Origin of the sequence: Bradyrhizobium sp. WU425, from assembly GCF_021052305.1 — a bacterium.
Classification (GTDB): Bacteria; Pseudomonadota; Alphaproteobacteria; order Rhizobiales; family Xanthobacteraceae; genus Bradyrhizobium; species Bradyrhizobium canariense_D.
Genome location: NZ_CP088089.1, coordinates 4,147,293 through 4,202,517, shown reverse-complemented (window position 1 = coordinate 4,202,517; position 55,225 = coordinate 4,147,293). Strand labels below are relative to the sequence as shown.

Genomic DNA, 55,225 nt, shown 5'->3' with positions numbered 1-55,225 from the left:
CGATATGACGACACGTTGAAGGAGGTCTACACCAGCGGTGTCGCGGAGAGCCTGTTGAGTGATCCCAGCATCATGCGCGTGCTGTTCGGGTCCGGCCTGTTCGGCAACACGCGGCTGCGCGAGCTCGTCGCCCGCTATGTCGGCCCCGAAATCATGGCGCAAGTCGCTCGTGAAAACGCCAAGGGCCGAAGGCTGCTGGTGGTGACGACCGATCTCGACACCCAGCGCACCGCGATCTGGGACATGGGCAAGATCGCCGAGGTCGGCACGTCCGAGGCGCTCAAGCTGTTTCGCGACGTGATGGCGGCCTCCGCCAGCATCCCGCTGGTGTTTCCGCCGATCATGATCGACGCCGAAGGCGAGGGCCGCAGATTTCAGGAGATGCATGTCGACGGCGGCGTGACGGCCCCGGTGCTGACGCTGCCGGAAGCCTTGCTTTTCCAGGGCAGTCGCCTTCCCGGCCCTGCGAAGCTGGACATCTACATCCTCGTCAACAAGAAGATCGAACGCAATTTCGAGCTCGTTTCCAACAGCACCATCGACGTTGCCTCCCGCAGCCTGTCGTCGATCACCCAGTCGCAGACCCGCTCGATCATCTTCTCGACTTATGATTTTGCGAGGCGCAACCGCCTGGGCTTCCATCTCTCCTATATCGCGCGCGATTATCCGGCCGCCCCCTCGGAAGGGTTCGACACCGCTTATATGCGAGCGCTGTATCAGTACGGATACGAGAAGGCGGCTTCGGGCGAGGCCTGGACTTCGACGCCTCCGTGAGCGCTCGGTGAGGAACGGGGCCGTGCCGAGACGGTTGACGATGCGGTCATTCGGCCAGATTAGCCATGACGCACTCGTTGCCGCGCGTTATAGAGCAATGACTGATGTCACGACCGCGCAGGAATCATTGGGCATGGGATTGACTGCGACCAGGACAAGACCGGCGGCGCCGCGGCGCGAGGTGCCGAAATCGCGCGGCGGCCGGCCGACGAAAAGCGCCGCGATCGAGCGCGATCAGCGGCTGATCGAGGTCGCCACCCGCCTATTCCTGGATCGCGGCTTTGACGCGACCTCGCTCGATGCGGTCGCGGAAGCCGCGCGAGTGAGCAAGCCCACCGTCTATGCCCGTTACGGCGACAAGCGCGGCCTGTTTGCAGCCGTGCTGAGACGCGAGATCGCGCGATGGCTGGCACCGCTGTCCGCGGCAGCCGAGACGCAGCTCGGCAGCGCCTCGGATATCTCGGTCGAGCAACGGCTGGTCGAGATCGGGCGCGAGATGCTGACATTCACCTGCGGACCCGATGCCGTCGCCTTCAGCCGCATGATGACGTCGCAGGCCATCAACTTTCCCGACATCGCCAAGCTCGGCAAGGAGGAAGGCTGGCTCAAGGCCGTCGCCACCACGGCACGCTTCTTCGACCATCTGGTGGCGCAAGGCGCGCTCGACGTCGACGACACCACCATCGCGGCGGAAGTGTTTCTCGACGTCGTCGTCGGTCATAACCATCGTCTGGCGACGTTTGGAACGCCGCCGGAGATGAAGGCCGCGGAAAAGCGCATGCGCGCTGCGATCAAGCTGTTCCTGGCAGGCGCGCTGGGATCAGCGGACGGCAGCCAGAGTGCCGCCAAGGGCACGCAGCGGCGGCGCCCATCGCGCTGACAATTCCGTGAGCTTACGATCTTTCCAGGAGATCTCGTGGCCGCGCCGTTGACCGAAACAAAACGATACGGTATTGTTTAATTATAGGGCGATGCGGATCGCTTTTTCACCAGCCCCAAGAGGTCCGCACCGCTTCGATCGTCGCGGCGGTACAGCCCGTCGCGACGCTCAGCGGCCGACCGATGCCCAAGGTCGGCCGCAAATTCTTGACGATCATCCGGCATACTCGCTGGCCGAGGGTTCGAGCATGACGACGGCCAAACGACGGATCTCGGGACTGCTCGCGATCGCCCTGTCCGCACTCCTCCTCGCAGCGCCGGCGCGGGCGATCGTGAGCACGGGCACGCCGACCACCCTTCACAGCGACACAGATGGTGACGCCGAGGTCGACCGCCAAGCGGTCAGCCGCGAGATCGAGCGCTTCCGCAGCTCGTCGATCTCGATCAACCAGGCCATGGCGATTGCGGAAGCCCGCCACGTCGGTGCCACCACGGCGGATGTGAGTTTCGACGGAGCCTCAGGCGTGCCGGTCTACCGGGTGAAGACCCTGCACAACGACCGGATCTGGCGCCACACCATCAATGCCGCGACCGGCGAGCTCGTCGGCGGGGAAGCCGCCCTCCCTCTCGCCGAGCTCGACCTCGACGATCGCAGCAATCTCGCAGCGCTCGGTGCCATCAAGCACCGACTTGCGGATGCCGTCCACGTCGCCGAGCGCGCGGCCTCCGGCAAAGCCATCAGCGGCGGACTGGTGCGCGAACGCGGCCGGCTGAATTTCGCGATCGTCGTCATCAGTGGCGACAACCTCAAGGAGGTCATCCTCGAACCGCCGGGCGCCCGGACCAAATAGCGGCAGCCCCAATCCCGCCGAAAAGCCATTGACGGGGGCAGGACTCTCCCGCATAAGCTCCCGCCATGTTCGCGACCACCAAACGCACGACTAAAACCACCACGGCCTTCGGGGCCCGGGGAGGCGTGCGCGTGTAGTCGTCGACTAGAACGCAATCCACTCTACCGAAGCCCCGCCCATGATGGTCCGGGGCTTTTTTGTTGTTTAGATCGCAATTCAATGGAGGACAAAGTGAGTAACGATCCCGTCGTCGCGATTGTCGGCGTCACCGGTGCGGTGGGCGCCGAATTCATCGCCACCATGGACAAGCGCGGCTTTCGCGTCGGCAAGCTCAAGGCGCTGGCGAGCGCCCGCTCGGCCGGCAAGACGGTGTCGTTCCATGGGCAAGACGTCATCATCGAGGAGCTGACCGAACGCGCCTTCGAGGGCGTTGACATCGCCCTGTTCTCCGCTGGCGGCAGCATCTCCAAGAAGTTCGCGCCGATCGCGGTCAAGGCCGGCGCCGTCGTCGTCGACAACTCCTCCGCCTTCCGCATGGACCCGAACGTGCCGCTGGTGATCCCCGAGATCAACGCGAACCGCATCCGCGACCACAAGGGCATCATCGCCAACCCGAACTGCGCCGCCATCACGGCGCTGGTGCCGCTGTGGCCGATCCACCAGAGCAACCGCATCAAGCGGGTGATCATCTCGACCTACCAGGCGGCCTCCGGCGCCGGCGCTGCCGCGATGGAGGAGCTGGTCGAGTCCACCCGCGCCAACCTCAACGGGCAGGTTTATACGCCGAAGGTGATGCCGCATCCCTACGCGTTCAACCTCTTCAACCACAACACGGCGATCGACCCTGACACCGGCTACAACGACGAAGAGACCAAGGTCATCAACGAAACCCGCAAGATCTTTGAGGACGACAAGATCGCGATCGGCGTCACCTGCGTGCGTGTGCCGGTGCTGCGGGCTCATTGCGAGGCCATCACCTTCGAATGCGAGAAGCCGATCAGCGAGGACCAGGTCCGCGCCATCATGGCACGAGCGCGCGGCGTCAAGGTCGTCGACGACCGTGCCAGGAACTACTTCCCGATGCCGATCGACGCCTCGGGCCAGGACGACGTCCTGGTCGGCCGCATCCGCAAGGACTTCAGCGACCCCTCCGGGCATTCGATCTCGATGTTCGTGGCGGCGGACCAGCTGCTCAAGGGCGCTGCGCTCAACGCGGTGCAGATCGCGGAGCTCCTGCCACAGCGGGTGATGGCGTAACGGAAGATGCGTAAGGTGGGCAAAGGCGCGCAAGCGCCGTGCCCACCACTTCGCATCAAGAAAGTTGGTCGGCACGCTTCGCTTTGCCCACCCTACAATGGCAAACAGCGCGGTCAGGTCAACGCGGGGAGAATGTCTGTCTTAGCAAAGTCGGCTCCCTTGAAGAGCAGCGGTTGCGAACGCGCTTTCGCCAAAGCGTAGACCGCACAATCGACGATGTTGAGCTGCGCCGGATGTCCCCCGCCCGTGCCGAAGCGTTGAAATGCCTCGAACGCGCCTTTCGCCATGTCTGCGTCGAACGGCACTACGACAATCCCGGCAGTCTCCAGCAATTCGTCGAAGAACTTCACGGCCGATGCTCCGAAGCGAGCAGAGAGAACGATCTTGGTTTCCAGGATTGCTACTGCTGACATCGACAGGCTGGCAGCATCCAGCATGGCTTTCCGATAGCGCTGCCCATCTGGCTCGTTGGTGACGGTCGCGACGATCGCAGACGTATCCAGCACCATCAGGACGGCAGCCCGAAACGGTCATAGCCGAGGATTTCGTCTGCAGGCCGAGAATCGAGAACGGGCAAGCCAGCGGTTCGCTCGAAGAACGACGTCAGGGCGGCCCTCCTATCGACCGCCGGCGATGCCACGCGAGACAAGCGCTCCTCGATGGCGCGTTCGAGCGCCGTCTCGATATCTTCCCCCGTCAGGCGGGCGAGGCGCTGGGCAAGCTCATCGACTTTCGCGGAACGGATGTTCATCGGCCACTCGATCCATGCAAAACGTATGAGCAGTATAGCACGAGAACGCCGCCGGCGTCACTCCCGCGCCGGAAACAGCAAACAGGCATCCCCGTACGAATAGAACCGATAGCCGGTTGCGATCGCGTGTGCATAGGCTTGCTGCATCGCCTCCAGCCCGGAGAACGCCGACACCAGCATGAACAGTGTCGACTTCGGCAAATGGAAATTGGTCAGCAGAATATCAACGGCGCGGAAGCGATAGCCGGGGGTGATGAAGATCGACGTCTCGGCGGCGAACGGCTCAATGGTGCCGTCCTCGCTGGCTGCGCTTTCGATCAGGCGCAACGACGTGGTGCCAACCGCGATGATACGGCCGCCGTTCTTGCGCGCCGTGTTGAGCCGCTCCGCCGTCTCGGACGACAGCGTACCCCACTCGGCATGCATCTTGTGGCCTTCGGTGTCGTCCACCTTCACCGGCAGGAAGGTCCCTGCCCCGACATGCAGCGTGACGCGATTGATGCCGACGCCGCGCGCGTGCATCGCCTGCTCCAGCGCCGGGGTGAAATGCAGGCCTGCTGTCGGCGCGGCAACGGCGCCTTCGTTCACAGCGAACATGGTCTGGTAGTCGGCGAGATCCTGATCATCAGGCGTGCGTTTCGAGGCGATGTAGGGCGGCAGCGGCGGGCTGCCGAGATCGGCGATGGCTTGATCCAGCGTCGGGCCGTGAAACGAAAATGACAGCGTCACCTCGCCTTCCCCGCCCTTCGCCTCGACCTCGGCGTCGAGATGGCCGAGCAGGCAGACCTTGCCCTCATTGCCGAAGCGGATGCGGTCGCCGGCGATGAGTTTCTTGGCAGGCTTCACCAACGCCTGCCAGCGCGAGCCGTCGAGGCGCTTGATCAGCGTTGCCTCGATCTTCGGCTCGGTCTCGCGGCCGATGCGACGGCCTTTTAATTGCGCCGCGATCACCTTGGTGTCGTTGACGACGAGCTGGTCGCCCGGCTTCAGCCATTGCGGCAGGTCGGTGATGATTTGGTCGCGCAGCGTGCCGCGATCGACGACCAGCATCTTCGCGGAGTCGCGCGGGCTCGCCGGGCGCAATGCGATGCGCTCGGCGGGCAGGTCGAAATCGAAGAAGTCGGTGCGCATCTCGGACTCAGGGCCGTACAGTCACTCCTCATCCTGAGGGGTGCGGAACGCGCGTCTCGACGGATGAAGGCCCCGCTGCTGCAGCTCGGCCTTCATGGTTCGAGACGGCGCCACGCGCCTCCTCACCATGAGGGTTGAACGCCTACGCCGCGTCAGCCGCCATCCGCGCCTTGACGATCTTGTCGGGGTTCTGCACGGGCTCGCCACGCTTGATCTTGTCGACGTTCTCCATGCCCTCGGTGACCTTGCCCCACACCGTGTACTGGTTGTCGAGGAAGCGGGCATCGTCGAAGCAGATGAAGAACTGGCTATCGCCGGAATCCGGGCTGGCGGCGCGCGCCATCGAGGTGGTGCCGCGCACATGCGGCTCCTTGTTGAACTCGGCCTTCAGCTTCTGGCCGGAGCCGCCGGTGCCGGTGCCCTGGGGGCAGCCGGTCTGCGCCATGAAGCCGTCGATCACGCGATGGAACACGATGCCGTCGTAGAAGCCTTCGCGCACGAGTTCCTTGATGCGTGCGACGTGGCCGGGCGCCAGATCAGGCCGCATCTCGATGGTGACGGGGCCCTGCGTGGTCTCGAGGATCAGTGTGTTTTCGGTGGCGCTCATGCTCGTCTCTCTTGGGTTGGGGGTGAAGTCCTGTCAGGTGAAGACTTGCGGTTGCGAAACTGGATCGCGAACGGACGCCCCGCAGCGGCGCCGGCCATCGCATCGGTAAATGGCATCGGCGTGCAGCGTTGCAATGCCTCCATCACCGCGACCCGGTATTGCAGCCGGTCATTGTCGGAAGCCTCCGCGGATTCATAGGTAATCCTCGGATGGCCCAGAATGTTTCCAGCCCGGTTGAAGCTCACCACGACGGTGATGTCGATCGGGCGGGCCCTGGCGGCGGGCGGCGGCTTCCAGCAGGTGCGCAAATGCCGGAAGATGTCCTGGATGGTGTTGACCTGTGCGTCCTCGGCGACCGCGCCCGGGACGCCGAGCAGCAGCACCGCGGCAACCAGCAGGAGCTTGCCACCGCAGCGCGCCATCGCCGCTCCTACTTGATGTCGGAAGCGACCTGCACCTTCACCATCTTGTCGGGGTCGGTGACGGTGCCGCCGCTCGATCCGGGAGGCGCCTTCTTCAGCTTGTCGACGACGTCCATGCCCTGCACGACCTCGCCGATCACGGTGTACTGGTTGTCGAGGCTGCCGCCGTCGGCAAACATGATGAAGAACTGCGAATTTGCGGAGTCGACGCTGTCGCCGCGCCGGGCCATGCCGACGATGCCGCGCGCAAAATGCACCTTCGAGAATTCCTGCTTCAGGTTCGGATATTTCGAGCCGCCGGTGCCATTGAAGTTCTGACCGTCGCCGGTCTGCGCCATGAAGCCATCCATGACGCGGTGGAACGGCACGTTGTTGTAAAAACCCTCGCGCGCGAGCTGCTTGATGCGCTCGGCGTGCTGGGGCGCAAGGTCCGGCCGGAGCTTGATGACGATGCGGCCCTTGGTGGAGTCGATGACGATGGCGTTGGCCTTGTCGAGGCCGGCCGGCAAGGCTTGCGCGAAGGCCGGCACCGCGAACAGAACCGCGGCAAGAACTGCGAGAATTCGGATCATGACAACTCCGGATCAGAGATGAGAAAGGAAACCCGCCGTTATCAGGCGAATTTTGCCTTGAGCTGGGCCGCAACCAGCGGCGGAACGAAGGCCGAGACATCCCCGCCCATGGCAGCGATCTGGCGCACCAAAGTGGCGGTGATCGGGCGGACCATGGGAGAGGCCGGCAGGAAGATCGTATGCACCTCGGGCGCCATGGCCTCGTTCATGCCGGCGAGCTGCATCTCGAAGTCGAGGTCGGTGCCGTCGCGCAGGCCCCGAATCATGATCGTGGCACCGTGCTTGCGCGCCGAGGTCACCGACAGATCGTCAAACGTCACGGCCTCGAGCAAGCAGCCGGCCTGGGCGGCCACCGGCCCGCAGACGTCATGGAGCATCTTCAGCCGCTCCTCGGTCGAGAACAGAGGCTTCTTGCCGGGGTGCACCCCGATCGCGACAACAAGCCTGTCGCACAGCGACACGCTGTGCCGGACCACGTCCAGATGGCCGTTGGTGATGGGGTCGAAGGAACCTGGATAGAAGGCAATGCGCGGCATGGCCACGTCCTACCGCGCCCTGCCCGGCCCGGCAAGCCGGTCAAGTTCCCTGGCGGTTTTTCCGCAGAAGCGTGTCGGAATGCGCCGAATTGTTTCGTCCTAAGGGCGGCCACGACACAAAACGGAGCGCGAACGAAACCATTTCCCGCGTTCGCGAAGACGTCCGGAAACTGGCCATGGTTACTAATCCAGCCAACGAACGACGGGCCGCACACTGGGCGTAGCGGCCGCATCACAGGGGACTGTCATGATCAAGGCTCTTTCGGCGATCGCCATTTCTGCGTGTGTTGCTGCCACCCTCACGCTCCTGCCCGGCTTCGCCCCCACCGTCGAGGCGAGCGTGCCGCAGCCGCTTGCCAAGAGCGACCGGCTCGATATCCGCACCGTCGGCAAGGACTGCTCGCAGCAGGCCTGGCCGAATTTCGAAGCGTCCTGCCTCCGCCAGGCCGGCACCAAAGCCAACATCCGCGAGGCTCGCCTTGTGACTGCCAACCGTACTCCGTAGTGGGGGTCTGTCAGTTTCGCGTCAGCTAACTCTCAAGATAAACCCCAAAGATATACCCCATGGATATTTGCGACGTCCCGTCGCACACTGCCTGATGCTCGCGCCCGTCGGAATGACCCGTCGGGCGCGATCCCATCGGGGGGTCGCCATTGTCCAGTACGCCTGCAGTCGCCTCCGGCCATCAACCTGATCCACTGCCGATTGCCATGACCATGGGCGCCCTCGGGGTGGTCTATGGCGATATCGGCACCAGCCCCCTCTACGCCCTGAAGGAAGCCGCCAAGGCCGCCGCCCATGGCGGCACTTTGACGAACGATGCCGTTCTGGGCGTCGCCTCGCTGATCCTCTGGGCGCTGTTGCTGATCATCTCACTGAAATATGCGCTGTTGATTCTGCGTGCGGATAACCGCGGCGAAGGCGGCATCGTCGCGCTGCTGGCCTTGCTGCATGCCCGCAACGCTCAACCCGGTACCTGGCGCGCGCATTTGCTGGTCGTCGGCCTCGTCGGCGCCGCGCTACTGTACGGGGACGGCGCGATCACGCCGGCCATCTCCGTGCTCTCAGCCATCGAAGGTCTGAAGGTCGACGCACCCTCGCTCGCGCCGGCGGTTGTGCCCGTGACCGTCGTCATCCTGATCGGACTGTTCATGATGCAGAAGCAGGGCACCGGCTTCATCGGCCGCATCTTCGGACCGGTGATGCTGGCCTGGTTCTTCGTGCTGGCAGCGCTCGGCATCCACGGCATCGTCAAGGCGCCGGCGGTGCTGGCGGCGCTCAGCCCGCTCTATGCGTTCGACTTCCTGATCCATCAGGATTTTCATGTCTCCTTCGCGATCCTGGGGGCCGCCTTCCTCGCGGTGACCGGCGGCGAAGCCATGTACGCCGACATGGGGCATTTCGGCCGCCTGCCGATCCGGCTGGCCTGGTTCGCGATCTGCCTGCCTGCGCTCGTGCTGAACTATTTCGGCCAGGCCGCGCTGCTGATCACCGATCCCACCATGATCGAAAATCCGTTCTTCCAGCTCTGCCCTGACGCCCTGCATTATCCGCTGGTCGCGTTCTCGGCGGTCGCGACCGTGATCGCCTCGCAAGCCATCATCTCCGGCGTGTTCTCGTTGACGCAGCAGTCGATCCAGCTCGGCTTCCTGCCGCGCATGCAGATCCGTCACACCACGAGCGACGCGATCGGTCAGATCTACGTGCCGTTGGTGAACTGGCTGCTCGCCGCCGCAACGCTCGGCGCCGTGCTGAGTTTCGGCAGCTCGGAGGCGCTGGCCGGCGCCTACGGCATCGCGGTGTCGCTATTGATGGCGATCACCACGCTGCTCGCCGCCCTGGTCGCGATCCAGTGGGGCTATTCACCGTGGCTCGTGGTTGCCGTGAACGGCTTCTTCTTCGTGATCGATTTGATCTTCTTCTCGGCCAATTCGATCAAGCTGTTCGAGGGCGGCTGGTTTCCGCTGATGCTGGCGGGCTTCGTCGCCTTCCTGATGCTGACCTGGCGCAGCGGCGTGAAGCTCGTCGAAGCCGCACGCGCGAAGCTGCGCCAGCCCGAGGAGGATCTGATCGAGACCGCGGTCAACCAGTGCAGCGCCAGACTCCCCGGCACCGCCGTGTTCCTGGCCTCGGCGCCGCGCGGCGTGCCGCTGGCACTGACCCAGTTCGTCAAGCACAACCACGTGCTGCACGAGCGCATCGTCCTGGTCACCGTGCTGATCGAGGAGCTTCCTCACATCGCCGACGAAGACCGCATCGAGGTGATCGAGATCATTCCCGGCATTACCCGCGTCGTTCTGCATTACGGCTTCATGCAGAACCCGACGATTTACGAAGGGCTGACCTTCGCCTGCCGCCACGGCAAGCTGCCCGGCATCGATCTCTCCGACATCACCTATTACGTCGGCCGCGAGACCATCATCCCGCGCGAGGACGTGCCGGGCATGTGGGTCTGGCGCGAAACCGTGTTCGCCTTCCTGCAACGCAACGCCGAACGCTCCGCCGCGTTCTTCGGCGTACCGACCAAGCAGGTGGTGGAATTCGGCACGGAGCTGGAGATTTAGCTGGTCAGTGAAGTATCCGGATCGAGCACAACTCAATCCGGGACAGCCGTCCGAATGAAGAACCCGGATTTCGCTTGCGCTCCATCCGGGCTAGGGGGCGACGCATCACTCCCCGTTCGACTCCCCATTCGCCCCGTTTCCGCTCTCGGCCTCTTCCGTGATGTGCTCGACCGAGACGACGTGTTCGTCCTCCGCGGTGTCGAACACGATCACGCCCTGGGTCGAGCGGCCGGCGACGCGGATGCCTTCGACCGGGCAGCGGATCAGCTGGCCCTTGTCGGTAACCAGCATGATTTGATCAGCATCCTCCACGGGGAACGACGCTACGAGGTTGCCGTTGCGGTTGTTGACGCTCATGGCGACGATGCCTTTGCCGCCGCGGCCCGTGGTGCGGTACTCGTAGGACGACGTCCGCTTGCCGTAACCGTTGACGGACACGGTCAGCACGACCTGCTCCTGCGCTGACATCTCGACGTAACGCTCCTGGGCGAGTTGGAAGCTGCCGGAGGTCTCCTCGGCCTCGGCGTCCGCCGCCGGCTCCTCGGCCGCAGCTTCGCCGGCGACCGCACGACGCATCTTCAGGTACGCCGAGCGCTCGTCGGACGTCGTCTCGACGTGGCGCAGGATCGCCAGCGAGATCACCTTGTCGCCCTCGGCAAGCGCAATGCCGCGCACGCCCATCGAGGTGCGGCCGGTGAACACGCGCACGTCGGTCACGGGGAAGCGGATGCACTGGCCGCCGGCGCCGGTCAAAAGCACGTCGTCGTGCTCGGTGCAGATCTGCACGTCGACGATCGCTTCGTTGTCGTCGAGCTTCATCGCGATGATGCCGGAGCGGCGGACATCGACGAAGTCGGACAGCTTGTTGCGCCGGACGTTGCCGCCTGTCGTGGCGAACATCACGTCGAGATTGCCCCAGGTGGACTCGTCCTCCGGCAGCGGCATGATGGTGGTGATGCGCTCGCCCTGCTCCAGCGGCAGGATGTTGATCAGCGCCTTGCCGCGCGCATTCGGCGCGGCCATCGGCAGGCGCCAGACTTTGATCTTGTAGACCTGTCCGCGCGAGGAGAAGAACAGCATCGGAGTATGCGTGGACGCCACGAACAGCCGGCTGACAAAATCCTCATCGCGGGTCTGCATGCCGGCGCGGCCCTTGCCGCCGCGGCGCTGGGCCCGGTAGGCCGACAGCGGCACGCGCTTGACGTAGCCGGCGTGCGAGACGGTGACGACCATGTCCTCGCGCTGGATCAGGTCCTCGTCCTCGACCTCACCTTCCTGCTCGATGATGACGGTGCGGCGCGGGGTTGCGAACTCGGCCTTCACTTCGGCGAGCTCGGACTTGATGATGCCCAGCACGCGGTCGCGCGAGCGCAGGATGTCGAGATAGTCGGCGATCTCGCCGGCGAGCTTGTCGAGCTCCTCGCGGATTTCGTCGCGGCCGAGTGCGGTGAGGCGTTGCAGGCGCAGATCGAGAATGGCCCTCGCCTGCTCCATCGACAGCCGGATCGTGCCGTTCTCGCTGATGCGGTGGCGCGGATCGTCGATCAGCGTCAGCATGTCCTCGACGTCCCGGGCCGGCCAGTCGCGCGACATCAGGGTGTCGCGGGCGGTGGTCGGGTCGGGCGAGGTCCGGATGACGCGGATCATCTCGTCGATATTGGCGACTGCGATGGCGAGACCGACCAAAACATGGGCGCGATCTCGGGCCTTGGCGAGCAGGAACTTGGTGCGCCGCGTGACGACCCGCTCGCGGAAGTCGACGAAGATCGCCAGCAGGTCCTTCAGGTGCATGACCCGTGGACGGCCGCTGTCGAGCGCCACCATGTTGACGCCGAAGCTCGTCTGCAGCGGCGTGAACCTGTAGAGCTGATTGAGCACCACATCCGGCACGGCGTCGCGCTTCAATTCGATGACGACGCGGTAGCCGTCGCGATCGGATTCATCGCGCAGGTCGCCGATGCCCTCGATCTTCTTTTCCTTGACCAACTCGGCGATGCGCTCGACCATCGTCGCCTTGTTCACCTGGTAGGGAATCTCGGTGATGATGATCGCCTCGCGCTCCTTGCGGATGGTCTCGATCGCGACCTTGCCGCGCATCATGACCGAGCCGCGGCCGAGGTGATAGGCGGCGCGGATGCCCTGCCGTCCGAGGATGACGCCGCCGGTCGGGAAGTCGGGTCCCGGCACGATGTTGATGAGCTCGTCGATGGTGAGCGCGGGGTTGTCGATCAGCGCGACGCAGGCGTCGATGACCTCGCCGAGATTGTGCGGCGGGATGTTGGTCGCCATGCCGACCGCGATGCCGCCGGCGCCGTTGACGAGAAGGTTCGGGAACTTGGCTGGCAAGACCGACGGTTCGGTCTCGTTGTTGTCGTAGTTCGGCTGGAAGTCGACCGTGTCCTTGTCGATGTCGGCCAGCAGAGCCAGCGCCGCCTTCGTCAATCGGGCTTCGGTATAACGATAGGCAGCCGGGGGATCGCCGTCGACCGAGCCGAAATTGCCCTGGCCGTCGATCAGCGGCACGCGCATGGAGAAGTCCTGCGCCATCCGGACCATGGCGTCGTAGATCGACTGGTCGCCATGCGGATGATATTTACCGATGACGTCACCGACCACGCGGGCGGACTTGACGTACTTCTTGTCCGGCGTGTGCCCCTGCTCGTTCATCGAGTACAGGATGCGGCGATGCACCGGCTTCAGGCCATCGCGGGCGTCAGGCAGCGCCCGCGCCACGATCACGCTCATGGCGTAGTCGAGATAGGACTTCTTCATCTCCTCGAAGATGGAGACGGGGCGAATATCCGAGGGTTGCGCCGGCTGGTCGCCGGGCTTGTCGTCGTCGTCAGCCAAGGGGAAATCCGGTGAGGTTTTATCTGGGAATCATATAGCGCATCGAGCCTCTGATAACCACCCTCGCGGCGTTCTGGGAAGCGCTTTTTCCGCCTATTTTTCCAACAACTTAAGCCCTTGCGAGCGGTGTCTCGGACAGCACTCGCATCGGCCTTGCAAAATCGCCGCTCACGCGTGGAAAGCCGCGCGGTGAGCTTGCCGCGTCGGCGCGTTTGCCAAGCCGCAATCCGAGCTCACCCCAAACATGAAGCGGGCCCGGAAATGCCGAGCCCGTCCTGTCGATTAGTGGGATGTTCTGACATGAGATGAGAAGCGCCGCCCATCCGGCCGGGCGTCCGCATCAGGCGCCGCGTTCTTGGAGCGGAATCGCTCAGAACGGGATATCGTCGTCCATGTCGCTGTTGCGGCCACCGCCGCCGGCGGCAACAGGGCGCCGCGGCGCGCTGCTGACCGGACCGGAGGAGCCGAAATCGCCGCCCGGCTCGTCGCCGAAGCTGCCGCCTCCGCCACCGCCGCTACGACCGTCCAGCATCGTCAAGGTCGAGTTGAACCCCTGCAGCACGACTTCGGTCGAGTACTTTTCGACACCGCTCTGGTCGGTCCATTTGCGGGTCTGGAGCGCACCCTCGACGTAAATCTTGGCGCCCTTCTTCAGATACTGTTCGGCGACCTTGCAGAGCCCTTCATTAAAGATCACGACGCGGTGCCACTCGGTCTTTTCCTTGCGCTCGCCAGTCGCCTTGTCGCGCCACGTCTCCGAGGTCGCGACGCTCAGATTGGCGATCGGCCGCCCGTCCTGGGTGCGGCGGATTTCAGGATCCTTGCCGAGATTTCCAACCAGAATGACCTTGTTGACGCTTCCCGCCATCTCCGCTCTCCGCTCCGAATGCCACTGAATTCAAGAAGGCCGGTCCGCTCCCGCGTTCCGCCGTGCCTGTTGAGGCGACCCTATACGCTCGCCGAACACTTGCGGACGACGATCAGGCCGTCACCCTTCCGGTTATCCCCACATATAGCATCGACCTCCGGTTCGTTCCAGATTTGTTCTTGGCGAAGACAGATCTGAAGGCGTGGGATCGATCGGCCAAATGTGTTGCGGAAAGGCACACGTCGATTGGAACCTTTGTAGGTTCCCAAAAATGGAAGAAAGAACTTAACATTCAGCAAGTTATGGGTACTCGCACTGCCCCGGTATTGTTGCATTTGGGAGACGGACTCTGCCGCTCCGTAGAGCTACGGTTGCCTCGGACTTAGTTCATATGGGCCCTCGCGCCTGATCAGCCGCTTCGGGGACATAAGAAGCGGACGAAACCTGGGGAGACTGGCAATGAATAAGCTTCTTATTTGTACAATCGGTGCAGTGGCGATGGGCTTGTCGGCTCCCGCAAGCGCGGCGGACATGGCCGCGCGTCCCTACACCAAAGCCCCGCCGCCGGCGGTTGCCGCCATCTACGACTGGAGCGGCTTCTACATCGGCATCAACGGCGGCGGTGGCTCCAGCCACAAGTGCTGGGACTTCGTCACGCCCGCGACCGGCGTTCTCGTCGGCGAAGGCTGTCACAATGCAACAGGGGGCACCGTCGGCGGCCAGATCGGCTATCGCTGGCAGTCCGCCAATTGGGTGTTCGGTCTGGAAGGCCAGGGCAACTGGGCTGATTTCCGGGGCGACAACGTGAGCACCCTCTTCCCTGGTACCGCTTTGGTGACGGGTGATCGCAACCGTTCCCGCATCGACGCTTTCGGTCTCATCACCGGTCAGGTCGGTTACGCCTGGAACAACGTGCTGCTTTACGTGAAGGGCGGCGCCGCCGTCGTCGGTGACAAGTACGACATCTACGCTGCTGCGGGTACGCCCGGCGCGGGCGCGCTGTTGGCTTCGGCCCGGGAGACTCGCTGGGGTGGCACGGTCGGGGCCGGTCTGGAATTCGGCTTCGCCCCGAACTGGTCGCTGGGCTTTGAGTACGACCACATCTTCCTTGGCGATCGCACGATCGGCTTCACAACGCCCGCGGGTGCGGTATTCGGCAGCGACCGGATTCGCCAGGACGTAGACATGGGCCTGGTGCGCTTGAACTATCGCTGGGGCGGTCCGGCCATCGCAAGGTACTGATCGCGCTGGACATATCGCACTTCGAAGGCCGGCCTTGCGCCGGCCTTTTGCTGTGCAGTCCTCCGATATTAATCGGTCAATAACCGTTCCGTTTTCCGACCGTTGTTGCTTTTGAGTGACACAACTTGCGGCTTCACTGGTGTAAGTACGGCATCAGTTGGGCAAGTGAGTCCGATGCCCTCCCTATCGTGGAAGGCACAATCAGAAACTGGGACTGGGATTAGTTGAAAATGAAAAAGGTTTTGTTGGCTTCGGCCTGTTTGTTCGCTCTCGCCGCCCCGGCTTCGGCCGCTGATCTCGCGGCGCGCCCCTACACCAAGGCCCCGGTGGCCATGGCTTCGGTCTACAACTGGACCGGCTTCTACCTCGGTATCGTCGGTGGCGGCGCTTGGGAAAATTCCTCGACCGACCCGAAGATGAAGGGCGGCTTCGTCGGCGGTACTGCCGGCTACAACTGGCAGACCGGCAATGTCGTGCTCGGCGTCGAGGCCGATGGTTCCTGGGCTGATGTCAGCGCGTCGGTCACCGGCCCCGTTGCCGTCCCCGGCTTCGGCCTCGTCAGCACCACCCTCAGCTCCAAAACCGATGCGATGGGAACCGTGCGCGGCCGCATCGGCTACGCCGTCAACAACGTCCTGTTCTACGGCACCGGTGGTTACGCCTGGATCGACAACAAGCTCAGCGTCAGCGCGCTCGGCGTGACCGTTTCCGACAGCAAGTGGCACTCCGGCTGGACCGTCGGTGCGGGCGTCGAAGCGTTCTTCGCTCCGCAGTGGTCGGTCAAGGGCGAGTACCTCTTTCGCAGCCTCGGCGGCGAGACCTACTTCTCGGGCGCCCTGCCCTCCGGCACGCTCGAGTTTCACACCGTGCAGGTCGGCGTGAACTATCACTTCGGGGGCCCGGTGGTCGCCAAGTACTGAGTTCAGTACTTAGCCCCAACGCCATCCGCGTTACGAAAGGCCGGCCTTGTGCCGGCCTTTTTGTTTTGTCGGGCACGTTGCCGCGCAGTTCCACCCTGCTCCTGCCAGATGCCGCCAGTGCGCCAACAATCCGTTGACGATTCGCAAGTCCCACTGGAAATCCGTCTCCGTTCTTCCTACGTTCGCTGACAACCCCATCGGCGCCGATCCCGGTTCCGGGCGAAGCGCGCCTTTTTCGTTGGCGCGATCGCGCGCCTTTGGGATTCCTTGAGGGCAACCCGGATGGATGAAGTGATCAAGGCGAAGCGCCAACAGCAGAACGTGGGATCAAACCTGCGCGCAATTACCATCCGTGGCGCGCGCGAGCACAATCTCAAGAACGTCGATGTCGAGATTCCCCGCGACAAGCTGGTGGTGTTCACGGGGCTGTCGGGCTCCGGCAAATCCTCGCTCGCGTTCGACACCATCTACGCCGAAGGCCAGCGCCGCTACGTCGAATCGCTGTCTGCCTACGCCCGCCAGTTCCTGGAGATGATGCAGAAGCCCGACGTCGACCAGATCGACGGCCTGTCGCCGGCGATCTCGATCGAGCAGAAGACGACGTCGAAGAACCCGCGCTCCACCGTCGGCACGGTGACCGAAATCTACGATTACATGCGCCTGCTGTGGGCGCGCGTCGGCGTGCCCTATTCGCCCGCCACCGGCCTGCCGATCGAGAGCCAGATCGTCTCGCAGATGGTCGATCGCGTGCTGGCGCTGCCCGAGGGCTCGCGCCTCTATCTGCTCGCGCCGGTCGTGCGCGGCCGCAAGGGCGAGTACCGCAAAGAGCTTGCCGAATGGCTCAAGAAGGGCTTTCAGCGCGTCAAGATCGACGGCGCCTTCCACGAGCTCGCCGAAGCCCCTGTTCTCGACAAGAAATTCCCGCACGACATCGACGTCGTCGTCGATCGCATCGTGGTGCGCCCCGACATCGGCCAGCGCCTCGCCGAAAGTTTCGAGACCGCGCTGAAACTTGCCGAGGGCCTCGCCGTCATCGAATTCGCGGATGCGCCGGCTGCGGCAGCACCCGCGGAAGAGAGGAAGAAGACCGCAAAGATCCACGACAAGAGCGGACCCGAGCGCATGCTGTTCTCGGAAAAGTTCGCCTGCCCGGTGTCCGGCTTCACCATCCCCGAGATCGAGCCCCGGCTGTTCTCGTTCAACAACCCCTATGGCGCCTGTCCTGCGTGCGGCGGCCTCGGCGTCGAGCAGCATGTCGACGAAGACCTCGTCATTCCCGACAAGGAGCTCGCCATTGGCAAGGGCGCAATCGCGCCCTGGGCCAAATCCTCGTCGCCCTATTACATTCAGACGCTGACTGCGCTCGGCAAGCACTACAAGTTCACGCTGACCACCAAATGGAAGGATCTGCCCAAGAAGACGCAGAACGCGATCCTCCATGGCTCCGGCGAGGACGAGATCAAGTTCTCCTACGAGGACGGCGTCCGCTCCTACGACACCAAGAAGCCGTTCGAGGGCGTCATCACCAACATCAACCGCCGCTATCGCGAGACCGAGAGCGAGTGGGCGCGTGAGGAGCTGGCGAAGTACTTCCACGACGTGCCCTGCGAGGCGTGCCACGGCTTTCGGCTGAAGCCCGAGGCGCTTTGCGTCAAGATCGGCGGCAAGCATATCGGCGACATCTCCGAGATGTCGGTGAAGGGCGCCGGCGCGTGGTTCGAGACCGTGCCGGAGGCGCTGAACACCCAGCAGAACGAGATCGCCGGCCGCATCCTCAAGGAGATCCGCGAGCGCCTCACCTTCCTGCTCGACGTCGGCCTCAACTACCTCACGCTCTCCCGCTCCTCCGGCACGCTCTCCGGCGGCGAAAGCCAGCGCATCCGGCTGGCTTCGCAGATCGGCTCGGGGCTAACAGGCGTGCTCTACGTGCTCGACGAGCCCTCGATCGGCTTGCACCAGCGCGACAACGCGCGCCTGCTCGACACGCTCAAGAGACTTCGTGACCTCGGCAACACCGTGATCGTGGTCGAGCACGACGAGGACGCGATCCTGCTCGCCGACCACGTGCTCGACATCGGCCCCGGCGCCGGCATGCATGGCGGCAACATCATCGCCGAAGGCACGCCCGCCGAGATCATGCGCAACCCCAACTCGCTGACGGGCAAATATCTCACCGGCGAGCTCGAGGTCGAGGTGCCCGAGCGGCGCCCGCCGAACCATCGCCGCACCATCAAGGTGGTCAACGCGCGCGGCAATAACCTCAAGAACGTTACGGCCGAAATTCCGCTCGGCCTGTTCACCTGCGTCACCGGCGTCTCCGGCGGCGGCAAATCGACGCTGCTGATCGACACGCTCTACAAGGCGATCGCCCGCAAGCTGAACAATGCCAGCGAAGGCGCCGCGCCGCACGACCGCATCGAGGGCCTCGAGCACATCGACAAGATCATCGACATCGACCAGTCGCCGATCGGTCGCACGCCGCGCTCCAACCCCGCGACCTATACCGGTGCCTTCACGCCGATCCGCGAATGGTTCGCCGGCCTGCCCGAGTCGAAAGCGCGCGGCTACGAGCCCGGCCGGTTCTCCTTCAACGTCAAGGGCGGCCGCTGCGAGGCCTGCCAGGGCGACGGCGTCATCAAGATCGAGATGCACTTCTTGCCCGACGTCTACGTCACCTGCGACGTCTGCAAGGGCAAGCGCTACAACCGCGAGACGCTGGAGGTCCTATTCAAGGGCAAGAGCATCGCCGACGTGCTCGACATGACCGTCGAGGAAGCGGCCGAGTTCTTCAAGGCGGTCCCACGTGTACGCGAGACGTTCCAGACGCTGCATCGCGTCGGCCTCGACTACATCCATGTCGGCCAGCAGGCCACGACGCTCTCGGGCGGCGAAGCCCAGCGCGTCAAGCTCGCAAAAGAGCTGTCAAAGCGCGCCACCGGCCGCACGCTCTACATCCTGGACGAGCCGACCACCGGGTTGCATTTCCACGACGTCAAGAAGCTGTTGGAGGTGCTGCACGAGCTGGTCGCGCAGGGCAACACGGTCGTCGTCATCGAGCACAATCTCGAAGTGATCAAGACCGCCGACTGGGTCATCGACCTCGGCCCCGAAGGCGGCGATGGCGGCGGCGAGATCGTCGCCTGGGGCCCGCCAGAGGACATCGCAAAAGCGCCGCGGAGCTATACGGGGAAGTTCCTGGCGCCGGTGCTGGCGAAGGCTCGGAAGCCGAAGCGGAGACGCGCGGCGAGCGAGGCGGCCGAGTAGGTTACGCCGCGGGAGCGGCCGACACATTGTCTGAGGGAGACTGAGTTTGCCTGCCGGACTTGTGCAAACCTATCGTGCGTTCGCCCACAATAATGCTTGGGCAAACCACCGGCTGCTCACCGCTTGCGCGGCGCTGTCTCAGGCCGACTTCGAAGCCGAGCGGACCGGCTTCTTTCCGAGCCTGCAACGCACGCTGAACCACATCCATGTCATCGACCTCTTCTATGTCGATGCACTGGAGGGCGGATGGTTGGGACCGGCAGCTTGGAAGAACGACGTGCCGCACCTTTCCCTTGCTGCGCTGAAGCCTGCGCAAGCCGCGATCGACAAGCGCTTGATCGCCATGTGCGATGCACTGACGCCCGAGATTCTCAACGGCATTGTGCGGATCAACCGCGACACGCGGGTCCAGGCCGAACGCCGCGACCGACTGCTCATGCATCTGTTCCAGCATCAAATTCATCACCGCGGACAAGCGCACGCCATGCTGTCCGAAACGAGCGTCGCGCCGCCTCAGCTTGACGAGTTCTTCGCCGAGGGAGAGGCGCCGCTCAGGGCCACCGAATTCGACCAACTCGGATGGACCGAGGAAACCGTGTGGAAAGCCTAGCGGTGTAGCTTCGTCTCCATGCCCTACTCCCTCGCCATCTTTGATCTCGACGGCACGCTGGCCGACAGCTTTCCGTGGTTCCTGCGCACCATCAACGACGTCGCCGATCGCTTCGGCTTCCGCCGCGTCGCGGACGAGGATATCGAGGGGCTGCGGCATGCTTCTTCGCGGGAGATTCTGAGCCGGCTCGAGGTGCCGCTGTGGAAGCTGCCGGCGATCGCGCGGCATGCGCGGCGACTGAAGGCGGAGGCTGCAGCGGAGATTTCGCTGTTTGCGGGGGTCGAGACAATGCTGCGGACGCTGGCGGAGAGTGGCGTGCAGCTCGCGATGGTGACGTCGGACAGCGAAGCCAATGCGCGCGAGAAGCTCGGCGATTGCGCGACGCTGTTCGCCCATTTCGATTGCGCGGCCTCGCTTTTCGGCAAGCCCGCGAAGTTCCGACGGGTCATCCGCCGCGCCGGCGTGGAGCCGGGCAAGGTCATCTCGATCGGCGACGAAGTGCGCGACATCGAGGCGGCGCGGACAGTGGGAATTGCCTGCGGAGCGGTGGGCTGGGGTTATGCGGCGCCGGCGGCGCTGCGGGCGATGGTGCCGGATCACATGTTTGATCAGATGGATGAGATTGTATGGACGCTGTGCCCCGGTGCCGTAGCCCGGATGAGCGAAGCGATATCCGGGAACGCCGGTGGATGAGGAGAGCCCCGTCCCGCATGTCGCTCCGCTCACGCGGGCTACACGCCCCTACTCCGTCCTGCGCAAGAATGCCCCAAACGCGCGCGGGCCGTCGCCGGTATTGACCTCGCCGATCAGCTTCAGCTCGACCGCATCGATGATATCGAGCGTGTTGCTTTCCCAGCAGGCGACGATAATGCGCTTGCCGTCGGCAGTCGCGGCAATGCCTTCGGGATAATCGCCGACATTGATGCGCTTGAGCGGCTTCAAGGTCGCCAGATCGAACACGCTGACAGTGCGCCATACTGATCGGTGACGAAGCCGCGGCCCTGCGCCAACGCCACCGCATAAGGGCGCATCCCGACCTGCACGCGGCCGGTCTCGGCCCCAGTGGCGATGTCGATCACGGAGACGTCGTTGGAGCCGACATTGGCGGTGTAGGCGCGCTTGCCCTCGGCATCGATGGTGACGCCGAACGGACGGGTGCCGACCTTGATGGTCGTCGTGCGCTGGCGCGTCGCGGTGTCGACCACCGACACACTGTCGTCGTCGCGGTCGGCCGAGAGCAGCAGCTTGCCATCCGGCGTTACCGCGAGCCCCGATGGCGAGGCGCCGACCGCAATGCTGGCCGTGACGCTGCGCGAGGCCGCGTCGATCACCCGCACCGCCGCCGCATACCAGTCCGCGACATAGACGGTGCGGCCATCCGGCGCGACGGCAATGCCGAGCGGCCCGCCGCCGACCTCGATCCGCGCCGCAACCTGCCGCGTTGCTGCGTCCACCACCGTCACGGCTTTGGCATCCGGGCTCGTGACATAGGCAAAACGTCCGTCCGCGCTGACGGCGACGCCGGCCGGCTTGCCGCCGATCGGGATGGTCGCGACGCTGCGCGCCGTGGCGAGGTCCACGACCATCAGATCGTCGCTGAGCTGGTTGGTGACGAATGCCTCTTCGGCGAACACATGCGCGATGCCGGCCAGGCAAAAGCTGGCGGCGAGCGCCGCCAGGACCAGCGCCCGCACCGTCAGCTTCCGCTCTCGATCTTCTTCTTGAGTGCCTCGAGGCCCGCCTGGTACAGCCCCTTCACCGCCTTGACCGCGGCCTCGTCACTCAGCTCCGGCGGCGGCTCGTTGTTGGGAAAGCCACGATAGAACGCGCCGGCCCATTCCAGCGTCGAGCCCTTGCCGTCAGCGCTCGGCGTCACCGTCAATGTCGAGGAATAATTGGTGACCGGCAGCACCTTCACGTCCACATTGGTGATCCGGTAGGAATAGCTCATCGCGGCGGCGTCAAACTTGTAGAGCTCCTCGTCGACGGTCGCGCCTCCCGTCAGCGTCAGCTTGCGCGTCGCGCCGATCTCGTTGCCCTTCTCGCCCTCGGTCTTGGTGACAGGTGGCAGCCAGCTCATGTCCTGGAAATTGCCCATTGCGGCCCACACCTTGGCCGGGGCGGCGTTGATCTCGATGGATTCGCGCACCTTCTGACGGGTCGGCCCGTGGGCCCAGGCCGATGTCGAAACCGGGCCAAACGCCGCCGTCAAAGCCACCGCGCCCGCGGCAATCAGCACCGCGGCCAGGACCGTGCGCCGTCCAATCGTCACCCTCATCTCGTTTCCTCATACGTGTCGGTGATCATGCGCGACTTGAAGCGCGCTGGAATCATGGTAGCGCATTTTGCGGCCGCGGGGAGACCCGTTCGTGGCCGCGTTGCGGCGGGGCTCGCGCGCCCCACAACCCCTTGCCGCCCCGGCGGGCAAAACACCAATAAGCGGGTCAATCACGGCGCTTAAAAATATTTCTCTTTATCCGCATTTCGGATTATCATATAAAGAGCCATCCCAACCCGGCCGAGGGGCGGATCGCGATCGTCACGAACGCGGGATGGGACGTGGTGGACGTGGGCCACACCGGCGCGAAGGCTTCGCAGGGCGGGCAACCGTGAGCGAAAGTGTCGCGCACACGACCGGTGCAGCCTGCGTACGGCAAAATCGTGTGGTCCTGGCGCCCGGGGTCTGTGCGCCAAGTCTTGCGGTGATGCGTGCGGGCCGACCGGGCCGCAGCGTCAGCCATCCGCAAGGCGACGGGGGCAATAGTGCATCGCTCCCCGGGGAGATCACGACATAAGCCGTAAAACCACTGCGCAGGGAAGGCCGTGTGTTGGGCTTCACCTGTATGCCGCTGTGCAGCCTCTCGTAGCGCAACCTTCGCACAGTGGACCGTGGGTGCCAGCCGGCACCCGGCCTTCCCTGCGCCCTCGGCATTTTGGGGGCAAAGAATGCCGCAAAGCTCGGGCCGCACAGGCCGCGAGAATGCGAAACCGCGCGTATCACGCGAATAGCAATGCCAGATGACTTCGGGCTCTCGTGCCCCGGACGCGGCGCAGCGCCCCTTCGGCGATGCGCCGCAGAGCCGTGACCCATCCTGCGGCAGAATGCACGGCTTCTGGATCCCGGCTCAACGCCAAACCGCCGTAAGCGCGTTTACGCGCGTCTTCGACGCGCTATGGCGCTGCGTCGCGTTCGGGACGAGAGCCATTCCGATCGATCTCTTGATCGGGACATATCCGGAACGCAACCCTCACGAAAGCTGTATCTGAGAAACATGCAGCAACAAAACCCGATATGCCTCGCGAGGGCAAACTTGAATCTGGGATCGCGGTCCGAAAATGGCCTTGGAGAACCTGGCTCTGAGACAGTTTGCCGGCATGAGGCCAGCCCCACCTCGCGACCCCGCAATGATTGACGGACGTCCGGGACCGTAGGAGTGCGCGATGGTATCAACGTATTTCAGTTACAGCTACATCACGCGCAATCTCAAGCAGTCCCTGACGCGGGTCGAACAGCAACAGGACGTAGCGCGAGAGGCCGCCTATTACAAAGCCCACATCGGCAACGTGAAGTCCGTCGACGACTTCATGAAAGACTATCGCCTTTATCATTATGCAACGAAGGCGTATGGCCTGGAAGACATGGCCTACGCCAAGGCCTTCATGAAAAAGGTGCTGGAGAGCGACCTCTCCGACGCAAACAGCTTTGTCAACAAGCTGGTCGACAAGCGTTACCGTGAGTTCGCCGCCGCGTTTTCCTTCAATGGCAGTGCCACGCCGGTGGCGCAATCGGAGAACCAGACCGACGAGATGATTGGTCTGTACACGGCGACCAGGAAAAGCCAGGTCGATGCACTTGCCGGCGATTCGAATTACTACAGCGCCGAAATCGGTAACATCAGCAGTGCAGACCAGCTCCTGAACAACGACCGTCTTCGCAACTATGTCTATTCGGCGTACGGGATCGATCAAAGCAAGTGGTCGCGTGACACCATAAGCCAGGTCTTGCGCAGCGATCCATCCGATCCCAACAGCTACGTCAACACCACTTTCGCTTCTCAGCTAAGTGGCCTCAACGCCGACCTTGCTCAGGCCCGATCGGATGTCACCGCGGCCAATTCAAGGATCGCCGACTACACCGCCCAACTATCGCAACCGGGCGCGAACGTGACCCAGTTGAACGTCCAGATTCTGGTCGAAAAGCATCATTTGGAGTCATATGCGAGCAGCATTTCCAGCCTTAGCGAGCAGATAGGGACGATTGGCGGGTTCGTCGACCTGGCCGGTGCGTTCGAGTTTTCCTCCGACGGGTCGCTTCCGTCAGGTGTGTCGGCGCAGACTGCTGCAAATGTCACGATCACGAAACAGAAGTTCGACGACAGCAAGTCCGCCGTCTATTCGGCGGCGAGCCCGTTGAACGAAGCTTTTGCAATCAGGCAATTTAGAACTGCCATCCTCAAGATCAATTCAGTCCAGGCGTTCGTATCGACACCGGGCGTGTATGAATTTGCGCTGGGAGCTGTCGGCCTCGAGCCCGCGAACGTCTCGCCGGCGACTGTCAAGGCCGTGCTCGAAAGCGACATCAACGACCCCAAAAGCTACGTCTATACCCTCAAGGACAATCGATATTTGGAGCTGGCACGCGCCTTCAACTTCGACGCAAAAGGCAATCTGACCACCCCCTTGGTGGCTCAGGACTCGGCTGAAGTCCTCCAGATCGCCAAGGACTACGTCATTGGAGCGGTGAAGAGCGCCAGCACGGCGACTCCCCAGCAGCAGGCCGCAGTTCGGGCACAGGCCACGAAGGATGCGTCGGAATATCAGCAGGCCATCGCCGGCATCGACAGTGTTTCCGATCTTCTCGCAAACAGGCCGATGGTCGATTTCATTCTCTTGGCCAAGGGTCTGGATCCCAGGAAGGTCAGCACCGAATTTCTCAAGAAGATCTTCAGCTCCGACCTGAACGATCCAAAGAGCTTCGCGAACACCGAGAGCGATCCTCGCTTTGCCGAAATCGTGGCGTCGTTCAATTTCGACAGTAAAGGCAACGTCGCGCGTCTTCCGATGATGGGTCCGCAAAAGCGGGATCAGTTTCGGGAAACACAAGCGAACTATGTCGAGCAAAGCCTGGAGCAGCAGCAGGGCGATGCCAATCCCGGCGTGCGCCTTGCGCTCTATTTCCAGCGAAAGGCGGGGGACATCACGTCCGCATACGACATCCTTGCCGACAAGGCTCTTTCGGAGGTGTTCAGGACCACTTTCGATTTGCCTGACTCGATGGCGGCGATGCCGATCGATCAGCAGGCCAAGTTCGTAGACAGATTCATGAAGATCAAGGATCTGTCCGATCCCGCGAAGGTGACAAAGCTGTTGAGCCGTTTCTCCGCCATGTATGACATCAGAAACAGCCAGAGCACCGGCCAGGGTCAATCCCCCCTGCTCAACCTGTTTCAGGGATCCAGTTCGGGGATCAGTGACTCCACATACTTGGCCATCGCCAAGCTGCGCACCCGCTGATGATCGCTCGCCGATACTAGCCCAACACCTCGAGCACCAGCTCCATGGTCATCAGCACGGGATTGTCGCCACGAATCAGACGGCCCTCCGCTATGCCGCCAGTGTAGTCGATCAGGGCGACATCGAGTGCGGCTTCGAGGGCGCCGGAGGAGCCGGCCGCAATCGCGCCGCCGGTTACCGCAAGCTCGGTCGCGAAGGGCTCAGTCACGCCGCCATGGGTGAAGCGCGCCCCAATGGTCGAGCCGACACCGCCATGGATCCTCGCGCGCGCGATGCCTTGCGCGCGGCAGAAGTCTTCGAGACAGCCCGCGAAATCCTGATTGGGGCGCAGCCGCAGCGCGAAAGCGCGGCTGGTCGTGCGTGCGCCGGTGCTCGCAGCCGCCACGGGCCCGAACAGCTTGAAATTGGTCTCGCGATCTGGCTCTGCGGCGAACATCGCACCATCGATGCCGAAGGCCTCGACCTCGAACGGCTCGGCGACATCGGTCACGTCCGGCAGCATGTGGCCACCACCGGCGCGGCCATCGGCCTCCGTCCACAGCCCATGGCAATGAAAGAACGGGGCGCCATTGCGCATGCCCAGCGTCATGCTGCCGAGCCTGGTGCGCGTCACGCCGCTTGGCCGGAATGTGTCGCTATAAAACGCGGCATTCTCGCTGGTCTTCGACAGCGCCGGCATGACATAGCCGAACGGCCCGAGCGCGCCGCGCCCGAAGCTGAGCACGCCGCCGGCGAATCCCTCCGCGGCGAAACCGCGGCGCGCCGCCTCCAGCAGCGGCAGACCTGCTTGAAGCGTGAAGGAGAAAGCGCGTCCCCTCGCCTCCGCCCATTGGATGCGCTCGGCGACCGGCGCGCCGGGCTGCTTGATGCTGCGCATGACCTTCGCTCAGCGCGCCCGTGTCTTGTCGAGATCGAGCAGCCCGCGCGCCTCGAGCTCGTCGCGAACCATCCGTTTGGGAACCTTGCCGTAGCCGGATTTCGGCAAGGCCTCCCAAAAGAAGAACCGCTTCGGCATCTTGTAGCGGGGGACCTTGGGGCCGAGGAATGCCGCCATCTCCGCTTCGCTCACCGGCTTCGCGCCTTCCCGGGCGACGCAGACGGCAACGCCGACCTCGCCCCAGGTCGCATCGGGTACGCCGAGCACCGCGACCTCGCCGACGCAAGGATGGGTCAGAATCTTCTCCTCGATTTCGCGCGGATAGATGTTGGAGCCGCCGGAGATGTACATGTCGGAGGCTCGTCCCGTGATGTAGACGAACCCCTCCTCGTCCATGTGGCCGAGATCGCCAGTGCGGAACCAGCCGTTGCGGAACGCCTTCGCATTGGCTTCGGGATTGTCATAGTAGCCGGCCAGCACCGCGGGGCCGATTACGCAGATCTCGCCGCTCTGGTTGGCGCCGAGTTCACGGCCCTCGTCGTCCTGGATCGAGACCTGCATGCCGGTACGCTCGAAGCCACAGGTGCCGATCTTCGCGTGCGGCCCGTCCTCGGGGTCATGCAGCGCTGCCGGCAGCACGGTGATGTTGCCGGTCACCTCGCCGAGGCCGAAATACTGCACGATCACCTTGCCGAGCTTCCTCAGCGCAGCCTTCTGGTCCTCGCGATACATCGGCGCACCCGCATAGATCACATGGCGCAGCGAGGAATGATCGTATTTGTCGGCGGCGGGATGCTCGACCATCATCTTCAGAATGGTCGGCACCACGAAGAGATTGCTGACGCGATGCGCCTCGATCAGGCGGAACGCCTCGTCAATGTCGAATTTCTCCGTCGGCAGCAGCACGGTGCACACGCCGCGCGCGGTCTGCACCAGCTGATGCACGCCGGCGCCATGCGACAGCGGCGCCACCACCAGCGAGGCATCTGCTTCGGTGACGCCGGGCGTAAGATCGGCGAGATGGTTGGTGACGACAAAACCCATCTGACCGTGGGTGAGCACCGCAGCCTTGGAGCGGCCGGTGGTGCCCGATGTAAAGAAGAACCAGCAGGGATCGTCGTGCTCGACTGCGACGTTCTCGACCACCGTGCCGGCGCGCGACGCGACGGCATCCGCAACCGACGTCTCGGCAAACGGCGCCCGACCGTCGATGCTCCAGGTGAATTCCAGCGCGCCACCGCTTACGGCCGCGGCGTGCTCGGGAAAATCGACATGGCACAGAAACGCCTTCGCGCCGGAGGCCTGCGCGAGATAGGCGACCTCGTCCGGCATCAGGCGGAAATTGGTGGGTACCCAGACCGCGCCAAGCCGGAACGCGGCGAACATCGAGAAGAACATCTCATCGCCGTTCTTGGAATGAACGAGGATGCGGTCGCCCTTCGCGATCCCGCGCGCCGCGAGAGCGGCTGCCAGTGCCGAGACCTGCGCATCGATCTCGCGCCAGGTCCAGGATCTGTCGCCCCAGACGAAACCGGGACGCGCCCCATGCCGCCGCGCATTCTGGGTCAGCATGTGAGCGAGATTCATGACGCGGCGGGACATGCGCAGGGGCTGCATCGGGCTTCCTCTTCGGCGGCGGACGGCACGCGAGCCGCCCGCTCATTGCAGCCCATTTATCGCCATCGCCAGGAGCCCTGCAAGGTTGCCGGGCGCAGCGCAGCCCATCCAACCGTTCAGGAAATTTTAAACATGATCGGCGCAACCTCGCTCAGTTCTCGCGTACAGAGTGCCGCATCATGGTCAAAGCGCCCGCCCTCCTCATGTTATCGCTGGCGCTTGCCGGATGTGCCGTGGGCCCACAAGCGCACCTCGCCTCCGATCCCGCCTTCAAGCCCGCGCGCTATGCCTGGGACGGCGCCGGCGAAAATCCCAATCACCCGCGCGCTGCTTCAGAACCAGCGCGCGCGGCCCGATCCGAGCGCAACAGGTCGCAAGCCGCGCTTCAGCCCTATTCAAAGGAATGGTGGCAGGCGAAGGATGGCATCGAGGAGGAACGGGACGCCAGGGTCAACCGTTCCCTCGTCATCTGCCAGGGATGCCTGCGCCCGCAGGCGCAGCCGGAGGATTCCAGGCTCGCCAAGGCGACCGATTGAAGCATCCGGGCGATCAGGCCTAGGAAGAGATCCAACGCCGGCGTTGCGAGAAGCGGCGGGGGGCTACAACGCCCCGAGCTTCCATAACGACTCCTGCGCCGTCGGCAAGCCCGGCTTCAATTCCAGGCTGAGCGGGACACGCAGTTTCCGGATATCTCCCCTGCGGCAACCACTCTTGCTCGCACCTTGGCAAGGGCCGGTTGAGGCGCCTAGATCAGAGGCAAGCAGCATGTCGGAAGGATTTTTGCATGGCGCCGTCGGTACGGGATAACAAGGACAGAAGCCGCTTCGAGCTCGATGTCGGCAGCGAAATCGCCTTCGCCAATTACCGGCTGACGCCGTCGGCGGTGATCATCACCCACACCGAGACGCCGCGCGCGCTGCGCGGCCGCGGCATCGGCTCCGAGCTGGTCAAGGGTGCGCTGGAATTGATCCGGCGCGACGGCAGGAAGGTGATTGCCGGTTGCGGTTTCGTCGTCGATTATCTCGACAGGCATCCGGAAGATGCGGATCTCGTCGCCTGAATGCAAAAGGGCCCGCGCGATCGCGGGCCCTTGGATTGCGACCGGGCGATCGGTCAGTGCTTGATCTCCGGCGGCAGCTTGCCGCCATTGGCGGCGAGCTTGGACATCACCTGCTTGTGCAGCCAGACGTTCATGGTCGCGGAATCGTTAGTGTCGCCGCTGTAGCCGAGCTCCTTGGCGAGGTCCTTGCGCGCAGCGAGGCTGGAATCGATGTCGAGCGCCTTCATCAGATCGACGATCGAGGTGCGCCATTCCAGCTTTTCGCCCTTGTGCGCAGCGGCCGCCGCGTCGACGATCGAGGCAACGTCCACCGTCGCCGCGGATCCGCTCGGCGCGGCCCCTGCGGGCGCGCTGCCCGACGGTGCGCTGCCTGCGGGCGCGGCGGAAGCTGGCTGGCTACCGAAGATCGCGCCCATAATTTTCCCGAAAATGCTCATGTCTGCTCCCCGAAAAGGACCCGCTGGAAGGGCCTTGAGTGGCACTTATAGACCAAGTTGCGTCGTTGCGCCCGCCAAAGTTCCGCGAACAAGCACGCAGCATCAGCTTATCTGCGGCGAAATAACGACCGAATGACACTGTAGAGATTGCACCGCGGCATCGAATCTCACCCAAGCGTGAGGGACAGGACTCGCAAATGGGCGTACGGTTGACGTTCAGTTCGCGATGCCATCCGGAATTCGCGTCTGGTTGGGGATCGCGAAACTCAGAATAGCGGCCGCTTGCGCCGTTGCTGGCGCCAGATGCGGCCGCATGGCAAGGGAGCTAGCGACCATGGCCACACTCTACCCGGGCAATGTCCCGTCCATGGCCCAGACCGCCGAAGCGGCTGGACCGGTGATCCGAACCATCCAACTCTCCGATCTGCAGGATGCGCTCAAGCGCGGCTGGGACGATTTCAAGGCGGTGCCGAGCCACGCCATCATCCTCTGCGTGATCTATCCTGTGCTGGGCCTCGTGCTCGCCCGCGTGGTGATGGGCTATTCAGTGTTGCCGTTGTTGTTCCCGCTGGCCGCAGGCTTCGCGCTAATCGGCCCGTTCGCCGCTCTCGGTCTCTACGAGCTCTCCAGCCGGCGCGAGCGCCATGAGGAGGCCAGCGCCTGGGACGCCATGGAGGTGCTGCGTTCGCCCTCGTTCGGCGCCATGCTCGGTCTCGGCGCGCTGCTGCTGGCCCTGTTCGTGACCTGGGTTGCGACCGCGCAGGCAATTTATGTCGCCGCTTTCGGCTATGAAGGCGCATCCGGGATCTCGGATTTTCTGACGCGCGTGCTCACGAGCCGGCAAGGCTGGTGGCTGATCGTGGTCGGCTGCGGCACCGGCTTCCTGTTCGCCCTTGCCGCGCTGTGCATCAGCGCCGTGTCGTTCCCGCTGATGCTTGACCGCCATGCCGGCGCGTTCGAGGCCATGGTGACGTCACTGCGCGTCGTCGCGAAGAACCCGGTGCCGATGGCGGCCTGGGGCCTGATCGTGGCCGTCCTGCTGGCGCTGGGCACCATTCCGGCCTTCCTCGGCCTTGCCGTGGTGGTCCCCGTGCTCGGCCATGCCACCTGGCATCTCTACCGCAAGGTGATCGCGGCCGATCCGGGCGCGCGTCCGGTGCCGCCTCCGCCGCATCGTGCACGCAAGCCGGCCGCCGACTTCCCCGCCAACCTCTTCCCCTGGCGCAATCGGACCGACGCCTGACGATATCGTGACATGCGATCCTGCCCCGGTGCGGGCAGGATCGCGCACTGTCATACGCCTTGCTTTGGCCGCGGTTTCCATCGAGATTGCGCGCGCCGTTCAGATCACTTCACGGAATTTATTTGCTCGAATGACCCCGACGATTTCTCGTCTCGCCCTCGCAGCCTTAGCCATCACCGCGTCCATCCTATCCGCTCAGCCAGCGCTCGCCGCTGTTGCCTGCGGTTCAGGCAATTTCGACGCGTGGCTTGCAGACTTCAAAACGGACGCCGCGGCCAAGGGCGTCTCGCAACAGGCCATTTCCGCCGGGCTCGCCGGTGTGACGCTCGATCAGAACGTGCTCAACCGCGACCGCTCGCAGAAGGTCTTCAGCCAGACCTTCGAGGAGTTTTCCGGCCGCATGGTGCCGCCGCGCCTGACGCGCGGCTCCAACATGATGAAGCAATACGGCTCGGTGCTGTCGCGTATCGAGCAGACCTACGGCGTGCCTGGCGAGGTGCTGGTCGCGATCTGGGGTCTCGAGACCGATTTCGGCGTCAATACCGGCAAGTTCGCGACCATCCGCTCACTGGCGACGCTGGCCTATGACTGCCGGCGCTCCGAGCAGTTTCGCGCCGAGCTGTTGGATGCGCTCCGCATTGTCCAGCGCGGCGACCTCGCACCGGCCGACATGAAGGGCGCCTGGGCCGGCGAGCTCGGACAGACCCAGTTCATGCCGTCGTCATGGATGAAATACGCCGTCGATTTCGACGGCAATGGTAAGCGCGATCTCCTGCACAACGCCCCTGACGTGCTCGCCTCCACCGCGAACTATCTTGCCGGTTATGGCTGGCAGAAGGGTAAGGATTGGCAGCCGGGCAGTCCGAATTTCGCGGTGCTGCAGCAGTGGAACAAGAGCGAGGTCTACTCGAAGACCGTCGCCTATTTCGCCACCCAGCTCGCGCGCGCCCCTTAGATGAGATGCTTGCAGGACAAAAGCGTAGGGCCGATCGCTCGGCGACCGGCCCTCTCCTAATGCGTTCCTGAAGTTCCTATTTGCCCATGGTGGCGTGCATCGCTTTGTTCAGATGCGCGCCGCACGCACCCATTTTGCCGTTGAGCAGCGAGTCCTGCGCGGCCGCGATCTCCTTCTGCGCGACGAACTTGCCGTCACCATCGGCCATGTTTTCGATCGCGGTCTCTGTCTTCTCCAGATTGGCCGAGCTGCAGCCGCCGGCGGCGTGCTTGGCGGCCTGGGCCGGCGTGACGGCGAACGCAACGGCGGCAATTGCGATAACCCCGAGTAACTTCATCATGACGTTACCTTCCTTCTCTTGTTCTTGGGCCAGAGCCAGCGACATTGCCGGAATCTGCGACATCACCTTCCTCCGGGCGCGGCAACTTGACGCAATGAATTCCCCGCGAGAATTGCGTGATGTTGCGCGGCGCGCAGAGCTGCATGCAAAATTTCTGATTTTCATTACACGCTTGTAATCAACGCCACACGTCAGCGTGTGTGCACTGCGAGCGGGGACGGTTGTGGCTAACCAAGCGGGATAGTCCTGACTCGCCGCCCTTCGTCATGTGGATCCGCTGCAACCAGGCGAATCGCTGGCGAGAGTTGGCAAAAGTGTACGCACGCGCCAAGTAATGAGTATCAATTCATTAGAATCATGCGATTCTCGCATGTGAGACTTGGTTATAGAAGCTAGTCGATCCGCTTGCGGACAAGAGCAAAGCGACTTATTTCGCTCCGAACGGAACCGACTAGCCCATAGCAAATCCGTGAATTCACGGGACTTCAGACCTGTGCTCCCTGTTCCGCCTACCCTTTGGGCGGGACTGCTTTCGGGTTAATCGTCCGTTACCAGCGCCATGCACTCAGCGCTTAGCTGCATCGCAGCATCGGAACTTTCGCACTGCACCACTCTCACCTATATTCATTTCAACGATGAGGCTCGGGCAAGAGCTGAATCGAACTACAGGAGATTACCAATGCTGCTCTCGCTCATCCGCATGATCCAAGCTTTCCGGGACTATCAGCGCAATGTTGCCGAGCTGTCCCAGCTCAGCGATCGCGAGCTTTCCGATATCGGCCTCGATCGCTCGGACATCCCGCGCGTTGCCGCCGGTCAGTATCAGGGCTGATATCGTTCAGCCCTGAACCGGACGGACCGATAGCGCCCGCCTCGTGCGGGCGTTGTCGCATCCGGAGGCAGAAAACTCGATCTCGGCGATTCCACTGATCGCCGAAAAGCGCTACCTGTCCGCCCCATGACAGGACCCCAATCAAATACCGTGCACGTGATCGGCGCAGGCCTTGCCGGCTCCGAAGCCGCCTGGCAGGTGGCCAAATCCGGCGTGCCCGTGGTGCTGCACGAGATGCGGCCGACCCGCATGACCGAGGCACACCGCACCGATGGGCTTGCCGAGCTCGTCTGCTCCAATTCGTTCCGCTCGGACGATGCCGCCAACAACGCCGTCGGCCTGCTGCATGCCGAGATGCGCCGCCTCGATTCGCTGATCATGCGCGCAGCCGACGCCAACCAGGTACCCGCCGGCGGCGCGCTGGCGGTGGACCGCGACGGCTTCTCGGCGGCCGTCACCAAGGCGCTGAACGATCATCCGCTGATCGAGATCGCCCGCGGTGAGGTCGCAGGCCTGCCGCCGGCCGAGTGGAGCAACGTCATCGTTGCGACCGGCCCCCTCACTTCGGCGCCGCTGGCCGATGCGATCCGCGAGTTGACCGACGAGAACGCCCTCGCCTTCTTCGACGCGATCGCGCCGATCGTGCACCGCGAATCCATCGACATGTCGGTGGCCTGGTTTCAGTCACGCTACGACAAGGTCGGTCCCGGCGGCACCGGCGCCGACTACATCAACTGCCCGATGACAAAGGAGCAGTATGACGGCTTCGTCGCAGCGCTGGTCGCCGGCGAGAAGACCGAGTTCAAGGAATGGGAGACCAACACGCCCTATTTCGACGGCTGTCTGCCAATCGAGGTCATGGCGGAACGCGGCCCCGAGACTCTCCGCCATGGACCGATGAAGCCGGTCGGCCTCACCAATCCGCACGATCCCACCACCAAGGCCTACGCGATCGTGCAGCTGCGCCAGGACAACAAGCTCGGCACGCTCTACAACATCGTCGGCTTCCAGACGAAACTGAAATACGGCGAGCAGCAGCGCATCTTCCGCACCATTCCGGGGCTGGAGAAGGCCGAATTTGCTCGCCTCGGCGGCCTGCATCGCAACACCTTTCTCAACTCGCCAAAGCTGCTCGACGGCCAATTGCGCCTGCGCGCGCAGCCGCGGCTGCGCTTTGCCGGCCAAATGACGGGCTGCGAGGGCTATGTGGAATCCGCCAGCGTCGGCCTGATTGCCGGTCTCTATGCGGCAGCGGAGGTGCGCGGCGAGACGCTTGCGAGTCCGCCGGTCACGACTGCGCTCGGATCCCTGCTCGGCCACATCACCGGCGGCCATATCGAGACCATCGAGCCCGGCACGCGCTCGTTCCAGCCGATGAACATCAATTTCGGCCTGTTCCCGCCGCTCGCCTGCGCACCGACGAAGAAGCCCGACGGAAGCCGGCTGCGCGGGAACGAGAAGACGGTGGCCAAAAAGCAGGCGATGAGCGCGCTGGCGCTCGCCGATCTCGATCGCTGGATCGCCGATCACCTGCGCATTGCCGCCGCGGCGTGAGTTTTCGATGAACCTTCCCAAAGACGACGCCGCAACACTCTCGGCGCGCTGGACCGAGGGCGTGCTGCTCAAGCGCGACGTGTTCTCGACCGTCGAGCGCGGCCGATTCCGCGACGATGACGGCGAGGTCGACGCGGTGCTGCGCCGCCTCGACGAGGTGCCGTGGTGGTCATTCCTTTTGGCGCGCCACCTGTTCGCCCGCGAGAAGCATGCGCTGGCACTCGCTAAGGGACTCGATGTCGGCCCGGAGCTGCTGTGGGCCGGACGCCGCGCGCTGGTGCGCAGCTTCGTCGATGGTGTCGCGCTGCATCTGGCGAAACCGCATGGCGACCTCGCCTATTTTCGCTCGGCGAAGGCCGCGCTGCGACGGCTGCGCCGCGCCGGAATCTGCCACAACGATCTTGCCAAGGAACAGAACTGGCTGGTCGGCCGCGACGGTCGCGCCTATGTGACCGACTTCCAGCTCGCCGCCTGCTTCGACCGTCGCGGCCGGCTTTACCGGATTCTGGCCTATGAAGATCTCCGGCATCTGCTCAAGCACAAGCGATCCTACGCGCCCGAGGCGCTGACGCCGCGCGAGCGCAAGATCCTGGCGAAGAAGTCGTTCGCCGCCAGCCTCTGGCTCGCCACCGGCAAGAAGGTCTATCGGGCGATCACCCGCGGCCTGTTCAACTTCACCGACCGTGAAGGCGGCGGCCGAAGGCTCGTCAACGACGCGCCGGTGCTGGCAGAATTGATCCGCAAGAACCCCGCCGTGCGCGACACCGCCATCGTCGCCTTTGCCGACCGCCGCTCCGGTGTCGGCCTCTATGCCTTCGTCGAAGCCGATCAGGCCGCGCTCGAAGGCCAATTGCGCAACGAGCTCACCGCTGCCAAGGGGCCAAAGCCGCCGGAACACATCCAGGTCGTGCACGCACTGCCACGCAATCCGGACGGCAAGCCGCGCACGGAGATCCTGCAACTGGTCGCCATGAACCAGCTCGACCTGATCGAGCCGATGATGAAGAACGACCAGGACCGTGCTTTCCTCAAGGACATCCTGGAGCAGCGCAAGAACCTGCGCGACCGCTTCAATTTCGAGGCCGACCTGCCGGCGAGCTAACGTGGATCACGCCTTGAAGCGTCCACATTGGCGATAGAGAAGCGATCCGATAATTCGAACTTGGTGGGGGGACTTGGCGGGGTCATGGGCACTCGGGGGTACATGATGCATCGTGTGGTTGGCGGCCTGATCGCTAGCCTTCTGCTGCTCGCCACCACGTCCGCAATGGCCGAGTCTCCCGCCGAGCTGATCTCGAGCTTCCGCCTCAAGCATGGTGAGGTCCGCGTCGTCCGCGATTCGACCCTCGACCGCATCGCCATGGACCAGGCGCGCGCGATGGCGACGAAGGACGACCTCAGTCACGACGCCCTCGGCCCGTTCAACCGCCGGGTCGCACCGGCCGGCGCAGGCCGCGCCGCCGAGAACATCGCCTACGGCTACGACAATTTCGAGAAGACCCTCGGACAGTGGATCGACTCGTCGGGACACCGCAAGAATCTGCTGCTGCACAACGCTTCCCGCGTCGGGATCGCGAGCGCGAAAAACGCTAGCGGCAAGCGCACCTATTGGGCAATGGTGATCGCCGGCGACTACGAGGCGAAGGGCAAAGGCAAAGGCAAGAAAGACGGGGAGCCGCTGGTTGCGGTGAAGCGCGAGGCTGCGCCCGCCAGCAAGCCAAAATCCAGCGGCTGCCACATCAAGCTGCTCGGCCTTTGCATCTGAGACCAAGCTTGGCCATCTTGTCCGCATCCCTCGACGCGTTTAATCCATGCACGAGGATCGCGAGACGCGGAGGCATGGATGATGGATATCGACCGAATTCGTCGCGACACGCCGGCTGCCTCTCGGCTCGCCTATCTCCACAACGCGGGCGCAGCGCTGATGCCGGCGCCGGTTGTTGCGGCGATGAAGGAACACATCGATCTGGAGAGCGAGATCGGAGGCTATGCCGCCGCCGACCGCGAGGCGCGCCGACTTGAATCCGTTTACGGCTCGGTCGCCCGCCTCCTGAACGCCGCGCCCGATGAGATCGCCCTCATGGAGAACGCGACGGTTGCCTGGCAGATGGCTTTCTACGCGCTTCCATTCAGCAAGGGCGACCGGATCCTGACCGCCGAGGCGGAGTACGCGGCCAACTATGTCGCCTTTCTTCAGGTCGCCAACCGAACAGGCGTCGCGATCGACGTCGTGCCGAGCGATGCCAGCGGCGAGCTCGACGTCGACGCGCTCGAACGCATGATCGATGAGCGCGTGAAGCTGATTGCGATCACCTGGGTTCCGACCAATGGCGGGCTGGTCAATCCGGCTGCAGCCGTCGGCAAGATAGCGCGGGCGCACGGCATCCCCTATCTGCTCGACGCCTGCCAGGCAGTCGGACAGATGGTGGTCGACGTCGAGGCCATCGGCTGTGACATGTTGTCGGGGACCGGGCGTAAATTCCTCCGCGGCCCGCGCGGCACCGGCTTTCTCTACGTCGGCCGAAAAATGCTGCAGCGGCTCGAACCGCCAATGATCGATCACTTCGCCGCACCCTGGGTCTCCCGGGACGCTTTTCGGCTGCGTGACGATGCGCGCCGTTTTGAGACCTGGGAGAACAACTACGCAGCCCGGCTTGGGCTCGGCGCGGCTGTCGACTATGCCCTCGATATCGGGATCGGCCCGATCGAGCGGCGTTGCCGCATGCTGGCGGACCGCCTCCGGGGCGGCCTTGCATCCATTCGCGGCATCAGAGTTCGCGACCTCGGACGCGCTCCGGGAGCCATCGTCAGCTTCACGGTGGAAGGGTACGAGGCGGAAGCGGTCGTCAGCGACGCGGCCGCAGCCGGCATCACGATCGGTGCCTCAGATCCGTCGAGCACGCGCATCGATGCCGAAATCCGCTCGCTGCCGCCGGTGGTGCGCGCCTCCCCGCACTACTACAATACGGACGCGGAGATCGATCGGCTGATCGTCCATTTGGCGGGTTTGACGCGGCGATAGCGGCGATCATGCACGCTCAGGTACAGCGCGCACTCAATCCGGATGCGCCAAGCTTCGCCATGACCTCGTCGAGATGGGCGCTGTCGCGGGTTTCAATCACCAATTGCAGCAACGTCGCCTTGGCCGGAAGATCCGAGAACGTGCGCTGGTGCGAGACCTCGATGATGTTGGCGCCGGCCTCGGCCAGCAGTGCCGCGACCGCAGCCAATTGGCCGGGCCTGTCGGGAATGTCGAGCGACAATTGGGTGAGCCGCCCCTCGCGCGCCAACTCGCGGGTCAGGACCGATGCGATCAGACGTGTGTCAATATTGCCCCCGCTCAGCACCAGCCCGACCTTCTGACCGGCGAAACGGGACGGGTCGGACATCAGCGCGGCGAGGCCAGCGGCACCGGCGCCTTCGACGACCGTCTTCTCGATCGAGATCAGGGTCGCCACCGCGCGCTCGAGCTCGGCTTCGTTGACGAGCGCAATGTCGTCGACAAGGCGGCGGACGATTTCGGTCGTGATCTTGCCGGGCGACTTCACCGCGATGCCTTCCGCGAGTGTGTCGCCACGTGCCGGCAAATTGCCGTCATGGATGGCATTGTACATCGAGGGGTAGAGCCAGGCCTCGACGCCGAGGATCCGCAGCGACGGCTTGATCGATTTCGCGGCAATGGCGATCCCGCTGATCAGGCCACCGCCGCCGATCGGGACGACCAGCGTATCGAGCTCCGGCACGGCCTCGAGTATTTCCAGCCCGACCGTGCCCTGCCCTGCGATGACAAGCGGATCGTCATAGGGATGGACGAAGATCATGCCATGGACTTCGCCGTGGCTGCGCGCATACGCGGCCGCCTCCTCCAGCGTGGCGCCCGTCACCACCACCTCGGCGCCGTGATGCCTGGTGTTCTCGACCTTCACCATGGGCGTGCCGACCGGCATGACGATAGTGGCGGGAATGCCGAGCCGCTTGGCGTGATAGGCGACGCCCTGCGCGTGGTTACCCGCCGACATCGCGACGACGCCCCGCGCGCGCTCCTCCGGCGTCAGCGCCTTGAGGCGGTTGAGCGCGCCGCGCTCCTTGAACGAGGACGTGAACTGGAGGTTCTCGAATTTCAGCCAGATGTCGCAGCCGCAGATATTGCTCAGCGTGCGGCTGTAGCTACAGGGCGTCTCGACGACGGCGCCGCGGATCGTCTCGGCGGCGGCATGGATGTCGGCCGGTACGACCGGAAGGCCGCCCAGATCGGAAGATATGGTTTGGGACAACTCAGCCATAGGACAACATAGAGCATTTGCCCGGCTCCGGCGATAAGCCAACCGCTATTTGGTAAATTCCCGCGAACGTGAAGCCCGCCACAGCGTCCACAGCGTACGCAGCCGCGATGACGGTTGCGGCGTAAATGGATTGCGCCCGGGTTGCGACAGGCGCTTGAGGTCGGCCCGCGCTTGTCCGAGCGGAAGGAACGCTGGACGCACCGATGCCGGCACCTCCACCAGCAGCGACAAGGCCGTCGTCAAATGTTGCTGCGCCTCGCCCGAGAGTTGGCCCAGCGCGGCGCGCAAGTTTGGCGTCTCCTTTCCGGCGAACACGTCTTCCACGTCGCAATCGTGGCTCGCCAGCACCTGCTGCGGCAGGAACAATTGCCGGCGCGCCGCATCGCGCGGCAGATTGGCGATGACCTGTACGATGCCCTGCGCCAGCCCGGCATGGCGGGCGAGATGCTCGGCCGCCGCCGACGGTGGTCCCATGATCCGGGCGGCGAGATCGAACAGCGCCGATGAGGTCGCCGCGAGGTAGCCCTCCAGCGCCGCCATTGTTGGCATTGGGTCGTTGTAGAGATCGAATTGATGCTCGTCGGCGAGCAGCGACAGCGGCTCGACCGGCAGGTCGAAATCACGGATTGCGCGGAGCAGCTCCGCCGCCACCGGATTGCCCTCGGCACTGCCATGGACTTGGCCCGACAGCATGTCGGTCCACCATTGCAGGCGGATTTCACCGGGCAAGGGCTGGCTCACCTGATCGCGGACGCGGACGATCTCGACATTGAAGGCATAGAGCGCCAGCAGCCCGCGGCGCTCGGCAGCGGGCGCGAACAGGGTCGCGGCATAGTGCGGAAAGTCGTGGCTGCGCACGAGGTCAGCACAGAACGCAGCAGAATCCGGCGGCGGCGCGGAGCCACTCATGGCACGGCGATCAGCGCGGCCGCGACGCGCCGCCGTTCGCCGATCATGATGTTGTAGGTACGCACGGCGGGACCGGTCTGCATCGCATCCAGCACCACCCTCGCCGCTTTGAGCGCCTGGCGCAGTTCCGGCGGCGGCAGCCAGACCCCGGTTCCGGTGCCGACCAGGAGCGTGTCGATGCTGTTGGCAGACTTGAAGACTCGATCCAGCGAATAGCGGTCGATCTTTGCAGGGTCCGTTATGTCCCAGGCCCAGATCGCGTCGGGCAGGCAAAGCAGCGATCCCCGATGCGACATGCCGGCAAAGGCAAAGCCGCCCTTGCCATAGGCTTCGATCGGCGCCGAGCGGGGAAAATGCGGTGCGTTGGGATCGCCGGCCATGAGCTTCGTCCGAATGAGCTTACTGCCCTCCCAAACTCCTGCGAGGGCATGCGGTTCGGATCATGCCTTGCTTTTCTTCGCCGGCGTAGCCTTATCGACCGCATCCTCGCGATGCTCGCCGACGCCGAGATAGATCAGGATCGGGGCCGCAATGAAGATCGAGGTATAGGTGCCGACCAGCACCACGCCGAACATCATGACCGCGGTGAAGCTGTGGATGGCATGGCCGCCGAACAGCAGCAGGGCCAGCAGCGCCAGCGTCACAGTGAAATGGGTGATGATCGAGCGCGACAGCGTCGAGTTGATTGATTCGTTGAGGAGCTGCGGCATCGGCATCTTCTTGTAGCGCCGCAGCATTTCACGGATGCGGTCGTAGATGACGACGGTGTCGTTGAGCGAATAGCCCAAAATCGTCAGAAGCGCCGCGATGCTGGTCAGGTCGAAATCGACCTGACTGATCGACATGAACCCGATCGTGAGCACGATGTCGTGCACGTTGGCGATCATGGCGCCAAGCGCGAACTGCCACTCGAATCGGAACCAGAGGTAGATCAGGATCGAGACGATCGCCAGCATCAGGCCGAGCATGCCGTAGGCGAGCAATTCGCCCGATACGCGCGGTCCCACCACCTCGACGCGGCGATAGTCGACGGAATCGCCAAGCGCGGTGCGGACCTTCTGCACGGCCTCCTGCTGGGCGGCGTCGCCGCCCGGCTGCTCCGCGACACGGATCAGGACATCGGCGGGGCCGCCGAATTGCTGCAACTGGACTTCGCCCAGACGCAGGGCATCCAACGTCGTACGCATCGCCGCAATATCGGCGGTGCCGGACTTGGCCTGCACCTCCAGTAGGGTGCCGCCGCGGAAGTCGATGCCGAAATTCAGTCCATGGGTGAAGAACAGCGTGATCGCGACGATCGACAACGCCGCCGAGATCGGGAAGCTGATCCGGCGAAAACGCGTGAAGTCGAAATGGGTATCGTCGGGGACGATGCGCAGCGACGGCAGCCAGCCGAATGCCGCAACCACGGTGAGAATGGCAATGAGGACGCCGAGCCCGATGAGAACAGTGTGATTCACGATCAGGCTCCTAGATCGGCACGCTCTGCGGCCGCTTCCACCGCACCCACCAGGCCACGATCAGCCGGGTCAGGGTGAAAGCGGTGAACACCGTGGTGATGATGCCGATTCCGAGCGTCACGGCGAAGCCGCGCACCGGACCGGTACCGATGTAGAACAGCACCGCGGCGGCAATAAAAGTGGTGATGTTGGAATCGAGGATGGTCGCAAGCGCCCGCTTGAAGCCGGCGTCGATCGCCGAGATCGCGTTGCGGCCGCCACGCAACTCCTCGCGGATGCGCTCGTAGATCAGCACGTTGGAATCGACCGCGATACCGACGGTGAGCACGATGCCCGCGATGCCGGGCAGCGTCAGCGTGGCGTTGAGAAGCGACAACAGGCCGAAGATCATGGCGACGTTGATGGCCACCGCGATGTTGGCGAACACGCCGAACAGCCGGTAGGTCAAGAGCATGAAGATGATGACCAAGATCGAGCCGACATAGGCGGCGAGCTCGCCCTTTTCGATCGAGTCCTGGCCGAGGCCCGGACCGACGGTGCGCTCCTCGACCACCGTGAGCGGTGCCGGCAGCGCGCCGGCGCGCAGCAGGATCGCGAGATCGTTGGCCGATTGCACCGTGAAACTGCCCGAGATCTGGCCTTGTCCGCCGGTGATGGGCTCGCGGATCACGGGAGCCGAGATGACCTTGTTGTCGAGCACGATCGCAAAAGGCAGCCCGACGTTCTCTTGCGTGGCCTGCGAGAACTTGCGCGCGCCCGACGTATTGAACTTGAAACTCACGACGGGTTCGCTGGTGCGCTGGTCGAAGCTCGCTTGGGCATCGGTCAGGTCGCCGCCGGCGACCAGCACCTGCTTCTTGACCACATAGGGTGTGGGCGGCGGTGACGCGCTCATCAGAAGCTCGGATTCCGGCGGCAAACGTCCTTGCTGCGCCTGATCGGGCGGCACCGACGTATCGACCATGCGGAATTCCATCTTCGCGGTCTTGCCCAGCAATTCCTTCAGACGAGTCGGGTCCTGGAGGCCGGGGACCTGCACCAGGATGCGGTCGTTGCCCTGGCGCTGGATGACAGGCTCGACGGTGCCGAGTTCGTTGACGCGGCGTTCGACGATCTGGATCGACTGCTCGATCGTCTTGCGCATGCGGTCGAGCATCGCGGCCTGCGGGATCGTAAGGCGGATCACGCCGCCGCCGGCGTCAGTCACATCCAGGTCGCGCTGACCGCTGGATCCGACCAGTCCGCCCAGCGGCTGGGACAGCTCGCGCAGCTTGGCGAGCGCAGGCTGCAGGTCCGATTCCTTGGTGATCCTAACCTCGGCCGCGTCGTTGCGCACGGTGACGCCGCCGGTGAAGCCGATCTTGGCATCGCGCAGCGTCCGGCGAACATCGTCGCGGACCTGGTCGAGCCTTTCCTTCTTCACATAGTTGCCGTCGACCTCGAGCAGCAGATAGGAGCCGCCTTGAAGATCGAGGCCGAGCACGAGCCGACGCTGCGCCCAGGCGGGCCAGGTCTTGACCTGCGCTTCGGGGAAGAAGTTCGGGACCGCGCAGAGGCACACGATCAGCGCCGTCAGGATAATCCCGAGCGCCTTCCACCGCGTGAAATACAACATCGACTGGACCTGTCAGATCAGGAGATTTGCAGGAAAACTTGAGAGACTCGCGGAAGCACTCACTTCGACGCGGCGTCTTCCTTGGCGCTTTCCTTGGATTCCTTGGCCGGCTCGCCCTTGGCGCGTACGCCGGAGACCATCGAGCGCATCTGCCGCACGCGCACGCCATCGGCGATCTCGAACTCGATCTGGTCGTCGTCGACGACCTTGGTGACCTTGCCGACGAGACCGCCCGAGGTCACGACGGTGTCGCCGCGGCGGATGTTCTTCACCAGGTCGGCGTGGTCACGGACCTTCTTCTGCTGCGGACGCAGAATCAGGAAGTACATGATCACGAAGATCAGGGCGAACGGCAGCAGCGACATCAACATGCCGCTGGTGTCGCCGGCGCCCGCAGCCTGGGCATACGCAGGGGTAATCAGCATTCGGACGATCCTCGTGAGAACGGGGGAAAACCGGTCATGCCCAAATGGCGACCGGTTCGGTCAAATTCGCGCGGACTATAGCGGCCATTGCCCCAATTGCAACGCTGCCAGACCGCCCTTTTAGCTACCTTGCGGCGCGCGCACAGGCCCGATAAGGCTGCATTCTCAGGAACTTCGGACATGCCCCAAAAACCAAGCAAAAGCCCGGCCGGCAAAGGCCCTCGCACCCCTGCCGCGAAGGCAGCCGGCGTCGCGGCAAAACGTCCCAAGGTGGCCCTCAAGGCGGCTTCCAAGACGATTTCCAAGACGACGTCCAAGACGAACCAAAACGTCTCCCAGCAGCGCATCGTTCGCGCGCTGGAGACGATTGCGGCGCACCTCTCCGCGCAAGGCAAGCCCGCCGCCGAACGCGAGTCGTTCAAGCAGGCGGATGCTTTCGTCTGGCACCCGGACGGCCGCCTTGCGGCGGTGCCGCGGGTCAGCCGCGTCGAAATGTTCCTGCTCAAGGGCGTCGACCGGATGCGCGACATCCTGATGGAGAACACCGAGCGTTTCGCCAACGGATTGCCCGCCAACAACGCGCTGCTCTGGGGCGCGCGCGGCATGGGCAAGTCGTCGCTGGTGAAGGCGGCGCATGCCAGCATCAACGCGGAGCGCAAACCGGCCGACAGACTGAAGCTGATCGAGATTCATCGCGAGGACATTGAGAGCCTGCCCTCCCTCATGGAGCAGCTTCGCGCCTCATCCTTCCGTTTCATCGTGTTCTGTGACGACCTCTCGTTCGACGGCAATGATGCGTCCTACAAATCGCTCAAGGCGGTGCTCGAAGGCGGCATCGAGGGGCGGCCGGAGAACGTCATCCTCTACGCCACCTCCAACCGCCGCCATCTGCTGGCGCGCGAGATGATCGAGAACGAGCGCTCGACCGCGATCAATCCCGGCGAAGCCGTCGAGGAGAAGGTCTCGCTGTCGGATCGCTTCGGTCTCTGGCTCGGCTTCCACCGGTGCAGCCAGGACGAATATCTCGCCATGGTGCGGGGCTATTGCAGCCATTTCGGCGTGAAGATCGACGATGACGCCCTGGAACGCGAGGCACTTGAATGGTCGACGACGCGCGGCTCGCGCTCGGGCCGTGTCGCCTGGCAGTTCGTCCAGGAGCTTGCGGGACGGCTCGGCGTCAAGCTGGCGGCGACGTAGCCACAGTCATAGCCCAACCCAAAACTGTCATCGCCCACGAAAGCGGGCGATCCAGTATTCCAGAGACGGTTGTGATCGATCGAGAGGCCGCGGCGTACTGGGTCGCCCGGTTAAGCCGGGCGACGACAGCTTCAGTTGGGAGACAATGTAGGCCTCATCACGCCCCGTTCAGGAATTGAAGCGGATCAACCGGGCTCGATCCCTTGCGGATCTCGAAGTGGAGCTGCGGCGACGCCACCTCCCCGGATTGACCCGACTTGGCAATGACCTGGCCGCGCTTGATGGTATCGCCGCGCTTCACCATCAGCTCACTCGCATGGGCATATGCGGTGACGTAGCCGTTGGAGTGCCGAACCAGGACCAGATTGCCGTAACCTTTCAGCTCGTTGCCGGAATAGGCAACGACACCGTCTTCGGCCGCCTTGACCGGCGTGCCCTCGGGCACCGCGAGATTGATGCCGTCGTTGGATTTGCCATTGGTCTTGGCGCCGTAGCTCGTGACCACCTTGCCGCGCACCGGCCAGCGGAAAGTCGGCAGCGCGCTGGTGGTCTCCGCAGCTTTCGCGGGAGTGTCCGCGGCCTTGTCTTCGACGTTGGCGGTGGCCTGGGCCAGGCGCGCGCTCTGCACCGGCGCGGCGACGGCGGCCATCTTGGTGGCGGGCGCAGGCGCGGCAGCAACCGGCTGCAGCGTCCCCGCGACGGGAGCGGCTCCGACCGGAGCCGCGGCAAGCGGTGCTGCGACAGCGGCGGTCTTGGCCCCGGGCACGGCCAGCCTGGCGCCGAGCTTGAGTTTTGCAGAGGGATCGAGGCCGTTGGCGCGGGCCAATTCGGCCGCCGAGATATGGTTCTTGCGGGCAATGCTGGCGAGCGTGTCGCCGTGGTTCACGAAGTGCGTGCTTGACGGCGCGGCAACGGCCGCAACCGGCTTCGCAGCGGGCGCTGGGGCAGCGGCAACGGGAGCCATGAGCGGCGCGGGCGCAGCCGCCGTAGCTTGGTGCGGAATGATCAGTTGCTGGCCGGGCGAGAGCGCGCGCGGCCCCTTATAGCCGTTGGCGGCGAGGATCGCCTGCGGCGTGACGCGATAGCGTTTGGCAAGCAGGTCGAGCGTATCGCTGGTGCCGACGATGATCTTGGTTCCGCCGACCGGCTGGGCGGCTGCAACCGAGCGTGGCGGCACGGTGGCCGTGGTCTCGAGATGCGGCTGCGCCGGGGGTGCGTAGGAGCCCACGCCGCGTCCGCCTCCGGACACACCGCCTGCTGCAACGGGGTAGGATTGCGGCGTGGATACCGCCGGCGGCAAAGGCTGCGACTGATAATAACCGGACTGCGTCTGCGGCCGCGAATATTGCGGCAACTCACGCTGCGGCGGCGGGGCCTGCTGCACCGAACCGGTCGATTCCTGCGCGAAGGGATTGGAGAAGTTCGACTGGGACATGCGCGACGACATGTCGGCGCTGCACCCTGCGAAGCTGAAGGAGATCAGCGCCAGCACCGCGACCTGCGGCACACGGCGCGAGTAAAGCAACTCGGCGGCAACGGACATGGTTACTCACTCGTACGCAACAGAACTGGTGTTTTAAGTAAACACGCGCCGAGTAAATAACGGCTTAACCCTCCCAATAAGATGTTGGCAGCGCAGCCAATCCGGAATTCTACAGCTCCCGCGCCACGCCGGGCAGCGCCGGCACGAAGCGGACCTCGACGAGTTCCTTGCGCTCGATCCCGGCTTCGGTCCGGCTCAGCCGGATCAGCGTCTGCACCCCCTGATGCGGGCCGACGGGCGCGATCAGGATGCCACCCACCTCCAGCCGCTCGACCAGGTTCTCCGGGAGCTGCTCCATCGCGGCCGTGACGATGATGCGATCGAACGGGCCAATATTGGGGGGCAGATTGAGTCCGTCGCCCAGCATCACCTCGACGTTGTGATAGTTGAGTTTTTCAAGCCTGATACGTGCGGCATCCGCAAGCTTGCGGTAGCGCTCGACCGTCAACACCTGGCCGGCGAGCCGCGACAGCACCGCCGCCTGGTAGCCCGAGCCGGCGCCGATCTCGAGGACGCGGTGCTTCTTCTGAAGCTGGAGCTGCTCGGTCATGTAGGCGACGACAAAGGGCTGGCTGATGGTCTGCCCGCAGGCGATCGGGAGCGCGCTGTCGCGATATGCGCCGTCCCGATCGGCGTCGTCGACGAATTGATCGCGCGGCACCTCCTCCATGGCCCTCAGGACCGCCTGGTCGCTGATGCCCCGACGCCTCAGCGTGAGCTGAAACATCATCTTTTCCGGCGGGTGCTGATGGGGGGTCATTGCCTGCTTGTGCTGTGTTTTCGGTCCGGGACGCCCAACCTGGGCGCGAGATTCCTGTTCCGGCTCAGGGAACCCATGATAGGCTTCGGATGGCGTAGTTGACCATAAATTGGCTTGCAACGGGCGAGCCGCGATGGCCATTTTCAGGCATCCGTTCGTCGAAACGCGCATTGCGTCGATTCATGTTATCTGCGAACGTTTTTGGCAATGGGCAAGGACTCGACCATGACCGCGACGGGGCTTACTGGCCGCTCTGTATTCCTCGTCGAAGACGAGGTGATGATCAGGATGATGGTCGCGGACATGCTCGAAGAGCTTGGCTACAAGATCGCAGCCGAGGCGGGCGACATCACCGAAGCCATGCGGCTCGCCCAGGCAACCGAGTTCGACATCGCCATTCTCGACGTTAACGTCAACGGCAAGGTCATCTCGCCGGTCGCCGATGTCATCAAGGCGAAGGGCTGCCCGTTCATCTTCGCCACAGGATACGGTTCCTCGGGCCTGCCCGAGCAGTACCGCGATCGGCCGGCGCTTCAGAAGCCATTTCAGCTCGACGCCCTCGGCAAGACCATCGAAGCCGCGCTTCGCGGCGGCTAGGCCCCATTCCAGGTCGGATTACTTCAGCGTCGGACTTACTTCAGCGTCGCACTCAGCGCCTCGGAAAACGCCTCGTTGGTCCGGTCGAGCCTGAGCGGCGTGACGGAGACGTAGCGTTCGCGGAGCGCCGCGAGATCGGTGCCGTCGGCCGGCGTATCCATCATCGCGGTGCGCTCGAAGCCGATCCAGAAATACGGATTGCCACGGCCGTCCCTGCGCTCGTCGATCCTAAGGAAGCCGAGATTGCGCTTGCCTTGCCGCGTCACGCGGATGCCCAGCACATCCTCCGGCGCGCAGGCCGGGAAGTTGACGTTGATGACGGTGTCCTTCGGGATGCCGGCGGCGATCACCTTGCGCAGGATGTCGGGCCCGAATTTGCGGGCCGTGTCCCACAGCGGCCGGTCGCGGGTCTCCACGCTGAACTCCTGCGACAGGGCGAAGGACGGCAGCCCCAGGATGGTGCCCTCCAGCGCACCGGCGATGGTGCCGGAATAGACCACGTCCTCGGCGACGTTGCGGCCCTTGTTGACGCCGGACAGCACGACATCGGGCAGCTTGGCGCCGAGGATGTGGCGCGCGCCCATGATGACGCAGTCGGTCGGCGTGCCGCGCACCGCGAAATGCCGCGGACCGACCTCGCGCAGGCGCAGCGGATCGTTGAGCGACAGCGAATGCGACACGCCGGACTGGTCGAGCTCAGGCGCGACCACCCAGACGTCATCGGACAATGCGCGCGCGATCTCCTCCAGGACCTTGAGGCCGGGGGCGTGGATGCCGTCGTCATTGGTGCAGAGAATGCGCATGGGAAAGGTCGATTCCTGAAGCGGGTCTGAGCCGTCTTATCCGGCCGGGGCCGATCAGGCAAACCGGCCGACCGGGCGGCACCTGGTCGCCGGCTTGGCGGTTATCGGCGAACTCGCCATTGCGGCAGAAAGCGCGCAAGCCGGCCCTCCGCGTGCAATCTCATCGCCGGCACGACCGGGCTCACCATCGGCGCCTCAATCACGCCGAGCGCCTCCAGCTGCGCGACGAATGGGTCCGGCACCGGCGCCTGTGGAAAGCGGTCACGTGCCAGCGTTAGCGCCTGGTCGAAATCGGCTGCATTCACACCGGGCTTGGCCCGCCGGCTCTGGACCAGATCGTCGTCCCAGAGCCGCGTGATCGCGATGTCGAGCACGCCACGCAGCCGCTGATCGACGGCCTGGATACCGGCACCCGTCACCGCCCATTGTCTGCCGACCCAGAAGATATCGCGGTGCAAGGCCATGAACGATCGGTTCGCGTTGTCGGGTGGCCGGCAGGATAACCGGCCGCCCGATCTTCGCAACCAAACGTTTCTCCGTTTCAGATTGGCGGCACGCCTAGTCGCGTGCGACCACCTTCAGCCCGCCCATATAGGGCTGGAGCACGCTGGGGACCGCAATCGAGCCGTCCTCTTGCTGATAGGTCTCCATCACGGCGATCAACGCGCGGCCTAGCGCTGTGCCGGAGCCGTTGAGCGTGTGCACGAACCGCGGCTTGCCATCGGGGCCGCGCGAGCGCGCGTCCATCCGGCGGGCCTGGAAATCGCCGCAAACCGAGCAGCTTGAGATCTCGCGGAATGCCCCGCCGTCGCCCTGACCCGGCATCCAGACCTCGATGTCATAGGTTTTTTGCGACGAGAAACCCATATCCCCGGTGCACAGCGTCATCACGCGGTAATGCAGCTCGAGCCGTCGCAGCACTTCCTCGGCACAGGCGAGCATGCGCTCGTGCTCGTCCTTGCTCGTCTCCGGCGTCGTGATCGAGACCAGTTCGACCTTGGTGAACTGGTGCTGCCGGATCATGCCGCGGGTGTCGCGCCCTGCGGCGCCCGCCTCCGCGCGAAAACACGGCGTCAGCGCAGTCAGCCGCATCGGCAGCTGCTTTTCGTCGAGGATGGATTCTCGGACGAGATTGGTGAGCGCCACCTCCGCGGTCGGAATGATCCCGAGACGCTCGGTCCGGAGCCGCTCATGGTCGGGCGCGGCGAGCAATTCGCCCTTGATCGCCCAGAACTGGTCGTCCTCGAACTTCGGCAATTGTCCGGTGCCGAACATGATCTCGTTGCGCACGAGCAGCGGCGGATTGATCTCGGTATAGCCGTGCTCGTCAACGTGTAGGTTCAGCATGAACTGGCCGAGCGCGCGTTCGAGCCGCGCCAGTCCCTTCTTCAACACGACGAAGCGCGCGCCGGAGAGCTTCGCTGCGGTCTCGAAATCCATGTCACCGAGCGCGGCGCCGAGATCGTCATGGGGTTTTGGCACGAACGCGTAGTTGCGCCTGTTGCCGAAGACATGGCGCTGCACATTGCCGTGCTCGTCGACACCATCGGGCACCTCGCCGAGCGGCAGATTGGGGATCGCCGCCAGCTCCTTGGCGAGCTCCTCGTCGGCAGCCTTCGCGGTCGCCTCGAGCTCCGGCATGGTGGTCTTGAGCTCGGCGACCTCCGCCATCAGCTTCGCCGCGCGCGCCTCGTCCTTCGTCTTCTTGGCATCGCCGATTTCCTTTGAGGCCGCATTGCGCCGCGCCTGCGCCTGCTCGGAAGCCAGGATCGCCGCACGCCGGGTCTCGTCGATCGCAAGCAGCGACGCCGACATCGGCTTCAGGCCGCGTCGTGCGAGGCCGGCGTCGAAGGCTTGCGGGTTGTCGCGGATCGATTTGATGTCGTGCATGGCCGTGGTCCTGGGGCTTGTTGCAACCCTGCAAATCCTGGATTTGCATTTATGCAAATGGCTGCTTCCCCTAGCACGGCTGTCATCGCCCGCGAAAGCGGGCGATCCAGTATTCCAGAAACATCACTGATTCCCGATAGGCCGCGGCGTACTGGATTCCCCGCTTTCGCGGGGAACGACACCGGAGTATGGGGCGCCCTACTCTGCCGGATTGGCCGGCGTCGATACGTCGGTGCCGCTAGAGGCTTGCGAAGCTGCCGCCTTCTTCTCCACAATTCCCACCGCGATGATCGAGCCCTCGTAGAGCGCGAGCAAGGGAATCGCGAGCGAGCACTGGCTGAGCACATCGGGCGGGGTCAGAACGGCCGCGATGACGAAGGCAACGACGATGAAATAGCGGCGCTTCTCGCGCAGCATTTTAGACGTGACGATGCCGATGCGCCCCAGCAGCGTCAGGATCACCGGAAGCTGGAAGGCGATGCCGAAGGCGAAGATCAGCGACATCATCAGCGACAGATATTCGCCGACCTTGGGCAGCAGCTGGATCTGCGCGGTCTCGTCACTGCCGGCCTGCTGCATGCCGAGCGAGAAGCGGACCAGCATGGGCAGCACGACGAAATAGACCAGTGCTGCGCCCAGCACGAAGAAGAACGGGGTCGCGACCAGATACGGCAGGAAGGCCTGCTTCTCGTGCTTGTAGAGTCCGGGAGCGACGAACTTATAGATTTGTGTCGCGACGATCGGGAACGAGATGAAGCCGGCGCCGAACAGCGCGAGCTTGAGCTGGGTGATGAAATATTCCAGCAGCGCGGTATAGATGAATTTCGAGTTCTCGGGACCCGCGATCCACACGAACGGCCAGACCAGCACGTTGTAGATCTGCTTGGCGAAGAAGAAGCAGAAGATGAAGGCAATGCCGAAGCCGAGCAGCGCTTTGATCAGCCGCGAACGCAGCTCGATCAAATGGTCCATCAGGGGAGCTTTGCTGGCCTCGATATCGGCGGCGCTCATGACGCTTTGGCGCCCTTAATCGCCTCGGCCGGCGCAGTGTCCTGGGTGACCGAATCTTGCGTGACCGAACCTTGAGCGACCTGCGCCTGCTCGACCTCACGGGTGATGGCGAGCGGCTCGTTCACGGCCGCATGTGCCTCGGCTTCCACGAAGGTCTCCGGCGTCGGCGCTTCCGGCGTGGTGGGCGTCGTCAGCGCTTCGCTTGAAGTCGCCGACGGTTCGACAGCGGTGGAGATCGAGGTCTCGGCGGGCTTGTCCAGCGCATCGACGCGGAGCGCGTCGCTGACGTCTTTCTGGAGCGAGGTCATCAAATTGTTGCCGGCGAAGCCGGAAGCCGCTTCCTTGACCTCGTCGAAGCTCTTCTTGAGGTCGGCCATTTCGGCCTCGCGCATCGCTTCCTGGAATTGGCCCTGGAATTCGGCGGCCATCTTGCGCGCCTTGCCCATCCACTGCCCGACCATGCGCAGCACGCCCGGCAGCTCTTTCGGGCCGATGGCGATCAGGGCCACGACCCCGATCAGGACCAGTTCACTCCACCCGATGTCGAACATGAGGTCTTCCGTTCACGCCAGCCGCAGCCGGCCCAATCCCTCGCGCGCAGGATCGGGTCCGCTACCCGCGTCTCGCGTGCTCTCTGGCTCAGACGGCCTTGCTGCCGACGTCCGACCGTGCCGCGGTCGGCGCGGCATTGTTGTGCTCGATGGACTTGGCCGGCTCGGGCTTGTCGGCGACCTTGTCGTCGTCCTGCATGCCCTTCTTGAACGCCTTGATGCCCTGCGCCACGTCGCCCATCAGATCCGAGATCTTGCCGCGACCGAACAGCAGCAGGACCACTGCGATCACCAGGACCCAGTGCCAAATGCTGAGTGAACCCATCCTGCAACCCTCCAAACGCGCATGGCCGGGGACCGGCCGATCTTCACCGAAACCTAGGCTTGGCAGGTGTCAAAAACAAGGACCAAGGCAGCGGCAATTCGCTGTTGGCGCTACGTAATTTTGCTAGTGTTAACTGGTCGCAGGCGGCCGGTAAAAGGCCGGGACGTCAGTCCTCGCTGCCACCCTCGCCCCCCTCATGGCCGCCTTCCGGCGTCTCGGGCTCGACCGCGGGCGCCAGCGCCAGATCAAGGTCCTCGCCCGGCTCCAGCGGATCCTCGTCTTCCCGCAAAGTCGGGTCATCCGACGGCGTCGGCACGCTGAATCCGGTCGGCAGGCGCGAATCCAGCAGGCCAGTGCCCTTCAGCTCCTCCAGGCCCGGCAAATCGCCGAGCTGTTCCAGAGTAAACTGCGACAGGAAGTCCTCGGTGGTTCCGAAGGTCAAGGGACGGCCCGGCGTCTTGCGACGACCGCGCGGCTTGATCCAGCCGGTTTCCAGCAGCACGTCCAGCGTGCCCTTCGAGGTGACGACGCCGCGGATCTCCTCGATCTCGGCGCGCGTCACCGGCTGGTGATAGGCGATGATCGCCAGCACCTCGATCGCGGCGCGCGACAGGCGGCGGGTCTCGGTGCTCTCGCGGGTCATCAGCCAGGCGAGATCGCCCGCGGTGCGGAAGGTCCATTTGTTGGCGACCCGCACGAGATTCACGCCGCGCAGGGAGTAGTCGGCCTGCAACTGCTCGAGCGCGGCCTTCACGTCGACGCCCTCGGGCATGCGCTTGGCCAGCGTCGCGGTGTCCAGCGGTTCATTCGAAGCGAACAGCAGCGCTTCCAGCAGCCGCAATTCTTCGGGACGTGCCTGGGACTCGTTCTCCATCGGCTCGGCCTCTTCTACCCGCACTTCAGCCAGGCTTGCCATGGCAGATTCTCCTTGTTGCACTTGCACTTAAGCGACCGGCGCATCGGGCGCAGGAGCTGCGTCCATGACCGGCTTGGGGCGCCCCTTCCGGAAATAGATGGGCGCAAACGCCTCTTTCTGATTCAGCTCGAGCTGACCTTCGCGCACCAGCTCGAGCGCAGCCGCGAAACTCGAGGCGAGCACCGTCGCGCGCTGCGTCGGGTCGGCGACATGCTGAAGCAGAAAATCGTCGAGAACGCCCCAATCGTCTTGCTCGCTGATGCTTCCGACGAGCCGCTCCAGCGTGGCGCGCGCCTCGGCAAGCGACCACACCGTGCGCTTGGCCAGATGCACGCTCGCCAGCACGCGCGACTGGCGCTGCGCGGCATAGGCGGTGAGCAGGTCATAGAGCGTTGCCGTGTATTTCGGATGCTTGATCTCGGCGATCTGCTCGGGCTCGCCGCGCGGGAAGATGTCGCGCAGCAATTGCTGCCGGTTCATCAGCCGGTTGGCGGCTTCACGAATCGCCTCCAGCCGGCGCAGGCGGTTGGCGAGCGCCGTCGCCATCTGCTCCGCGCTCGGGCCTTCCGCACTCGGCGGCTCCGGCAGCAGCAGACGCGATTTCAAGAAGGCGAGCCATGCCGCCATCACGAGATAGTCGGCGGCGAGCTCGAGGCGGATCTTTCGCGCGGCTTCGATGAAGTGGAGATATTGGTCGGCGAGCGCCAGGATCGAGATCTTGGCGAGATCTACCTTCTGCTGCCGCGCCAGTGCGAGCAGCAGGTCGAGCGGACCTTCATAACCCTCGACGTCCACCACCAACGCCGGCTCACCCTCGGCGAGCTCTGCGGGCCGCCCGGTTTCAAACGATAGGATTTCTGCGGTCATGCCGATGCCGTGTTTGCCCGTGCGATCAATGCCTCCAGTTCGGCGCGCGCGGCCGCGCGATCGAACGGTTGCGGTCCTTTACGCGCAGCGAGCGCGGCGTTCGCCCGCTCCAGCGCCCTGCCCGCCAGTTCGGGTGTCTGGCCGGCGACCTCACGCATTTCCTCGATGTTGCCGTTGCAATGCAGGGCCATGTCGCAGCCGGCCGCAAAAATGGCGCGGGTCCGTTCGGCGATGTTGCCCGACAGCGCGTTCATCGACACGTCATCACTCATTAACAAACCCTGGAACCCGATTGCGCCGCGAATCACCTCAGCGATCATTGTCGCAGATGTCGTCGCCGGATGGGCGGGGTCGACCGCGCTAAACACAACATGTGCAGTCATGGCCATCGGCAAATCCGCCAAAGGCTTGAATGCCGCGAAGTCGGTGCGATCCAGTTCGTCGCGCGACGTGTCGACCGTCGGCAGATTGAAATGGGTATCGGCCGTAGCTCGGCCATGGCCGGGGATGTGCTTGAGCACCGGCAACACGCCACCCTGTTCCAGGCCCTCGGTGACCGCGCGGGCGATCGCGGCGACCTTTCCCGGTTCGGTGCCGTAAGCCCTGTTCCCGATGACGGCGTTGGCGCCAGCCACCGGCACGTCGGCCAGCGGCAAGCAATCCACGGTAATGCCGAGATCTGCGAGATCGCACGCGATCAGCCGGGCGCTGAGGCGCGCCGCGGTCAGCCCGAGCGCCGAATCAGTATCGTAGAGGCCTGCGAAAATAGCGCCCGGCGGATAGACCGGCCAATGCGGCGGCGTCAGGCGCTGCACCCGCCCACCCTCCTGATCGATCAGGACAGGGGCATCAGCGAAACCCGCAACCGCCCGCAATTCCGCAACGAGTGCAGCAACTTGAGCCGGCGTCTCGACATTGCGCTTGAAGAGGATGAAGCCCCACGGGCGTTCGCTGCGGATAAACTCCCGCTCGGCGGCGGTTAGTTCCGTTCCGGAAACGCCGGTAATGAAGGCCCGCGTGCTCATACGGCCGATTAACCCTGACCCGCGAGAGGGTCAAGGAAACGGCCGTTAATTCCTCTGGACGAAGCAGGCAGACAGGCCAGCGGATTTCAAACTGTTGCAGGCCTGGTTCGCCTCTTCGAGCGATCCGTACGGCCCAGCGAAGGCGCGGTAGACGATTCCCTTGCCCTTGTCGGTCAGGTCGACCCGCTTGACCACGGGTGCGCGGGAGCCAAGCACGCTGCCGTACTTGCTCTGAAGCACCCGGTACGAGGCGTGGGCGCTATCCTCGGTCTGCTGCGAGGAGACCTGCACGACGTAGCCGCCGCCACCGCTGCTCGCGGGCGCAATTTGCGTCGGATTGGTCGCAGCCATCCGCTGCGGTGGCTCCGCGGCCGGCGCCGATTGCGGCGCAAGCGAGAGCGGCTGATTGGCACTGGCATTGGCCGAGGTCGGCGGCGTGCGTGGTGCAGCTGGTGCCGCAACGGGCTTCGGGAGAGCTGTCGGCTTCGCGGCCGTGGCCGCTTGCGACGCGGTGGCGTCG

General features: G+C 64.2%; 55 protein-coding genes and 1 pseudogene (2 of these 56 only partly in view). 23 read left to right on the top strand and 33 right to left on the bottom strand.

Annotated elements, in window-relative coordinates; translation table 11 throughout:
• The 4 genes from BcanWU425_RS20410 to BcanWU425_RS20395 all read left to right on the top strand — a co-directional run.
• Window positions 1-774 carry the 3' portion of a patatin-like phospholipase family protein gene (locus tag BcanWU425_RS20410; protein ID WP_204511269.1) on the top strand. Its footprint begins 411 nt before the window's first position, so the window shows 774 of its 1,185 coding nt (coding positions 412-1,185); its start codon lies beyond the left edge, outside the window; the stop codon is at window positions 772-774.
• A gap of 133 nt (window positions 775-907) precedes the next feature.
• Window positions 908-1,654: a TetR/AcrR family transcriptional regulator gene (locus BcanWU425_RS20405; protein WP_018457980.1), complete on the top strand. Its 747-nt coding sequence runs from the start codon at window positions 908-910 to the stop codon at window positions 1,652-1,654.
• A gap of 247 nt (window positions 1,655-1,901) precedes the next feature.
• A complete protein-coding gene (locus BcanWU425_RS20400; RefSeq protein ID WP_204511270.1) occupies window positions 1,902-2,504 on the top strand; it encodes a PepSY domain-containing protein in 603 nt (200 codons plus the stop codon).
• 219 nt (window positions 2,505-2,723) lie between these two features.
• Window positions 2,724-3,761, top strand: coding sequence for an aspartate-semialdehyde dehydrogenase (locus tag BcanWU425_RS20395; protein ID WP_231188458.1), 1,038 nt, complete (start codon window positions 2,724-2,726; stop codon window positions 3,759-3,761).
• A 113-nt stretch (window positions 3,762-3,874) separates the two neighbouring features.
• Here BcanWU425_RS20395 and BcanWU425_RS20390 read toward each other — a convergent pair whose 3' ends face one another.
• From BcanWU425_RS20390 to coaD, 7 genes are all read right to left on the bottom strand, one after another.
• On the bottom strand, window positions 3,875-4,270 hold the full coding sequence (locus BcanWU425_RS20390) for a type II toxin-antitoxin system VapC family toxin (RefSeq protein WP_231188457.1): 396 nt from the start codon (window positions 4,268-4,270) through the stop codon (window positions 3,875-3,877).
• Window positions 4,270-4,512 carry a type II toxin-antitoxin system VapB family antitoxin gene (locus BcanWU425_RS20385; RefSeq protein WP_085353162.1) on the bottom strand — a complete coding sequence of 81 codons (243 nt, stop codon included), beginning with the start codon at window positions 4,510-4,512 and terminating at the stop codon, window positions 4,270-4,272. Before BcanWU425_RS20385 ends, BcanWU425_RS20390 begins: the two co-directional genes overlap by 1 nt.
• A 57-nt stretch (window positions 4,513-4,569) precedes the next feature.
• Complete coding sequence (gene queA, locus BcanWU425_RS20380; protein ID WP_204511272.1) at window positions 4,570-5,643, bottom strand: tRNA preQ1(34) S-adenosylmethionine ribosyltransferase-isomerase QueA; 1,074 nt, start codon at window positions 5,641-5,643, stop codon at window positions 4,570-4,572.
• A gap of 142 nt (window positions 5,644-5,785) precedes the next feature.
• A complete protein-coding gene (locus BcanWU425_RS20375) occupies window positions 5,786-6,250 on the bottom strand; it encodes a peptidylprolyl isomerase (RefSeq protein ID WP_018457987.1) in 465 nt (154 codons plus the stop codon).
• The gene (locus BcanWU425_RS20370) at window positions 6,247-6,672 is read right to left on the bottom strand and encodes a hypothetical protein (RefSeq protein WP_018457988.1); all 426 of its coding nucleotides are present in this window, start codon (window positions 6,670-6,672) and stop codon (window positions 6,247-6,249) included. The genes BcanWU425_RS20375 and BcanWU425_RS20370 overlap by 4 nt, the downstream gene beginning before the upstream one ends.
• 8 nt (window positions 6,673-6,680) lie before the next feature.
• The gene (locus tag BcanWU425_RS20365; protein WP_231188456.1) at window positions 6,681-7,244 is read right to left on the bottom strand and encodes a peptidylprolyl isomerase; all 564 of its coding nucleotides are present in this window, start codon (window positions 7,242-7,244) and stop codon (window positions 6,681-6,683) included.
• Between the two features lie 41 nt (window positions 7,245-7,285).
• Window positions 7,286-7,780, bottom strand: coding sequence for a pantetheine-phosphate adenylyltransferase (coaD, locus tag BcanWU425_RS20360; protein WP_204511274.1), 495 nt, complete (start codon window positions 7,778-7,780; stop codon window positions 7,286-7,288).
• Between the two features lie 247 nt (window positions 7,781-8,027).
• Between coaD and BcanWU425_RS20355 the strand changes: the two genes are divergently transcribed.
• Window positions 8,028-8,285 (top strand): hypothetical protein, encoded by a 258-nt coding sequence (locus tag BcanWU425_RS20355; RefSeq protein WP_018457991.1) that lies wholly within the window; start codon window positions 8,028-8,030, stop codon window positions 8,283-8,285.
• Window positions 8,286-8,491: 206 nt separating this feature from the next.
• Entirely contained in the window at window positions 8,492-10,345 is a 1,854-nt protein-coding gene (locus tag BcanWU425_RS20350; protein WP_085353166.1) for a potassium transporter Kup, read from the top strand.
• 105 nt (window positions 10,346-10,450) lie between these two features.
• Here BcanWU425_RS20350 and gyrA read toward each other — a convergent pair whose 3' ends face one another.
• Together gyrA and BcanWU425_RS20340 are read right to left on the bottom strand one after the other, a co-directional pair.
• Window positions 10,451-13,195 (bottom strand): DNA gyrase subunit A, encoded by a 2,745-nt coding sequence (gyrA, locus tag BcanWU425_RS20345; RefSeq protein WP_085353167.1) that lies wholly within the window; start codon window positions 13,193-13,195, stop codon window positions 10,451-10,453.
• 370 nt (window positions 13,196-13,565) lie between these two features.
• Window positions 13,566-14,063, bottom strand: coding sequence for a single-stranded DNA-binding protein (locus tag BcanWU425_RS20340; protein WP_007590726.1), 498 nt, complete (start codon window positions 14,061-14,063; stop codon window positions 13,566-13,568).
• A gap of 459 nt (window positions 14,064-14,522) precedes the next feature.
• Between BcanWU425_RS20340 and BcanWU425_RS20335 the strand changes: the two genes are divergently transcribed.
• The 5 genes from BcanWU425_RS20335 (at window position 14,523) to BcanWU425_RS20315 (ending at window position 20,792) form a co-directional block, all read left to right on the top strand.
• Complete coding sequence (locus BcanWU425_RS20335) at window positions 14,523-15,305, top strand: outer membrane protein (RefSeq protein WP_204511275.1); 783 nt, start codon at window positions 14,523-14,525, stop codon at window positions 15,303-15,305.
• 230 nt (window positions 15,306-15,535) lie between these two features.
• Window positions 15,536-16,225 carry an outer membrane protein gene (locus BcanWU425_RS20330; RefSeq protein WP_018457996.1) on the top strand — a complete coding sequence of 230 codons (690 nt, stop codon included), beginning with the start codon at window positions 15,536-15,538 and terminating at the stop codon, window positions 16,223-16,225.
• Window positions 16,226-16,507: 282 nt separating this feature from the next.
• Entirely contained in the window at window positions 16,508-19,489 is a 2,982-nt protein-coding gene (uvrA, locus tag BcanWU425_RS20325) for an excinuclease ABC subunit UvrA (protein WP_204511276.1), read from the top strand.
• A 46-nt stretch (window positions 19,490-19,535) separates the two neighbouring features.
• Window positions 19,536-20,099, top strand: a complete 564-nt coding sequence (locus BcanWU425_RS20320) for a DinB family protein (RefSeq protein ID WP_026233478.1) — start codon at window positions 19,536-19,538, stop codon at window positions 20,097-20,099.
• Window positions 20,100-20,117: 18 nt separating this feature from the next.
• Window positions 20,118-20,792 carry an HAD family hydrolase gene (locus tag BcanWU425_RS20315; RefSeq protein WP_018457999.1) on the top strand — a complete coding sequence of 225 codons (675 nt, stop codon included), beginning with the start codon at window positions 20,118-20,120 and terminating at the stop codon, window positions 20,790-20,792.
• A gap of 48 nt (window positions 20,793-20,840) precedes the next feature.
• Here the strand turns inward: BcanWU425_RS20315 and BcanWU425_RS20310 are convergent.
• Both BcanWU425_RS20310 and BcanWU425_RS20305 read right to left on the bottom strand, forming a co-directional pair.
• Window positions 20,841-21,793 (bottom strand): annotated as a pseudogene (locus BcanWU425_RS20310) (YVTN family beta-propeller repeat protein).
• 2 nt (window positions 21,794-21,795) lie between these two features.
• A complete protein-coding gene (locus tag BcanWU425_RS20305; protein WP_018458001.1) occupies window positions 21,796-22,377 on the bottom strand; it encodes an SRPBCC family protein in 582 nt (193 codons plus the stop codon).
• 1,163 nt (window positions 22,378-23,540) lie between these two features.
• Between BcanWU425_RS20305 and BcanWU425_RS20300 the strand changes: the two genes are divergently transcribed.
• Entirely contained in the window at window positions 23,541-25,613 is a 2,073-nt protein-coding gene (locus BcanWU425_RS20300; protein ID WP_018458002.1) for a DUF1217 domain-containing protein, read from the top strand.
• A 16-nt stretch (window positions 25,614-25,629) separates the two neighbouring features.
• On the opposite strand, the gene BcanWU425_RS20295 is transcribed toward BcanWU425_RS20300, so the two are convergent.
• Entirely contained in the window at window positions 25,630-26,490 is an 861-nt protein-coding gene (locus BcanWU425_RS20295) for a PCC domain-containing protein (protein WP_204511277.1), read from the bottom strand.
• A 9-nt stretch (window positions 26,491-26,499) separates the two neighbouring features.
• Window positions 26,500-28,107, bottom strand: a complete 1,608-nt coding sequence (locus BcanWU425_RS20290) for an acyl-CoA synthetase (protein ID WP_204511278.1) — start codon at window positions 28,105-28,107, stop codon at window positions 26,500-26,502.
• A gap of 179 nt (window positions 28,108-28,286) precedes the next feature.
• On the opposite strand from BcanWU425_RS20290, the gene BcanWU425_RS20285 reads away from it, so the two are divergent.
• A complete protein-coding gene (locus tag BcanWU425_RS20285; RefSeq protein WP_204511279.1) occupies window positions 28,287-28,643 on the top strand; it encodes a hypothetical protein in 357 nt (118 codons plus the stop codon).
• Between the two features lie 248 nt (window positions 28,644-28,891).
• Window positions 28,892-29,167 carry a GNAT family N-acetyltransferase gene (locus BcanWU425_RS20280; RefSeq protein WP_018458006.1) on the top strand — a complete coding sequence of 92 codons (276 nt, stop codon included), beginning with the start codon at window positions 28,892-28,894 and terminating at the stop codon, window positions 29,165-29,167.
• A gap of 53 nt (window positions 29,168-29,220) precedes the next feature.
• On the opposite strand, the gene BcanWU425_RS20275 is transcribed toward BcanWU425_RS20280, so the two are convergent.
• A complete protein-coding gene (locus BcanWU425_RS20275) occupies window positions 29,221-29,604 on the bottom strand; it encodes a DUF3597 domain-containing protein (RefSeq protein ID WP_085384623.1) in 384 nt (127 codons plus the stop codon).
• A 334-nt stretch (window positions 29,605-29,938) separates the two neighbouring features.
• Here BcanWU425_RS20275 and BcanWU425_RS20270 point away from each other — a divergent pair, with 334 nt between their 5' ends.
• Together BcanWU425_RS20270 and BcanWU425_RS20265 are read left to right on the top strand one after the other, a co-directional pair.
• Window positions 29,939-30,847: a DUF2189 domain-containing protein gene (locus BcanWU425_RS20270; protein ID WP_026233481.1), complete on the top strand. Its 909-nt coding sequence runs from the start codon at window positions 29,939-29,941 to the stop codon at window positions 30,845-30,847.
• 130 nt (window positions 30,848-30,977) lie between these two features.
• A complete protein-coding gene (locus BcanWU425_RS20265) occupies window positions 30,978-31,802 on the top strand; it encodes a lytic murein transglycosylase (RefSeq protein ID WP_018458009.1) in 825 nt (274 codons plus the stop codon).
• A gap of 76 nt (window positions 31,803-31,878) precedes the next feature.
• Here the strand turns inward: BcanWU425_RS20265 and BcanWU425_RS20260 are convergent, their stop codons facing one another.
• Window positions 31,879-32,205, bottom strand: coding sequence for a hypothetical protein (locus BcanWU425_RS20260; protein WP_204511280.1), 327 nt, complete (start codon window positions 32,203-32,205; stop codon window positions 31,879-31,881).
• 616 nt (window positions 32,206-32,821) lie between these two features.
• Between BcanWU425_RS20260 and BcanWU425_RS20255 the strand changes: the two genes are divergently transcribed.
• The 5 genes from BcanWU425_RS20255 to BcanWU425_RS20235 all read left to right on the top strand — a co-directional run bounded on the left by BcanWU425_RS20255 (window position 32,822) and on the right by BcanWU425_RS20235 (window position 37,550).
• Window positions 32,822-32,974, top strand: coding sequence for a DUF1127 domain-containing protein (locus BcanWU425_RS20255; protein WP_018458011.1), 153 nt, complete (start codon window positions 32,822-32,824; stop codon window positions 32,972-32,974).
• A gap of 126 nt (window positions 32,975-33,100) precedes the next feature.
• Window positions 33,101-34,528 carry a methylenetetrahydrofolate--tRNA-(uracil(54)-C(5))-methyltransferase (FADH(2)-oxidizing) TrmFO gene (gene trmFO / locus BcanWU425_RS20250; protein ID WP_204511281.1) on the top strand — a complete coding sequence of 476 codons (1,428 nt, stop codon included), beginning with the start codon at window positions 33,101-33,103 and terminating at the stop codon, window positions 34,526-34,528.
• Window positions 34,529-34,535: 7 nt separating this feature from the next.
• Complete coding sequence (locus BcanWU425_RS20245) at window positions 34,536-35,630, top strand: serine/threonine protein kinase (RefSeq protein ID WP_085384637.1); 1,095 nt, start codon at window positions 34,536-34,538, stop codon at window positions 35,628-35,630.
• A gap of 105 nt (window positions 35,631-35,735) precedes the next feature.
• Entirely contained in the window at window positions 35,736-36,293 is a 558-nt protein-coding gene (locus BcanWU425_RS20240) for a CAP domain-containing protein (RefSeq protein WP_204511282.1), read from the top strand.
• 78 nt (window positions 36,294-36,371) lie between these two features.
• On the top strand, window positions 36,372-37,550 hold the full coding sequence (locus BcanWU425_RS20235) for an aminotransferase class V-fold PLP-dependent enzyme (protein WP_231188453.1): 1,179 nt from the start codon (window positions 36,372-36,374) through the stop codon (window positions 37,548-37,550).
• A gap of 16 nt (window positions 37,551-37,566) precedes the next feature.
• Here the strand turns inward: BcanWU425_RS20235 and BcanWU425_RS20230 are convergent, their stop codons facing one another.
• The 6 genes from BcanWU425_RS20230 to yajC are packed head-to-tail and all read right to left on the bottom strand — an operon-like array spanning window position 37,567 to window position 43,220.
• Window positions 37,567-38,811 (bottom strand): threonine ammonia-lyase, encoded by a 1,245-nt coding sequence (locus tag BcanWU425_RS20230; RefSeq protein ID WP_018458016.1) that lies wholly within the window; start codon window positions 38,809-38,811, stop codon window positions 37,567-37,569.
• Window positions 38,812-38,856: 45 nt separating this feature from the next.
• Window positions 38,857-39,720: a phytoene/squalene synthase family protein gene (locus BcanWU425_RS20225; protein WP_204511284.1), complete on the bottom strand. Its 864-nt coding sequence runs from the start codon at window positions 39,718-39,720 to the stop codon at window positions 38,857-38,859.
• Window positions 39,717-40,100 carry an Mth938-like domain-containing protein gene (locus tag BcanWU425_RS20220; protein WP_204511285.1) on the bottom strand — a complete coding sequence of 128 codons (384 nt, stop codon included), beginning with the start codon at window positions 40,098-40,100 and terminating at the stop codon, window positions 39,717-39,719. The genes BcanWU425_RS20225 and BcanWU425_RS20220 overlap by 4 nt, the downstream gene beginning before the upstream one ends.
• A gap of 60 nt (window positions 40,101-40,160) precedes the next feature.
• Complete coding sequence (gene secF, locus BcanWU425_RS20215; RefSeq protein ID WP_018458019.1) at window positions 40,161-41,180, bottom strand: protein translocase subunit SecF; 1,020 nt, start codon at window positions 41,178-41,180, stop codon at window positions 40,161-40,163.
• Window positions 41,181-41,190: 10 nt separating this feature from the next.
• Complete coding sequence (secD, locus tag BcanWU425_RS20210) at window positions 41,191-42,795, bottom strand: protein translocase subunit SecD (protein WP_018458020.1); 1,605 nt, start codon at window positions 42,793-42,795, stop codon at window positions 41,191-41,193.
• 59 nt (window positions 42,796-42,854) lie between these two features.
• Window positions 42,855-43,220 carry a preprotein translocase subunit YajC gene (gene yajC, locus BcanWU425_RS20205; RefSeq protein ID WP_007610701.1) on the bottom strand — a complete coding sequence of 122 codons (366 nt, stop codon included), beginning with the start codon at window positions 43,218-43,220 and terminating at the stop codon, window positions 42,855-42,857.
• 180 nt (window positions 43,221-43,400) lie between these two features.
• Here yajC and BcanWU425_RS20200 point away from each other — a divergent pair, with 180 nt between their 5' ends.
• A complete protein-coding gene (locus BcanWU425_RS20200; protein ID WP_204511286.1) occupies window positions 43,401-44,417 on the top strand; it encodes an ATP-binding protein in 1,017 nt (338 codons plus the stop codon).
• Between the two features lie 157 nt (window positions 44,418-44,574).
• Here the strand turns inward: BcanWU425_RS20200 and BcanWU425_RS20195 are convergent, their stop codons facing one another.
• Both BcanWU425_RS20195 and BcanWU425_RS20190 read right to left on the bottom strand, forming a co-directional pair.
• Window positions 44,575-45,960: a LysM peptidoglycan-binding domain-containing M23 family metallopeptidase gene (locus BcanWU425_RS20195; protein WP_204511287.1), complete on the bottom strand. Its 1,386-nt coding sequence runs from the start codon at window positions 45,958-45,960 to the stop codon at window positions 44,575-44,577.
• Window positions 45,961-46,069: 109 nt separating this feature from the next.
• Window positions 46,070-46,720 (bottom strand): protein-L-isoaspartate(D-aspartate) O-methyltransferase, encoded by a 651-nt coding sequence (locus tag BcanWU425_RS20190; protein WP_026233485.1) that lies wholly within the window; start codon window positions 46,718-46,720, stop codon window positions 46,070-46,072.
• Between the two features lie 225 nt (window positions 46,721-46,945).
• On the opposite strand from BcanWU425_RS20190, the gene BcanWU425_RS20185 reads away from it, so the two are divergent.
• The gene (locus BcanWU425_RS20185; RefSeq protein WP_007590670.1) at window positions 46,946-47,317 is read left to right on the top strand and encodes a response regulator; all 372 of its coding nucleotides are present in this window, start codon (window positions 46,946-46,948) and stop codon (window positions 47,315-47,317) included.
• 35 nt (window positions 47,318-47,352) lie between these two features.
• Here the strand turns inward: BcanWU425_RS20185 and surE are convergent, their stop codons facing one another.
• The 10 genes from surE to BcanWU425_RS20135 all read right to left on the bottom strand — a co-directional run.
• Window positions 47,353-48,120 carry a 5'/3'-nucleotidase SurE gene (gene surE, locus BcanWU425_RS20180; RefSeq protein WP_085353192.1) on the bottom strand — a complete coding sequence of 256 codons (768 nt, stop codon included), beginning with the start codon at window positions 48,118-48,120 and terminating at the stop codon, window positions 47,353-47,355.
• 101 nt (window positions 48,121-48,221) lie between these two features.
• Entirely contained in the window at window positions 48,222-48,584 is a 363-nt protein-coding gene (locus tag BcanWU425_RS20175; protein WP_085353194.1) for a hypothetical protein, read from the bottom strand.
• A gap of 94 nt (window positions 48,585-48,678) precedes the next feature.
• On the bottom strand, window positions 48,679-50,010 hold the full coding sequence (gene serS, locus BcanWU425_RS20170; RefSeq protein ID WP_018458027.1) for a serine--tRNA ligase: 1,332 nt from the start codon (window positions 50,008-50,010) through the stop codon (window positions 48,679-48,681).
• Window positions 50,011-50,208: 198 nt separating this feature from the next.
• On the bottom strand, window positions 50,209-51,021 hold the full coding sequence (tatC, locus tag BcanWU425_RS20165; RefSeq protein WP_018458028.1) for a twin-arginine translocase subunit TatC: 813 nt from the start codon (window positions 51,019-51,021) through the stop codon (window positions 50,209-50,211).
• A complete protein-coding gene (gene tatB, locus BcanWU425_RS20160) occupies window positions 51,018-51,572 on the bottom strand; it encodes a Sec-independent protein translocase protein TatB (RefSeq protein WP_018458029.1) in 555 nt (184 codons plus the stop codon). The genes tatC and tatB overlap by 4 nt, the downstream gene beginning before the upstream one ends.
• A gap of 88 nt (window positions 51,573-51,660) precedes the next feature.
• Window positions 51,661-51,897 (bottom strand): twin-arginine translocase TatA/TatE family subunit, encoded by a 237-nt coding sequence (locus tag BcanWU425_RS20155; RefSeq protein WP_007610722.1) that lies wholly within the window; start codon window positions 51,895-51,897, stop codon window positions 51,661-51,663.
• A gap of 166 nt (window positions 51,898-52,063) precedes the next feature.
• Window positions 52,064-52,813 carry an SMC-Scp complex subunit ScpB gene (scpB, locus tag BcanWU425_RS20150; RefSeq protein ID WP_204511288.1) on the bottom strand — a complete coding sequence of 250 codons (750 nt, stop codon included), beginning with the start codon at window positions 52,811-52,813 and terminating at the stop codon, window positions 52,064-52,066.
• Between the two features lie 27 nt (window positions 52,814-52,840).
• Window positions 52,841-53,680, bottom strand: a complete 840-nt coding sequence (locus tag BcanWU425_RS20145) for a segregation and condensation protein A (protein ID WP_007590654.1) — start codon at window positions 53,678-53,680, stop codon at window positions 52,841-52,843.
• On the bottom strand, window positions 53,677-54,705 hold the full coding sequence (gene nagZ, locus BcanWU425_RS20140) for a beta-N-acetylhexosaminidase (RefSeq protein WP_018458031.1): 1,029 nt from the start codon (window positions 54,703-54,705) through the stop codon (window positions 53,677-53,679). The genes BcanWU425_RS20145 and nagZ overlap by 4 nt, the downstream gene beginning before the upstream one ends.
• A 45-nt stretch (window positions 54,706-54,750) precedes the next feature.
• Window positions 54,751-55,225 carry the 3' end of an SPOR domain-containing protein gene (locus BcanWU425_RS20135; RefSeq protein WP_204511289.1) on the bottom strand. The gene runs 1,100 nt beyond the window's last position, so 475 of the gene's 1,575 nt are visible here — the last part of the coding sequence; its start codon lies off the right edge, out of view — the gene reads right to left on this strand; it ends in the stop codon at window positions 54,751-54,753.

Excerpts from the sequence above, each read along its gene's own strand:
- BcanWU425_RS20405 (WP_018457980.1), top strand. The coding sequence starts at position 908 with ATGGGATTGACTGCGACCAGGACAAGACCGGCGGCGCCGCGGCGCGAG.
- BcanWU425_RS20400 (WP_204511270.1), top strand. The coding sequence starts at position 1,902 with ATGACGACGGCCAAACGACGGATCTCGGGACTGCTCGCGATCGCCCTG.
- BcanWU425_RS20395 (WP_231188458.1), top strand. The coding sequence starts at position 2,724 with ATGGAGGACAAAGTGAGTAACGATCCCGTCGTCGCGATTGTCGGCGTC.
- BcanWU425_RS20390 (WP_231188457.1), bottom strand. The coding sequence starts at position 4,270 with ATGGTGCTGGATACGTCTGCGATCGTCGCGACCGTCACCAACGAGCCA.
- BcanWU425_RS20385 (WP_085353162.1), bottom strand. The coding sequence starts at position 4,512 with ATGAACATCCGTTCCGCGAAAGTCGATGAGCTTGCCCAGCGCCTCGCC.
- queA (WP_204511272.1), bottom strand. The coding sequence starts at position 5,643 with ATGCGCACCGACTTCTTCGATTTCGACCTGCCCGCCGAGCGCATCGCA.
- BcanWU425_RS20375 (WP_018457987.1), bottom strand. The coding sequence starts at position 6,250 with ATGAGCGCCACCGAAAACACACTGATCCTCGAGACCACGCAGGGCCCC.
- BcanWU425_RS20370 (WP_018457988.1), bottom strand. The coding sequence starts at position 6,672 with ATGGCGCGCTGCGGTGGCAAGCTCCTGCTGGTTGCCGCGGTGCTGCTG.
- BcanWU425_RS20365 (WP_231188456.1), bottom strand. The coding sequence starts at position 7,244 with ATGATCCGAATTCTCGCAGTTCTTGCCGCGGTTCTGTTCGCGGTGCCG.
- coaD (WP_204511274.1), bottom strand. The coding sequence starts at position 7,780 with ATGCCGCGCATTGCCTTCTATCCAGGTTCCTTCGACCCCATCACCAAC.
- BcanWU425_RS20355 (WP_018457991.1), top strand. The coding sequence starts at position 8,028 with ATGATCAAGGCTCTTTCGGCGATCGCCATTTCTGCGTGTGTTGCTGCC.
- BcanWU425_RS20350 (WP_085353166.1), top strand. The coding sequence starts at position 8,492 with ATGACCATGGGCGCCCTCGGGGTGGTCTATGGCGATATCGGCACCAGC.
- BcanWU425_RS20340 (WP_007590726.1), bottom strand. The coding sequence starts at position 14,063 with ATGGCGGGAAGCGTCAACAAGGTCATTCTGGTTGGAAATCTCGGCAAG.
- BcanWU425_RS20335 (WP_204511275.1), top strand. The coding sequence starts at position 14,523 with ATGAATAAGCTTCTTATTTGTACAATCGGTGCAGTGGCGATGGGCTTG.
- BcanWU425_RS20330 (WP_018457996.1), top strand. The coding sequence starts at position 15,536 with ATGAAAAAGGTTTTGTTGGCTTCGGCCTGTTTGTTCGCTCTCGCCGCC.
- uvrA (WP_204511276.1), top strand. The coding sequence starts at position 16,508 with ATGGATGAAGTGATCAAGGCGAAGCGCCAACAGCAGAACGTGGGATCA.
- BcanWU425_RS20315 (WP_018457999.1), top strand. The coding sequence starts at position 20,118 with ATGCCCTACTCCCTCGCCATCTTTGATCTCGACGGCACGCTGGCCGAC.
- BcanWU425_RS20305 (WP_018458001.1), bottom strand. The coding sequence starts at position 22,377 with ATGAGGGTGACGATTGGACGGCGCACGGTCCTGGCCGCGGTGCTGATT.
- BcanWU425_RS20300 (WP_018458002.1), top strand. The coding sequence starts at position 23,541 with ATGGTATCAACGTATTTCAGTTACAGCTACATCACGCGCAATCTCAAG.
- BcanWU425_RS20295 (WP_204511277.1), bottom strand. The coding sequence starts at position 26,490 with ATGCGCAGCATCAAGCAGCCCGGCGCGCCGGTCGCCGAGCGCATCCAA.
- BcanWU425_RS20290 (WP_204511278.1), bottom strand. The coding sequence starts at position 28,107 with ATGCAGCCCCTGCGCATGTCCCGCCGCGTCATGAATCTCGCTCACATG.
- BcanWU425_RS20285 (WP_204511279.1), top strand. The coding sequence starts at position 28,287 with ATGGTCAAAGCGCCCGCCCTCCTCATGTTATCGCTGGCGCTTGCCGGA.
- BcanWU425_RS20280 (WP_018458006.1), top strand. The coding sequence starts at position 28,892 with ATGGCGCCGTCGGTACGGGATAACAAGGACAGAAGCCGCTTCGAGCTC.
- BcanWU425_RS20275 (WP_085384623.1), bottom strand. The coding sequence starts at position 29,604 with ATGAGCATTTTCGGGAAAATTATGGGCGCGATCTTCGGTAGCCAGCCA.
- BcanWU425_RS20270 (WP_026233481.1), top strand. The coding sequence starts at position 29,939 with ATGGCCACACTCTACCCGGGCAATGTCCCGTCCATGGCCCAGACCGCC.
- BcanWU425_RS20265 (WP_018458009.1), top strand. The coding sequence starts at position 30,978 with ATGACCCCGACGATTTCTCGTCTCGCCCTCGCAGCCTTAGCCATCACC.
- BcanWU425_RS20260 (WP_204511280.1), bottom strand. The coding sequence starts at position 32,205 with ATGTCGCAGATTCCGGCAATGTCGCTGGCTCTGGCCCAAGAACAAGAG.
- BcanWU425_RS20255 (WP_018458011.1), top strand. The coding sequence starts at position 32,822 with ATGCTGCTCTCGCTCATCCGCATGATCCAAGCTTTCCGGGACTATCAG.
- trmFO (WP_204511281.1), top strand. The coding sequence starts at position 33,101 with ATGACAGGACCCCAATCAAATACCGTGCACGTGATCGGCGCAGGCCTT.
- BcanWU425_RS20245 (WP_085384637.1), top strand. The coding sequence starts at position 34,536 with ATGAACCTTCCCAAAGACGACGCCGCAACACTCTCGGCGCGCTGGACC.
- BcanWU425_RS20240 (WP_204511282.1), top strand. The coding sequence starts at position 35,736 with ATGCATCGTGTGGTTGGCGGCCTGATCGCTAGCCTTCTGCTGCTCGCC.
- BcanWU425_RS20235 (WP_231188453.1), top strand. The coding sequence starts at position 36,372 with ATGATGGATATCGACCGAATTCGTCGCGACACGCCGGCTGCCTCTCGG.
- BcanWU425_RS20230 (WP_018458016.1), bottom strand. The coding sequence starts at position 38,811 with ATGGCTGAGTTGTCCCAAACCATATCTTCCGATCTGGGCGGCCTTCCG.
- BcanWU425_RS20225 (WP_204511284.1), bottom strand. The coding sequence starts at position 39,720 with ATGAGTGGCTCCGCGCCGCCGCCGGATTCTGCTGCGTTCTGTGCTGAC.
- BcanWU425_RS20220 (WP_204511285.1), bottom strand. The coding sequence starts at position 40,100 with ATGGCCGGCGATCCCAACGCACCGCATTTTCCCCGCTCGGCGCCGATC.
- secD (WP_018458020.1), bottom strand. The coding sequence starts at position 42,795 with ATGTTGTATTTCACGCGGTGGAAGGCGCTCGGGATTATCCTGACGGCG.
- yajC (WP_007610701.1), bottom strand. The coding sequence starts at position 43,220 with ATGCTGATTACCCCTGCGTATGCCCAGGCTGCGGGCGCCGGCGACACC.
- BcanWU425_RS20200 (WP_204511286.1), top strand. The coding sequence starts at position 43,401 with ATGCCCCAAAAACCAAGCAAAAGCCCGGCCGGCAAAGGCCCTCGCACC.
- BcanWU425_RS20195 (WP_204511287.1), bottom strand. The coding sequence starts at position 45,960 with ATGTCCGTTGCCGCCGAGTTGCTTTACTCGCGCCGTGTGCCGCAGGTC.
- BcanWU425_RS20190 (WP_026233485.1), bottom strand. The coding sequence starts at position 46,720 with ATGACCCCCCATCAGCACCCGCCGGAAAAGATGATGTTTCAGCTCACG.
- BcanWU425_RS20185 (WP_007590670.1), top strand. The coding sequence starts at position 46,946 with ATGACCGCGACGGGGCTTACTGGCCGCTCTGTATTCCTCGTCGAAGAC.
- surE (WP_085353192.1), bottom strand. The coding sequence starts at position 48,120 with ATGCGCATTCTCTGCACCAATGACGACGGCATCCACGCCCCCGGCCTC.
- BcanWU425_RS20175 (WP_085353194.1), bottom strand. The coding sequence starts at position 48,584 with ATGGCCTTGCACCGCGATATCTTCTGGGTCGGCAGACAATGGGCGGTG.
- serS (WP_018458027.1), bottom strand. The coding sequence starts at position 50,010 with ATGCACGACATCAAATCGATCCGCGACAACCCGCAAGCCTTCGACGCC.
- tatC (WP_018458028.1), bottom strand. The coding sequence starts at position 51,021 with ATGAGCGCCGCCGATATCGAGGCCAGCAAAGCTCCCCTGATGGACCAT.
- tatB (WP_018458029.1), bottom strand. The coding sequence starts at position 51,572 with ATGTTCGACATCGGGTGGAGTGAACTGGTCCTGATCGGGGTCGTGGCC.
- BcanWU425_RS20155 (WP_007610722.1), bottom strand. The coding sequence starts at position 51,897 with ATGGGTTCACTCAGCATTTGGCACTGGGTCCTGGTGATCGCAGTGGTC.
- scpB (WP_204511288.1), bottom strand. The coding sequence starts at position 52,813 with ATGGCAAGCCTGGCTGAAGTGCGGGTAGAAGAGGCCGAGCCGATGGAG.
- BcanWU425_RS20145 (WP_007590654.1), bottom strand. The coding sequence starts at position 53,680 with ATGACCGCAGAAATCCTATCGTTTGAAACCGGGCGGCCCGCAGAGCTC.
- nagZ (WP_018458031.1), bottom strand. The coding sequence starts at position 54,705 with ATGAGCACGCGGGCCTTCATTACCGGCGTTTCCGGAACGGAACTAACC.